This is a genomic window from Sutcliffiella halmapala (assembly GCF_050107295.1).
Taxonomy (GTDB): domain Bacteria; phylum Bacillota; class Bacilli; order Bacillales; family Bacillaceae_I; genus Sutcliffiella_A; species Sutcliffiella_A halmapala_A.
This window is the reverse complement of the sequence record NZ_JBNIKR010000006.1, coordinates 1-57,087: the sequence shown is the minus strand read 5'-3', so window position 1 is coordinate 57,087 and position 57,087 is coordinate 1. Positions and strand designations below refer to the sequence as shown.

Genomic DNA, 57,087 nt, shown 5'->3' with positions numbered 1-57,087 from the left:
TGGCGATCATGCAGTCTCATGAGTTCCGGTCCATAAGAATACCATCGGCCGGATTCCTGCCACAGTTCTGCCGCTTGCATCGCCGGCATCAGAAGCTCAACCGCCCCTGCATTATCCATTTCTTCGCGGACAATATCCTCCACTTTTTTCAACACTCTTTTTCCTAAAGGCAGAAAACTGTAGATTCCGCTTGCGTTTTGTCGTATAAATCCTGCTCGAAGCAGTAATTGATGGCTCTTCACTTCTGCATCAGAAGGGACTTCTCTCAGAGTAGGAATGAGCGTCATGCTTTGTTTCATAAAAGGGCACCCCATTACTTATGTATTTTACTATAAAAGCAAAGAGAACTTGCATCTTTCTCAAGGATGCAAGTCAATCTCCTTTAAACTATCATTTTTATTACAAATGCTAGATGAAAATAAGTGTGTGTTCTGTTTAACTCCCTGCTGATTTCCGTTCCAGGTGGCAGCGATCGCGGGGCGGTGCTTGAGCCTCCTCGGCTATGCCTGCGGGGTCTCAAGTCTACCGCTATCTCCCGCAGGAGTCTCACACCCTGCACTCCAATCAACAGGGGAGGCAGGTGACGCATAACGTCCTCACTATATTTTCATTTTCTCATAGTGTAAATCTTTTACATTAGGATCTCTGTTAAAGACTTGCGTTGATTTTTAAGAATCTAGCTGTTGATTGTAGCAATAGGCGAAGACTCCTGCGGGAAGTAGCGTTTAGGGGAGACCCCACAGGCGTAAGCCGAGGAGGCTCTCGCAAGCCCCGCGGAAAGCGCAGCCTATTGCGAAAATCAACAGCGGTGTTTAAAGCACTATTACAAAAAGAACTTCTGGATATCATTCCAGGTTACGACGAGCATCAATAGCATCAGTAGTGCAAAGCCGATGAAGTGGACGAGTCCTTCTTTATGTCGGTCAATCGGTTTTCCTCTTACCGCTTCGGCAGCAAAGAACATCAGTCTTCCACCATCCAATGCCGGGATAGGCAGGAGGTTGATGATACCGAGATTGATACTGAGGACTGCAGTCCAGCGCATGAGAAGGAAGATCCCTGATTCCGCTACAACTTCGGTTGATTTATAAATGCCTACAGGACCTGATAGCATATCGATTGAGAATTGACCTGTAATAAGCTTCCCAAGGCCAGTGATGATCTCCTTCGTCCATGTATAGGTTTCTGTGGCAGCATTTGGAATCGCTCCTAGAAACGACTTCTCAGTAGGCATAAATACGCCGATGACCCCCCTTGTATCTCCATTTTCAGCCTTTTCGGACTTTGGGGTGACAGGTATATTCATCGACTGCCCATCTCGTTCAACCAAGAATAATAATTCCTCATTTGCGTTCACCTGGATGATTTTCACGACTTCTTCCCAAGTAGATACGCTTTCGTCATTGATTGCCAATACTTTATCGCCTTGTTGCAACCCTGAGGCCTGTGCAGCGCCATCAGGAGCCAATTCTCCAATAACAGCTTCATTGATGTAATAACCTTGTACCATTCCCAGAAATGCGAATATGAAGAAGGCTAGGATGAAGTTCATCATCGGACCAGCAAAGATGGCCATTGTGCGTTGCATTAATGTTTTGGAACCGAATTGCCTATCGTACGGTGCATTTTGGATCTCCTGCCCGTCCATGACAAAGTAAGATTCCTTGCTCACCTTATATTCCTTCAAAGTTTCCTCTTCATTTAGCTCGTACCCTCTGATGATGAGTTCACGTTCTAGATCCGCATTTTCAACCTCGATGATCTTGGCATCCGGATACTTATCCTTATTATTGATGACTACCTTATTGACTTCCCCTTTGCCATCGAACAAAAGGCCGACATGGTACCCCGGTTTCACCTCGATTACTTCCGGGTCTTCCCCAGCCATCCGGACAAATCCACCGATTGGCAGAAGTCTGATTGTATAAACGGTTTCCTGTTTTTTAAATGAGAATACCTTGGGGCCAAAGCCAATGGCAAATTCGCGGCAAAGAATACCTGCGCGTTTGGCAAAAACCAGATGTCCAAGTTCATGAACAAATACAAGAACTCCAAAGATGATAATAAATGCGATTACTGTATTCACTAGATCTCCACCTCTAATCTGTTAGTGAACGAACAAATTCTCTCGTTTCAAGGTCAACCTCTTTAATGGTCTGCAAATCAGGATCCAACTGGACTGTATGTCGCTGCATGGCCTTATCGATGAGGTCTTCAATGGCTAAAAACTCTATTTTGCCATTGAGGAATGCATCCACAGCCATTTCATTCGCTGCATTTAGAACAGTGGGCATCGTGCCTCCCGTATTCCCTGCTTCAAAAGCAAAATGCAGGCATCTGAATCTTTCAAAATCCATCTTTTCAAAATGGAGCTTTCCAAAATCCGTGAGACTCAGTCTTTTTCCTGATCTGTGTTCAAAACGATCCGGATAGCTTAGTGCATATTGGATGGGGACCTTCATGTCTGGCGTGCCAAGCTGGGCCATCACACTTGTATCATGGAATTCAACCATAGAGTGAATGACACTTTCTCTATGTAATACTACTTGAATATCTTCATATGGGACATCGAACAGCCAATGTGCCTCGATCACTTCCAACCCTTTATTCATCATGGTCGCAGAATCTATGGTGATCTTTGCGCCCATGGACCAGTTGGGATGATTCAGGGCATCGGCAACTGTTACCCCTTCCAATTCTTTTCTGGATCTATCCCTGAAGCTTCCGCCGGATGCAGTCAAGATAAGAGATTGGATGTTTTTTTCATTTTCTCCCTGAAGACATTGATAGATTGCGGAATGCTCGCTGTCAACCGGAAGAATCGATACGCCATGCCTCTTGGCTGCAGCCATGACGATGTGACCTGCTGTAACAAGCGTTTCCTTATTTGCAAGTGCAATTGTTTTTTTGCACTCAATGGCATGCAGCGTCGGCACTAATCCAACACTTCCCATCACCGCATTCACGACAATCTCCGCCTCTTCATGGGTGGCTATATCCACTAGCCCTTCTTCCCCGTAGGAAAAGCGGATTTCACTTGCCGGAAACTGCCTTTTTAATGTATCACAGTCCTCTTTCGATTTCACTGAAACAGCTTTAGGGGAGAAATCCTTGATTATCTCGGCCGCTGCAGTAACATTGCTTCCGACACTAAAGGCAACTAGTTGGAATAGATCCGGATGCTGCTTTATCACATCTAAAGTTTGAACACCGATCGAACCAGAAGCACCTAATAAACTTATCTGCTTCACAAGCTTTCACTCCTTCATCCACCACTATACGAGCGCTTAGGATATAAATTTATGTATAAAATGTAATAGTGGCAAAACAAACAGCAGGCTATCAAAACGATCTAAAATCCCGCCATGTCCAGGGAGTAGATTACCTGAATCCTTAATCGCATAATGTCTTTTTAAAGCGGACTCGACCAGGTCGCCCATTTGTCCCACTACAGAAACAATACTTGCTATTATAATGGTAATGATGAGCCCATGTTCAAACCCTACTGTAAACTGAAAAATGATGGCAACTAAAATTGCACAAACAACTCCGCCCATTGATCCTTCGACTGTTTTATTCGGACTGATTTCCGGCCACAATTTTGTTTTCCCCATCGCCTTGCCGATAAAATAGGCTCCTGAGTCGGTTGACCAAATTACAACCAAAGCAAAAAACACATAGGCTAAGGAAATGTCGCGAATTTCGATAAAATAGAAGAATCCCATACCTACATAGATGGTAGAGACCAAAGCAAACCCTACTTCATCAAAATTGAATCTATTTTTACTGATGACCGTATAGGTCAATAGCATTAATACACCTATTAAAAAGAATTCCATTTTTGTAAACAAAGGTTCAGTGGGCATCCATTCTCCTGGTATAAGAAGCACCCACATCAATAGCATGGTTAACACGCCTGGAACACTCGTAATAGTGATATTCTTCATTTTAAGTGCTTCGTATAATCCTATGGTAGCTAATAAATAAATAAAGAGAACAAATGGTAGATTCCCATAAATCACGATTGGCAAGAACACCGCGGCAGCGATGACAGCTGTAATAATCCGTTGTTTCATTGTATGTCCAACACCTTTTTATATACCACCAAATCTTCTGCCGCGTTGTTGATAGCTGCTTATCGCCTCAAAGAGGTGATTTTCATCAAAATCGGGCCATAGTACATCGGTAAAATAGAATTCGGCATAGGCTAACTGCCATAGCATGAAGTTACTTAATCTAATCTCACCACTAGTACGAATAAGAAGATCTGGATCTGGTAGTTGATTGCTGAAAAGGTAAGTAGAAAATACCTCTTCTGATAAGTGTTCCATTGTTAATTTGTTGTCTTGAATATCTGTTGCTGCATTTTTTACCGCACGTAAAATTTCATCTCTGCCTCCGTAATTCAAAGCGAAATTTAAAATCAGACCGGTATTATCTTTTGTTTTTTCCATTGCATTTTCAACAGCCCTAAGCGTGTGTGCAGGCAGATCTGATTTGTTCCCCATCAGTCGGACTTGTACATTTTCTTCCATCAGTTCAGGAAGAAATGTGCCAAGGAACTCTTCAGGGAGTTTCATCAAAAAATCCACTTCCAATTTGGGGCGTTTCCAATTTTCTGTCGAAAAAGCATACATCGTCAGCACCTTGACACCAAGGCTATTAGCGGACTTCGTAATCTTTCTTACCGTTTTCATTCCTTCATGATGCCCTGCCACTCGAGGTAGGGCGCGTTTTTTCGCCCATCTCCCGTTCCCATCCATAATGACAGCGATGTGCTCCGGGATTTGGTGCTGCATGATTTCCTCTTTGGAAAAAGAGGATTTAGAGGTTTCTTTGCCTCTCCACTCTTGTATTTTCTTCAGCATAAAAATCCTCCATTAAAAATAAACAGACTCGCCAATAAAGGGTCTCCATTTATAGTAACAGTATTAACAAAAAAACCCCCTGTAAACATTAGAGGGTCTTTCCATCTTTCTATTTTACATGTAAATCGCTTAGACTTCCATGATTTCTTTTTCTTTTTCTTTTGTAACAGAATCCACCTTCACAATATAGCTGTCTGTTTGCTTTTGGATGTCATCTGTATAACCACGCAATTCATCTTCTGTGATCTCGCCGTTCTTTTCAAGCTTTTTCAGATCATCATTGCCGTCGCGACGAATGTTACGGATCGCAACTTTTGCTTCCTCAGAAGATTTCTTCACAGATTTAACAAGCTCTTTACGTCTTTCTTCCGTTAATGCCGGAATGGAAATACGGATAACGGTACCGTCATTGGAAGGATTCAATCCTAGATCCGCCTTGATGATCGCTTTTTCAATATCCCCTAAAGAAGATTTGTCGTAAGGCTGTACAACTAATAGTCTTGCTTCCGGTACGTTAATGGATGCAAGCTGATTTACAGGAGTCGGAGCGCCATAATAATCGACAGTCACTTTATCAAGAATTGCTGCAGACGCTCGTCCTGCACGGATGGATGCCAATTCTCTAGAATAAGACTGAATCGCTTTTTCCATTCTTTCTTTGGTTTGAGTAATGACCTGTTTCGCCATGATTATTTCCCCCTTACAATTGTTCCGATATTTTCACCTAAAACTACACGTTTAATGTTTCCTTCTTCCATGACAGAAAAAACAATGATTGGGATATCATTATCCATGCATAATGAAGAAGCCGTGGAATCCATTACAGCAAGTCCTTCGCGTAATACATCAAGATAGGAAAGTGTTTCATATTTTGTTGCAGTACTATCGATGGTTGGATCTGCACTATATACGCCATCCACATTGTTTTTTGCCATCAGGATTACTTCCGCCTCAATTTCAGCAGCACGCAATGCAGCTGTTGTATCTGTGGAGAAATAAGGGTTCCCCGTACCTGCAGCGAAAATGACAACACGTTTCTTTTCAAGGTGACGTATTGCTTTCCTTCTTATGTACGGTTCTGCAACTTGTCTCATTTCAATCGAAGTTTGAACACGCGTTTCCACCCCGGCGTTTTCCAGGCTGTCTTGTAGCGCTAATGAGTTCATGACAGTAGCTAACATCCCCATATAATCAGCGGAAGCACGATCCATTCCCATTTCACTGCCTACCTTGCCTCTCCAGATGTTTCCGCCGCCAACTACGACAGCCACTTCCACACCCAAATCAGCCAGTTCCTTCACTTGAAGGGATACAGATTTTATAACGGATGGATTGATACCAAAGCCCTGGTCGCCCGCTAAAGCTTCCCCACTTAATTTTAATACGACACGACGATATTTTGCTTGAGCCATAATAACCTCCAGGAATACATGTATTTCTATTCTACCAATATAAATGTTTTTAAAAAAGGGAACACAAAGTGTGCTCCCCTAATATACAGAGTTAAACTCTTATTTTTTAACTTGGCTCATTACTTCTTCAGCGAAGTTATCTTGACGTTTTTCAATACCTTCTCCAACTTCGTAACGGATGAATGATTTTACAGTTCCGCCTTTGCTTTCAACGAATTGGCGAACTTTCATGTCAGGGTTCTTAACGAAAGACTGGTCTAAAAGGCAGATGTCCTCGAAGTATTTACCAAGGCGACCTTCTACCATTTTAGCTACAATGTTCTCAGGCTTGCCTTCGTTTAATGCTTGCTCAGTAAGAACTTTACGCTCACGATCAGCTTCTTCAGCAGAAACTTCGTCACGGGAAACGTATTTAGGGTTGATTGCAGCGATGTGCATAGCTACGTCTTTTGCAGCAGCTTCATCAGTAGTACCTTCAAGAAGAGTTAATACTCCGATGCGTCCGCCCATGTGAAGGTATGCACCAAACGCGTCAGCGTCAGTTTTAGTAACGATTGTGTAGCGGCGAAGAGTCAACTTCTCACCAATTTTAGCGATGGCAGTATTGATGTGTTCAGAAACTGCAACACCATTGTCCATTTTAGCTTCAAGTGCAGCTTCTACAGATTCAGGTTTGTTTGTGATCAGGAATTCACCCAATTCGTTAACAAGTGTCTTGAATCCTTCGTTTTTCGCTACGAAATCCGTTTCAGAGTTAACTTCAAGGATTACCGCTTCGTTTCCTTTAGTTACGATAGCAGTCAAACCTTCAGCAGCGATACGGTCAGTCTTTTTAGCAGCTTTCGCAATACCTTTTTCACGTAGGAAATCGATTGCTTGCTCCATGTCACCGTTTGTTTCAGTTAACGCTTTTTTGCAGTCCATCATGCCTGCGCCAGTTTTTTCACGTAATTCTTTTACCATTTGAGCAGTTACAGCCATAGTAATAATCCTCCTTAGTGTATGTAAATCTGATGGAGCGGGGAAAAGTTGGTCCACGCTGCCATCTGGATATTTTCCAAAAAAAAGTGATAAAAGGCTTTCCCCTCTTATCACCTTTTTCTTAAATCAAATTATGCAGTAGTTGTAGCAGTCTCTTCGCCTTGTTTCGCTTCAAGGATAGCGTCTGCCATTTTACCAGTTAAAAGTTTTACAGCGCGGATTGCATCGTCGTTTGCAGGGATTACAACATCGATTTCGTCCGGATCACAGTTAGTGTCTACGATACCAACGATAGGGATGTTCAATTTTCTTGCTTCTGCAACAGCGATACGCTCTTTGCGTGGGTCAATGATGAATAATGCATCAGGAAGGCCCTTCATGTCTTTAATTCCGCCTAAGAATTTTTCAAGACGCTCTAGCTCTTTCTTTAACATTACAACTTCTTTCTTTGGAAGAACTTCGAAAGTTCCATCTTCTTGCATTTTTTCAATCGCTTTTAGACGAGAAATACGCTTTTGGATTGTTTCAAAGTTAGTTAAAGTTCCACCTAACCAACGTTGGTTAACGTAGTACATTCCGGAACGTTCTGCTTCTTCTTTCACAGAATCTTGAGCTTGCTTTTTAGTACCAACGAATAATACTGTTCCGCCGTTACCAGCAAGTTCCTTCACGAAGTTGTATGCTTCTTCAACCTTTTTAACAGTCTTTTGAAGGTCGATGATGTAGATGCCGTTACGCTCAGTGAAGATGAATTTCTTCATTTTTGGGTTCCAACGGCGAGTTTGGTGTCCGAAGTGTACACCAGCTTCTAGTAATTGTTTCATAGAGATTACTGACATGTTATATTCCTCCTAATGGTTTTTTTTCCTCCGTTCACTTCATTTCCAAGCAAAACTGAACAGGTCAGCACCAATGCTCGAATCAGTTAACGTGTGAATTTATAACACCGAAAATAAATATATCACAATCACATTTTACAATCAAGTCGTAATTGCTTATCACTGTCGAATTTTCCACAAAAGTTCTATTTCCGTCTTTCCTTTATCCAATTTCTTTGCAATTTCCTCCATGGAATCACCTTCTTCGAGGAGAATCGCCACTTGTTCGTAGGTACTTAGCTCTTCAAAGGCTATTGGCTTTTCGTTATTGTCAATCGAGTCTGATTGTGCACTCCCCCCAAGCAAGGCATTGATATCATCCTGGGTGATTTCAGGCTCCTTTTCGTCGATTGAGTGTTCTGTCATGTTCCCTTGCTGCTCTTTCACCATTTTATTACGTTCAGGAAGCTTTGCTAGAAAAGCTTCGTTCTCTTCCTTCAGTTCATAAACATAGGAACCTATCGTTTCTTCCGCCTCTTTCAGCAGCTTATGATAATCCTGTTCCAGCTGTTGAATATTAGAAAATTTAATATATAGGATGATAACAAGAAAAATAGCCAGCAAGCTTATGGCTAAGTTAATCACCAAGAATAGGGTTGTCAAAAGCCACACGCTCCTTACACTTCATATCATGGATGGAGCCGATTGCATTATAAAATAAACACAACCGGCTTTGGGATTTTGCACTTTTTATTTTATATTAGGCTGTTTTCGCATTCATTGCTACTAGTTTGATAAAATGGCCCCTTCAAATGTAGCCGTTGATTTCCGCTGCGGACACTTGCTTTCCGCGGGGACGGATGGGAGCCTCCTCGGCTTCGCCTGTGGGGTCTCCCATACCCTCTACTCTCCCGCAGGAGTCAAGTGTCCTCCGCTACAATCAACTCAGTTTTTTAACATTATTTGCTCTACTGAAATTAAAAAATAAGACAAAGTCCAATTTTCCCAAACTTTAGAAAGGTAAATCTTATACTTTTGAGTCACCCCTGTTGGTTGGAGTGCAAGGCGTGAGACTCCTGCGGGAGCAGCGTGTCAAGGGAGACCCCACAGGCGCAAAGCGCCGAGGAGGCTCCCGAGGCCGCCCGCGGAAAGCGAACGCCTGGAACGGAGACCAACAGGGTGTTTATTGTTCACATTTTATCTTTAGTCCAGCTCTCTATACTTAAAACAACAATCTTTACGAAAAAAACCTTAGATTTTTAACGAATTGATGTTGCCCCCCTGCTGCGGAAAACAGCAGGGGAGTTCCGAAGTGCCATTACATCAAATCATGGCAGACAATTCTTTGCGCAATTTAAAGATTGCTTTGGAATGTATCTGCGAAATCCGGGAGGTTGTAAGGCCGAGTACCTGTCCAATCTCCGTCAATGTCAATTCCTCTTTATAGAATAGGCTAATGACCAGCTTTTCATTGTCATTCAGTTTTTCAATCTGGTCAATCAGCTGCTGGATCGCTTCGGATTTCAACAATTCCTGTTCAGGGGAAATGCTTGATTCATCTTTCAAAGCAAAGGTTTGATGGGTGGAATCATCCTGTTCCTTCGGCATTTCATCAATGGATAGAACGTTGGAAAAGAACACCTCATGGGTAATAGCGGCTACTTCCTCCTCAGGCATGCAAAGTTCCTCCGCCAGTTCCTGCAGGGTGGCATTCCGCATAAGAGACTGCTCCAACCTTTCGATTGCCGCTTCAATCCTTTTAGACTTTTCGCGCAGACTTCTTGGAAGCCAATCTTCTTTTCTTAATCCGTCAATGATGGAGCCGCGAATCCGGAAAGAGGCATAAGTGTCAAACTTCAAGTCCCTGGTGGGGTCGAATTTTTCTATAGCATCAAATAACCCGACCAATGCCAAGCTTTTTAATTCTTCTCTTTTAACATTTTTGGGTAGGCCTGTTGCGATTCGCTGAACATGATAGTGGACAAGTGGCATATATTTCTTCACTAGATAATCGCCTGCATCTTGATCCTTTTTCGTTTTCCAAAGATCCCAGAAGCTTGATTCCTTGCTGGATGTTATTGTACTCATGGCTTTCCCCCCTTTATTGCCGTTAAGACCTATTACATTAAATATAAGTGATTCCTTTATTGACTGTCTTGATCATCAGTTTTCCTGATTCCGGATTGAATTCAATAGTTCTGCCGCTGCTCCCTCCGCAATCCTCGCCTACTACCTGTATTTGATGTGATTCAAGTCTTTCCCTGACAGCCTCAACATTTCTGGGGCCGATTCTCATCATTTCACTGCTAGAACTGGAAAATTGGAACATCTGGGCTCCCCCAGCCATTTTGGCTTTCAATTTCGGGAGGCTGGCGCCACTTCTGATTACCATCTGAAGTAGATGATCCACTCCTGTATCGGCATATTTGCAAGGGTTAAAATCTGATGTCCTCGCAAGGCTGGAATTTGGAAGCATCACATGTACCATCCCAGCAATCTTTGATGTCGCATCGTAAAGAACAACCCCGACACATGATCCAAGTCCGGATGTGCGTATGAACTTTGGAACTTGAACTATATTCATTTCTGCAATACCCACTTTGACGACATTTTGTAAGCCCAGCATTTACTTCGCTCCCAATTCCATCAGAATTTTTTCGAAAGAATCTGGAAAAGGAATAAGGAAGAAATGACCTTTCACTTTTTCAGCCGTCTCATCGGAGGTTTGCGATAGTTCCGTATCAATGAATATCGCATGGTCACTCACATGTGAGATTTCCAGCAGTCCTGCCATTACAATAGCTCCTACCATATCCACTGAAACCTGTGGTACAGAAGGTGTCACAACTAGTCCGATTGCTTCCGATAATGCCGTCAAATAATGAGCGGAGACAATGTTGCCTAATTCCTGCAATGCTGATAAGGCCATCTCATGTTGCTGCAAGCTTTCTTTGTTCAGGCTTTCGTCCTCTAATAGCTGTTGTATCAGCTTTGTAGCATCTTCAAGGGAAAGCACGAAGAACAAGCTGCCGGAAAGCTCCCCTTCCATTGTCAAAAAAACGGCGGCAACAGGTCTTTCAGGACCCCCTGCAAGTTCCATCATTTCATTGAAGCTGACAACCTTCGCCCTTGGAACGTTCATATATATATCTTTATTCAAAAGTTGCGACAAAGCGGTGGCAGCATTGCCAGCCCCTATATTGCCAAGCTCCTTCAATAAGTCCAATTCTATTTGTTTATCCTGATTGTTCATACTATCAACCTTCAATCATGTAGTGTTTCCAATTGCAGGACTTCATGAAGATCCAAGCAAACGAACAGCCGTTTATCAATCTTCACGACACCCTGGACATACTTAGTTTCAACGCTTCCCACTACTTCCGGCGCCGGTTCGATTGATTCCTCTGAGATATCCAGGACATCATTTGCAGCATCCACAATAAATCCTACTTCAAGCTCACCGACAACAGTAATGATGATTCTTGTTCTTTCATCATATTGCTTTTCAGGTAAATCAAATCTTGTGCGCAGATCGACAATTGGTGTGATGACACCCCTAAGATTAATGACGCCCTTTATATGTGCAGGCACATTGGGAACTCGTGTAATTGGCAATAATTTTTCGATTGAACGGACCTGCTGAACCTGTATGGAATATTCCTCCGTATTCAGTTCAAAAATAATGAGCTTTAATTTTTGAGCAGTTGTCTGCATTCCTTTTCCTCCAGTCATTCCTGAAATCAGGGGCTACGAATAGCGAAGTAACTATTTTATAAGAGCGTTGCAGTCCACTATCAATGCAACCTGCCCATCTCCAAGTATTGTTGCACCACTTATGGCGTAAGTTGAACTTAGATATTGACCTAATGCTTTCAATACAACCTCCTGCTGTCCAATGAAGGAGTCCACGACAAGCGCTGCCATTTTATCACCTTTTTTCACTAGTACAATGGAGTAAAGATCTGCTTTGTCATCCTGGGTTTTCTTGACATGAAATACCCTTTCAAGATGTACTACCGGTACAATTTTCCCCCGGAAGTCAATTACTTCCTGTCCATGTGCAGTCAGGATTTCCTCTTTCTTGATAATAGCCGTCTCTATGATGGAAGATAATGGAATAGCGTATTTCTCTTTTTCTATTTCTGTCAAAAGTACAGATATGATAGACAAGGTCAATGGCAGTTGGATGGAGAAGGTCGTCCCTTTTCCTTCCACGGAATCTATCGTGATATTTCCTCCAAGGGATTCGATTGTATTTTTTACTACATCCAATCCAACACCACGGCCTGAGATATCCGAGATCACTTCAGCAGTCGAGAATCCAGAGGATAAAATAAGCTGGAACACTTCTTGATCTGTTAGACTATCGGCAAGCTGCGAGGATACGATACCTCGGCTAATCGCTTTCTTAAGGACCTTCTCCCTCGAAATTCCACCGCCATTATCGACGATTTCAATGAAAACATGGTTCCCGCTATGAAAAGCCTTTAATGTGATTTTACCTTCTTCATCCTTCCCGGCCGCCCTTCTTTGATCAGGCATCTCAATGCCATGGTCGACTGCGTTGCGCAGAAGATGAACAAGCGGATCGCCGATCTCATCCATAACGGTACGATCCAATTCCGTTTCAGCACCAATAATCTCTATTTCCACCTTTTTCCCAAGATCTCTTGCAAGCTGTCTGACCATACGAGGAAAACGGTTAAAGACTGTTTCAATAGGGACCATGCGCATATTCAAGATGATATTCTGAAGATCATTCGATATTCTGGACATTCTTTCTACCGTTTCAATCAATTCAGTCTCATTCAATTCCTTTGAAATCTGCTCCAGCCTGCCTCTATCGATCACAAGCTCCTCAAACAGATTCATCAGCCCATCCAGCCTATCGATGCTTACGCGGATCGTTTTGTTTGTTTGTCCTGCCTTTATAGCAGTTGCCGGTTCAGCAGCCTTCATTGCAGGCTCCACCGTTGCTGCAGCCTCTTCTACAGGTAGCTCAAGCCCCTCGTTTTCAGATTCTACTTGTACGTCGTTTGTTTCTTGCGCGGAAAGATTTTTTGTATGTATGACAGTAGTTTCAACCTTTTCTACTTCCGAAACTTTCATGATTCTTTCCTTGACATCCTGTGGGTCCTCTTTTGTTACCATCGTAATAACAAAGGAATCATTGAAGTTCTCTTCTTCAAGCTGGTCAACAGGAGGGTTTGATTTTATCACTTCCCCTATCTGCTCCACCACTTCAAACACCATAAATACTCTTGCTGCTTTTAAAAGACAGTCTTTGCGTAGAGTAACCTTAACTTCCAAAGGCAAAAAACCTTGTTCTTCGGATTGTTGGAGAATCGTCAGTTCATAGGAGTCATAGGAATGCTCCTCCCCATGCCCGCTTGCCTTTATAGACTCGTCTTCGAACGTCTCGCCTTTTTCAATTTTCACCAGCATTGCAACTACATCGGAAACATCTTTTTTCCCATCTCCACCATCTGCAATGGAAAATACCATTGCCTCTAGATACTCTACCGAGCGGAAAATGACATCCAACAGATTGGAGGAAACAGATAATTTTTGATTTCGAATCATATCCAGTACATTTTCCATTTGATGAGTCAGACTCGCAAGGTCTTCATAACCCATCGTGGCAGACATTCCTTTAAGTGTATGTGCGGATCGAAAGATTTCATTGACAATTTCTATATTCTGAGGATTTCGTTCCAATTCTACAAGCTGGTTATTGATCGTTTCTAAATGTTCCTTGCTTTCTTCAAGGAAAATATCTAAATATTGGCTTAATTCCATGTTGAAACACCCCTAACACAATGTATATTGCTGTATAACGTCAGCAATATCTTCAAGATTTTCGATGCGATCTACAAGGCCAGTCTGAACGGCTGCATTCGGCATGCCATACACAATGGAAGTCTGTTCTGACTCGGCAATTGCAACTGTATGTCCACTTTCTTTTAGCTTCCTTATCCCGGCAGCCCCATCCGCACCCATTCCTGTAAGGACGACGGCAATTTTCCTTGTATTCTTTAATTTACTTAAGGATGCAAAGAGATGATCAACGGCTGGACGATGACCTTTTAATGGAGAATCTTCATTCAAGGAGATGAATAGCTCTCCCCCTACCTCCTCCACTTCCATATGAAACCCGCCAGGCGCAATATAAACGGTACCGTTTTTCACTATTTCTCTATGTTCCGCTTCTGTAACAGGAAAGCTACAAAGGGAATTGAGCCGCTCTGCCAATGATTTTGTAAATTGCTTTGGCATATGCTGAACGATAAATATAGGTGTGTTCATGGTGTTCGGCAGCGATGTCAGTAATGTTTGAAGCGCTCGTGGTCCTCCGGTCGATGTCCCTATACAGATAACTGATCTGTTGCATTTTCTTTTTTTCGACTTTAGGTCTATTGTACTATACGGAACTTTAGTTGGCTGAGCTTTTTTTCTTTCTCTTGTTCTTCCTTGTAAAGAAAGGATATTGGAAGATGCTGCAAGTAGAATTTTCTCAATCAATTCTTCTTTCACCTTATATATATCCAAGGATATTGCTCCGGATGGTTTTGCAACAAAGTCTAGGGCTCCGCTTTCAATCGCCAGAATGGTATTCAAGGAACCAGACGAGGTTGTACTGGAAAGCATGATAACAGGTAAAGGTGATTGGGCCATTATTTGCTTCAATGCTTCTAAGCCGTCCATAACAGGCATTTCTACATCTAATGTGACTACATCCGGTGACAGTTGCTTCACCTTTTCGATTGCCTCGACCCCATTACGGGCAGTCGCAATCACTTCAATATCGGGGTGATCTTGAAGAAGATCTGAAATCAGCTTCCGCATAAATATTGAATCGTCTGTCACCAATACTTTTATTTTTTTCATGTTTGTATGACTGCCCCTCTTTCGAAAGCTATTACCGCAACCATTCATCTATTAAGAAAAAAGACGAAGTAGCTTTGCGACAAAGGATGGTTTTTGATCGGTTGATGTAGAGGACTTTTTCTTATCCTCCAAGTAAAAGGAAGCAATGTTGGCTATTGCCCTGGATGCCTGGCATTTAGGATATTTCAGTACAAATGGGGTCTGTTCCATGACAGCATGCAATACATATCTATCATCCGGGATGGATCCAAGATATGGAAGGTCTTTCTTCAGAAATTGCTTGGCCACTGCCTGAAGGCGTTCAGCTGTCTTGGTTGCGACATGGAAATCCGGTACTTTATTCAATAACAATTTAAATGGAATGGAGTCCTCATGGATATTGATATATTTTAAAGCGGAATAGGCATCTGTCAAAGAAGTAGGTTCACACGTCGTCAGTAGGAAGATTTCCTCGACCGATAATAGGAGTTGCAGAGTTTCATCCGTGATTCCAGCTCCCATATCAAAGATAATGTAGTCGTATTGAGACGAAGCTTCTTCCAACTGGCTTAAAAAATATCTCCTTTTCTGTTCATCCATTTTGAATATTTCTGTTAATCCCGATCCTCCAGCTATATAGGAGAGATTTCCCGGTCCGCGTTGGATAATCTGATCAAGTGTGCGTCCTTCTTCAAAAAGATGAACGATGCTGTAACCTTGTGTTGTGCCCATTAGGATATCTATATTTGCCATCCCGATATCCAAATCGAACAAAAGCACTTTATTTCCTTTTTGCTGCAGGGCTATCGAAAAGTTCAACGAAAAATTGGATTTTCCGACTCCTCCTTTTCCGCTTATGATGGCAAGGCTTTTTGCTTCCTTGTGAGGCCGGCCTTCTTGTCCTGATGATCCACGATGTCTTTCAATCTGTTCTCTTAGTAGTCTGGCCTGATCATTCATTGCTTCAATTCCTCAAGCAATTCCGTAACGACCAGATCCTTATTTGCCACCTGCAGGTCTTCCGGCACACTTTGTCCATTTGTGATAAAAGCTGCACCAATGTTGTATTGTTGTATCATGGCATACATAGAGCTTGAGGAAGCCGTTTCATCTTTTTTCGTGAATATAAATTGTTGAATACCGACTTTCCAAAATTGATCCGTTATCTTTTTCATATCATTTATTTTCGAAGTGAGGGATAAAACCAAAAACGTATCCATTTCCGATTTGAAATCAATGACCGCTTGCAGATCCCTGACAAACTCTTCATTCAGAAAGTTTCTTCCTGCGGTATCGATAAATACAACATCCAGATGAGAGAGCTTGCCTTTTGCCTCCTGAAAATCTTCGGAATTATAACAAACCTCAATAGGCGCTTCCAAAATGCTTGCATAAGTTTTCAATTGTTCAATCGCAGCAATCCTGTAGGTGTCAGTCGTAATAAAACCAACGCTCTTGCCATGCTTCAGTACTGCATTGGCTGCCATTTTCGCCAATGTCGTGGTTTTACCGACGCCTGTCGGGCCTACTAGGCTTATATACTTCTTCTTGTAGATATTCCGCTCGAAATCAACCTGTTCTATTAATTGAAGAAAATAACCGTTTAGTGTCTCTGTCATCTGCCTTTTGGACAGATTTTTACTTTTCTGCCACTCTTGATAAAGATGCTCTGAAGCTGCTTGTACGAGTTCGGTGGAAAGCTCCGTTTTCTGCAAGGAATCTTCGATGTCGAAAAAATAGTATGGTAACTCTGAATCACGGCTATTTGAACTTTTTAACCCTTTCATCATCCGCTTCATCTCTTGAATATTATCAAGAAGCTCTTTCTGACTCGATAAATCGAATGTGGATTGCTCATTTTGGCCAATGGCAGGTATCTTGATTGTTTCTATTTCAGGGAGAGGATAGTTTTTGCTTTTCTGTTTGATTGGTTCCTCATCCATCGCAGCTATGACTTCCACACCTTTTTTTGTAACTAGTCCAAAAAACTTGGATGTTTTTACCGCTTTTGAATTTAAAATGACCGCCTCATCCCCAAGCTCAGCCCGAACTTGATTCATGGCTTCCTGCATAGAGGAGGCTTTGTATTTTTTCACTTTCATCCTTCCACATTCACCACCCCTATGCTTTGTACTTCTACACTGGCTTCCAGTTCGTTATAGGACAGAACTGGAATTTGTGGAAGATACCGCTCCAATAATTGTTTCACGTACATCCTTACAGCCGGAGAACAAAGGAGGATCGGAGTTTGTTCGTAGACTGAGAATTGCTCCATCTGCTCTCCGACTCTCTGGACTATTTCCACCGATATATTCGGATCCAGGCTAAGGAAATTACCATGATCGGTTTGCTGAATATGGTCAGCTATCAGCTTCTCCACCCGACCTGCCAAGGTTACAACCTTGAAAGATTCGTTTCCGACAGAATATTGGTTGGTGATCTGCTTGCTTAGAGCCTGTCTTACATATTCAGTAAGTAGCTCTGTATCTGCAGACATTTTCCCATAGTCTGCAAGCGTTTCGAAAATGACCGGAAGATTTCTGATCGATACATTTTCCTTCAACAGCTTGGCAAGAACTTTTTGAACATCCCCTATGGTTAATGGAGAAGGTGTAACTTCTTCTATTAGAATAGGTGACGTTTCTCTTAAATGGTCGACAAGCTGCTTCGTTTCCTGACGGCCCAATAATTCATGTGCATGCTGTTTTATCTTCTCTGTAATATGAGTGGAAACGACTGATGGGGGATCGACCACTGTATAGCCGTACATTTCCGCCTCATCTTTCTTTTCCTCACTGATCCATTTAGCAGCAAGACCAAAGGATGGCTCGATCGTATCAATTCCTTCAATACTATCATCCTCCATTCCAGGACTCATTGCCAAATAGTGATCGAGGAGCAGTTCGCCTCTTGCCACTTCATTGCCTTTGATTTTCAGACGATATTCATTTGGCTGCAGTTGAATATTATCACGTATCCTGACAACCGGAATGACGATCCCAAGCTCCAACGCCAACTGTCTCCGAATCATGACAATGCGGTCCAATAGGTCTCCACCCTGCTTCGAATCTGCCAGCGGAATCAATCCATAACCAAATTCAAATTCTATCGGGTCAACGGAAAGCAGGTTAACCACACTTTCCGGGCTTCGCAATTCGTCTGTAACGACTTCTTCCTCCGTTTCCTCGACCACCATTTCCTCTTTTTTCTGGGTTTGGTGGATGAAATACCCTCCAACTATCAGCAAAAGAGCGATAGGTGCCGTCAATAACGGTCCTATTGGCGTAAAGATTCCAAGAAGCAGAATCGTTCCTCCTGCAACATAGAGCATCTGCGGATAGGCGAATAGCTGGGCCGTAATATCTGCACCAAGGTTACCTTCCGAGGCAGCTCTTGTCACAACGATACCAGTCGCTGTTGCAATTAAAAGTGCAGGTATCTGGGAAACAATCCCGTCACCTACTGTAAGTAGCGTAAACTTCTGGGCAGATTCTCCGAAAGATAGGCCAAGCTGTGTCATCCCAATCACAATGCCGAAAAGCATATTAATGAATACTATGATGATACCCGCAATGGCATCCCCTTTTACGAATTTACTCGCACCATCCATCGCACCATAGAAGTCCGCTTCCTTTGCGATCTTTTCACGGCGCGCTTTAGCCGTATGCTCGGAAATAAGTCCGGCATTAAGGTCCGCATCGATACTCATCTGTTTACCTGGCATCGCATCCAAGGTGAATCGTGCCGCAACTTCCGATACGCGTTCTGAACCTTTTGTAATAACAACAAACTGGATAACTACTAAAATCAGAAACACTACAAGTCCTACAACAACATTGCCACCGACTACAAATGTCCCAAACGTATCTACTACAGTACCCGCATCTCCTTCACTGAGAATGGACCTTGTAGTAGAAACATTTAGCGCCAATCGATACAGCGTCAATAATAAGAGTAACGATGGAAAGATGGAAAATTGCAATGGTTCCTGAATATTCATGGTAGTCAATAATACGATCAAGGCAAGGGAGATATTGATAATGATTAGAATACTTAGCATCCAGGAAGGAAATGGAATAATTAACATGGCAATAATCAGGATAACGCTAAGTAATACGCTTAGATCTCTAGCTGACATAATAATCTCTCCTTTAGGTCAAACCATCATTTCACAAGGTTCTTTAATCGGTATACATAAGCCAATATTTCCGCAACCGCCTGGAAATACTCTTCGGGAATAGCATCGCCGATTTCGGACTGACTGTAAATGGCTCTTGCAAGTGGTTTATTTTCCACTGTGGTAATGTTATGCTCTTTGGCTACTTCCCTTATCTTTAATGCAACAAAGTCAACACCCTTGGCCAATACATAAGGAGCATCCCTTTTATTCTCATCATATTTGAGGGCGATTGCATAATGGGTCGGATTGGTGATGATGACATCCGCCTGGGGAATATCCTGCATCATACGCTGCATGGCCATTTCCCTTTGCTTTTGCTTGATTTTTGATTTGATCAGGGGGTCACCCTCAGACTTTTTGTATTCATCCTTAATATCATTCTTTGACATTCTGATATTCTTTTCATAGTCATATTTTTGATAAAGATAATCAAAGACTGATAGAAATAAGAGCCCTGCACCGGCAATAAGCCCCATTCGAACGGTTAAGCTGCCGATAAATCCCAACGCTTCATGAATATTCATCTGGGATAGCATCAATATTTCCTCAAGAGAGAACCAGAGCAGTGAAAAAGTGATAAGCCCCACAAAAAGAATCTTCAACAATGATTTCACCAGTTCAACGATAGCCCTTACGGAGTAGATGCGCTTAAAACCCTGAATGGGATCCAGCTTGTTCAGTTTCATATGGATCGCTTCAGTGGAAAACAATGCGCCAACCTGCAGGAAATTTGCAATGACCGCTCCAACCATGGCAGCAAGCATGATAGGTCCTACAATCATGATGAGCTGCATCAGTATATCCATGAATATCAGATGAACCTGATCCACTGTGACCTCTTCAAGCATATACACCTGAAATGCTTGAACAAACAGTGTGAGAATTTCCGATTTAAGCCAAGGTCCTATAAACGAAAGACAAAGAAACACAGCTATCAGGACAAACGCCGTATTGACGTCGGCACTTTTCGCAACCTGCCCCTTCTTTCTCGTATCCTGACGTTTTTTAGGTGTCGCCTTTTCCGTTTTCTCACCTGAAAAAAACTGCAGGTCCAGTCTCAACAATGATGCCATTTATAAACCTCCAAGCAATTCCATTAACCCTCTCATGGTATGAAGCATTAATTCGAACAATTGATAAAACAATGTAAACAGGATAGTAAGCGAAAAGATAATGGCAATAAAGCTTACACCAATCTTCAAAGGCAGACCCACAACAAATATATTAAGCTGTGGAACTGTACGTGCAACTATTCCCAGCGCAACATCCACCATAAAAAGGATTGCGACAATGGGGAATGCCAATTGCAGTGCAATGACAAACATCATGTTGACCGCTTTCAATACGTATTCCAGTACAAGATCATCACCAAGTGGCAGCCAAGCCTGAGTGATGGAAATTAGTTCGTAACTATAAAAAATGCCATCAAGCATCAAATGATGACCATTCAAAGACAGAAGCAGCAACATTGCAAACATATAGAAAAACTGTCCGATGATCGGACTCTGCACTCCGGTCTGGGGATCGATGACATTCGCAATTGCAAAGCCCATCTGAAAATCTATAAATCCCCCAGCAATCTGTATGGCGGTCAAGATCATATAGGCAACCAGTCCGATTAATAGACCCACCATCATTTCTTTTACTACCAGCATGATAAACATGCCGTCAATTTCAAGGACAGGAAGTTCAAGACTGAATGACATCACCAGTGCGAAAAAAAATCCGAGACCCACTTTAAATGTTGCAGGAACACTCCGATAAGAAAAGAGAGGAAGTGTGACAAAAAAAGCTGTTACCCTGGTCAGAACCAGCAGGAATGCCGGAAAATAATTCAATGATTCAAGCATCTTCCTAACTCACATACCGGTGCATGTTATTGAAAATTTCCAATGCATAGGAAAGCATATTGGATAACATCCAAGGGCCGAATACGATAAGCCCTACGAGGACAGCAACAATTTTCGGAATAAAAGCAAGGGTCTGTTCCTGAATTTGGGTGGTAGCCTGAAAGATACTTACAACTAAGCCCACTACTAATGCGAGTATTAAGAGAGGAGCGGAAATTAGTAAAATAGTAAAAACTCCTCGTTCTGCCATGGATATTACGAATTCTGGGCTCATTTATTTGACACCTCTTTTAAAATGTTTGCAGCAGTGATTTCACGACTATATACCAGCCATCAACAAGGACAAATAATAATATTTTAAATGGCAAGGAGATCATTACAGGAGGAAGCATCATCATCCCCATCGACATCAGAACACTCGCCACTACCATATCAATCACAAGAAATGGAATGAATATCATAAATCCAATTTGAAAAGCGGTCTTCAATTCACTGATTGCAAAAGCCGGGACCAAAACGGTCAGCGGTATATCTTCTATGGATTCAGGTCTTTCCATTCCTGAATAATCCATAAATAGTGCAAGATCTTTCTGTCTTGTATGTTTACTCATAAATTCCTTCATTGGCAGTGCTGCCAATTCATATGCCTCATCAAGCGTAATTTCCTCATTAAATAGCGGCTGCAGGGCCTGTTCATTCACTTGTGAAAAGGTCGGAGCCATGATGAAAAATGTTAAAAACAAAGATAGTCCAATCAACACCTGGTTTGGCGGCATCTGTTGCGTTGCCAAGGATGTCCTGACAAATGATAGGACAATGATGATTCTTGTAAAGCTTGTCATCAGAATCAGGATTGCTGGTGCCAGTGAGAAAACGGTCAATAATAACAAAAGCTGAACAGAAGTGGATACGGTTGAGGCATCATTGCCACTGAAGACTTCCATTAAATCTGTCATCGTCCCCGACCTTCCTTTTCATCCAACTCACTGATCTTCTTTTTTCTTTCCTGAGTTAGTTGTCCAATCTGTTCTTTTAATAAACTGGAAAACTGGTTTGTTTTGACCGTGTTTTTACTTGTTGGAAGTTTCTTTATCAAATCTTTGAATGCGTCCGTATTTAGAGGTGCTGTTTCTGATTTATTCTTGTATGCTTCAAGAAGTTGATCTGCCTCTTTTTCGTCCGTTATTTCTTTTAATAGATTAATGGAATCCCCGACTCCGACTACTAATATGCTATTTCCCACTTTAACGAGCTGCAGTGATTTATTGTTACCGAGGTTGGTTCCCCCGATATTTTCGACTGACCGGCCGTTATCGAACCATTTATTGCGCTTGTTGATAAAGCGCAGTGCACCGTATATCAATAAAAGCACAAAAACAAGCGCAAAAATCATTTTAACAAAATCCCATATGGTAACTGTGGGCACGCTCTGCCCTTTGACCATTTCCGTATCGCTCAATGAGTCAGGCTGGTCCTGTTCGGTTGTTTCGGATTTTTCTTTTTCACTTTTTTGATTGAACATTTCGTCCACCATCTTGCTTCCTCCCTCTCCCTGCTGAGAAGCAGTAAATGGAGATGGAAGAAGCAAGAATAGTAGAATAAACGCTATACTGATTTTTTTCATGTTTACAAGCAAAGTTGACACTCCTAGGATAGAGTTTTGTGGATAGCTTCAATCACTCGATCCGCTTGGAATGGTTTGACGATAAAGTCTTTCGCGCCAGCTTGGATTGCATCGATAACCATTGCTTGCTGCCCCATCGCAGAACACATGATTACCTTGGCATTTGGATTGATTGCTTTAATTTCTTTCAAGGCAGTAATTCCATCCATTTCAGGCATGGTAATATCCATGGTAACCAGATCAGGATGATGCTCCTTGTATTTCTCGACTGCCTGTACCCCATCGGCTGCTTCCGCTACCACTTCATATCCGTTTTTTGATAATATATCCTTGATCATCATTCTCATAAATGCTGCATCATCAACAATTAAAATACGTTTGCTCATCTTGTTTTCCTCCCAGTAATCAACGAAGCTTTTTGATTCTATCCGTTTGACTTACAATATCTGTCACTCTCACACCGAAGCTTTCATCTATTACAACTACTTCACCTTGTGCGATAAGCTTATTGTTTACTAATATATCAACAGGTTCTCCTGCCAGCTTATCCAGTTCTATGACGGAACCGGAAGACAGCTCCAGGATATCCTTGACCGAGCGCCTCGTTCTTCCAAGCTCTACTGTTACCTGCAATGGAATATCCATTAACATATTTAAGTTATTTGGTTCAGCCTCTGCAACTGTTGTAGTTTCAAAGCTTGAGAAAACTGCTGGCTGGACATTGACGGTATGTGCTGGCTTTGATGCAGCAGGTTGTGCTTTTCTTTCTTGCTGCTGCTGATAAGTGATGTCATCCGGTGCATGCTGTGTATAGGCGTAAGAAGTTTCCTCTGTTCTATGCTCCATCGATGCCACATGCTCTTGTTTTGGAACAGGTGATGGTGGCACATTAGACTGAGATACAACCGGTTCTTCCATTTTTTTGTCTTTGTCCAATAATTCTTTCACAAGTTCTTTAGCAAATGGAAAAGGAAGTATTTGCATAATGGAAGAATCAATCAACTTACCTATTCTTATAGAAAATGCAACCTTTACCAATAGGTTATCTTCCGGCATTTGTTCTTTCCCTTCGCCTTCTTTGAAGTCGATCAACAGTACTGCCGGCGGCGAGATATCTATTTTTTTGGAGAACACGGTCGACATCGATGTTGCTGCAGACCCCATCATCTGGTTCATCGCTTCCTGAACAGCACTCAAATGAATCTCATCAAATTCCCGGGATGGATTTTCACCGCTGCCACCAAGCATCAAATCAGCGATTATAGCCGCATCCCGCTGTTCCACCACCAAAATATTGGAGCCTGTAAAGCCTTCTGTATAATTCACTCTGATAGCAACATAAGGATCTGGAAACTCTGCTTCCAATTGTTGTTTTTCGAGCAGACTTACCTTTGGTGTCGTAATTTCCACCTTCTGATTCAAGAGGGTGGATAGGGCTGTTGCAGAACTGCCAAAGGAAATATTTCCGATTTCCCCCAGAGCGTCCTGCTCTAATGTCGAGAAGTGATCTTCTACATTTGGTGCAACAAAGAGGGGTTCTTCGTTGTCGTTATCTGAACCTCGAAGCAAGGCATCAATTTCGTCCTGTGATAACATTCCATCACTCATCATCTTCGTATCCCTCCTTGATTTCCTTCATAATTTGTATGGCCATATTCTTTTTCACTTGACCCACCTGGGCCAGAAAACTTGGTTTATTATCGACATTAACGAAAATGGGCTGTTCTATCTTCTGATCTAACGGCAACACGTCACCAATACTTAAATCAAGAAGATCAGAAAAAGTTATTTCAGACCTGCCCAGTTCGGCTGTAATCGTCAAGGTGGTCGCTTTAATCGCTTTTTGTAAAGATTCGACTTCATGGTCCTGCCTAACTTTACGCTTATCCTCCATCCAATAATGTGCAGATAATTTCGGGATGACCGGTTCCAACACTACAAATGGTATGCACACATTAATCATACCTGTTATCTCTCCGATCGTTATATTCATCGATATAACGATAACTGTTTCATTCGGGGAAACCATCTGCAGGAATTGTGGGTTCACTTCCAGGTCTGCCAGGAAGGGTTGGATATCAGCTATCGACTCCCATGCTTCACCGAAATTTTCAATCGCTCCTTCAAAAAGGGAAGTCATGAGCTTTGTTTCAATTTCAGTCAAGCTGTCCACTTTATTAAAACTGGTTCCTTTTCCACCCAGCTGACGGTCAAGCATCGCATAAGCAATATTGGGATTTACCTCCAGCACCAGTCTACCTTCCAATGGGGAAGCTTCAAAGACATTCAATATTGTCATTTTAGGAATGGATCGAATAAATTCTTCGTATGGCAACTGATCTACGGATGCCACACTGATTTGTATGTAGGTTCTTAATTGTGCAGAAAAATAAGTCGTCAGTAATCTTGCAAAGTTCTCATGGATCCTTGTCAGATTTCTGATTTGATCTTTTGAAAATCTTAAGGCACGTTTGAAATCATACACTTTGACTCTTTTTACTTCGTTATCTTTTTTCAATTGATCCGCATTCATTTCACCCGTTGAAAGAGCGGATAAAAGGGCATCTATTTCACTTTGCGACATCACTTCTGTAGACATGCCCACCACCTCCTATCTTCCTGTGGATCTCTTGATGTTAGTCTTGAAGCAGAAAGGACGTTGTGTAGACCTGAACCACTGATCCTTCCTTCATCACTTCATTCAGCTTGGATTGTATATCGCTTTCAAGCTTTTTCAAACCTTCATTGCCTGCAAAATCGGAAGACTTTTTATTCGAAATTTCATAGATGATGATATTTCGAACCTGGAAATCTCTTTTTTCCAACTCTTCCCGAGCTTTTTTGCTATCTGTCTGGACCTTGAACTGCACGCGGAGATATCCTCCGCTTTGCAGATTTGTTGTTATTTCCTCAATATCCAAAGAATGCTTCAGAATGTCATCGATCGATTCCTCGTCCTTTGAACCGTCTGCGTAGTATACATTCACCGTAACCAATGCAGCCACACCCACAAGGGAAATAATCAATAAAATGATAATCATGGCATTCACTAATTTGTTGCGGAACATTATCCATTCCCCCTATCGTTTCTCTTGATGAATGCTGGTATAAAATTCTTTACAAAGAAGAATTACCTGCTCCATCGTTTCTGTTACGATCAATTTCTTGCCATTATTAAGCGTAACCATCGTATCTGGGGTTTCCTCTACCTGCTCGATAAGCCAGGCATTTAAAGCAAAGGATTTACCATTGAGTTTCGTCAGTTTAATCATAATAGAGGGGCCAGTTCAGCATACCCCGGCCCAATCCTCCTTTAGCGCTTTAGATTGACAAGCTCTTGCAGAATCTCATCAGACGTTGTGATGATTCTAGTATTAGCCTGGAATCCTCTTTGCGCAGTAATCATCTCCGTAAATTCTTCCGAAAGGTCCACATTCGACATCTCCAATGTTCCGGAAATGATTGCAGCCGCTCCATCCTCTCCAGGGCGGAACATTTCAGCCAATTGTATTCCATCTCCGTTTTTATCCATCGTTCCGGAGTTATTGGACTGTTGGAAAAGGTTTTCGCCGATTCTCTCCAAACCGGAAGCATTAGGGAACTTGGCAAGCATCACCTGCCCTGCAACTTTCAGCTGACCGAACTGATCGATGAAGCTTACTTTTCCATCACCTGAGATACTGAAGCTTCTGGCATTCGGTGGAATCTGGATCAGACCAGGACCTCCACTTAATGAGTCGCTCCAAGATGGCAACTGAACCATTTCCGCTTTTGCTACGAAGTTTTCAAAGCTTTTAAATTCCGAATCCAAGCCTTCCTTGATCGATTGCGCGTAAAATACAAGGTCTGAAAGCTCATTCTGGCTGGCACCTGCAGCAACCGGTAATGTTCCGCTGTATGGTTGGACAATCGGATCCAGCAATTGATAAACAACTTCACCAGTTTGATTGATAAATGTTTCAATATCCGTATTAAGCACTTGACCAGAAGCATTAAAGTCAGTAATTTGGCCAGAATAGACATTCGAATAGAAATTATTGAATTCATTTGCAGCATTATCACGTGCTGTTTCTGCAGCCTCTGCAGCAGCCACCAACTGGGAATCTGTGCCTCCAGCCTCTGTACTTGCCTTTAATGCATCATCATACGTTCTCTGTGCCTCCAGGAAGGAACTAGCCAGCTTAAGGAACTTTGTTGTATCTGTTCTGAAATCCTGATATTCACCAAAAAAGTTCTCTGCGCTGTTCAAGGCGGCATTGGAGGCATTCATAATTGCATCGGTTGGAATAGTCTTTTCCCCTGTTTCCCCAATCAAGTACATCCCATTGGAATTTACGATATACCCATTATCGTCCATATAGAAATTGCCTGCTCTTGTATAATTCATTGAAACAGCATTATCAATCCCGCCTCCAAGGATCCTGTTGTCTCCATATTCAGTATTGGAGTCCACATTCACCCTTGTTACATCTGCGATTGATGCCACTGCAAAATATCCATCTCCTGAGAGAGCCAGATCAAGTGGTCTCGCAGTAGTCTGCAAGGATCCCTGTGTTTGAATGGAATCTATGGAACTGATCATCGAACCTAACCCGATCTGCTTCGCATTAACCCCGCCTTTTCCTGCTGCAGGACCGCTCGCACCTGAAAGCTGTTGTACCATCATTTCTTGAAAAGTTGCTCTTCCTTTTTTGAATCCGTACGTATTGACATTTGCGATATTATTACCTATTACATCTAGTTTTGTTTGAAAGTTTCTTAATGCTCCAATACTGGAATACATGGAACGTAACATGGTAAATCCCCCTCTATCTTATCTAAAGTTATTGAGATATTTTCGTTATTGCGTCAAGCGGTATCTTTACATCCTCAAGATTTGGGTCAGAAACGGTCAAATAAGTCTTTCCATCCTTTGATACGACAGAGTTTACAGTAAGATTTTCATAGGTTTTTCCATTGTAAAGAAGTGAAACTTTCTTCTCGATCAAATGGCTGGCTTGTAAAAGGGTCGAACTGTTCTGAATGGAATCATCAGGCTGAGTGACCTTAATCAGCTGCTCCAGGGAGACTTCACTGCCATCACTCGTAATCAGCTTACCGTTCCCTTCATTCATGGATATACTTGTGACATTTCCTGTTTTTGTTTCCACAAATGGCTCTTCATCTACATAGTAGACTTCTTGCCACGTCACTTCCGAACCTAAATACTGCTGCATCGCTAATGCTTGCTGTTTGTTTTGCGATTTGATGAATCCTTCCATGCTTGTGTTGAGATTGGTCATCTGCTCTAAGGATGAGAAGGTGGCCATCTGGGCGATGAACTCCCTATCTTCCATCGGATTCATAGGGTCCTGGTTTTGAAGCTGAGCCATCAGCAACCTCAGGAAGTCGTCTTTCCCCAAAACGTTGTTTTGCTTTTTGCTCTCCACTTGGCGATTTTGAATATATAAATCGGAAGATATACTTGTCATATTCCTTCACTCTCCCGTCCATTTATATCGATTTCCTCTGAAAGAATTTCATCAAAAGATTTTTCGGCAACTTCTTTATCTTTTCTCCCATTTGTAGAAGAATCTTTAAAGGCTTGCTGCTCCTCCTGGTTTTTTCCATGATGGAAAAAGCGCTGTTCCTGCTCCTGGTAGACGACCTCTATCTTATCAACAAGGATATTGGCATTAACTAAGTTCTGTTTAAGCGCGGCTACTCCACTTTCAAGCAGAGACGCGCTTGATTTGGAATGTGCAACCAATTTTGCGACCAACCCATGTTGTGTTTCCTGTAATTTTATATGTAATGTGCCTAGATGTTCAGGGTTCAATCGGATAGTAATCTGTTGATTTCCATTTACAAAGCTCGATTGGCTCTTGGAAAGTATGCCTTCCAATTTCTGAATAAGCTGTTCTCGTGCAACCTGGTTTGATGAAGTATCGACCACCCACTGAATGGTTGCTTGTCTCGGTTGCTGCAGCTGATTGATCGAAAATGGACCGGCTGATACATTCTCTGCTATAAAATGATGGAATGGGAAGCTTTTTACATTGGCAGTGTCTGCTCTTCCTGTATGTTTCTCTGTGACCTGAAATATTTTTGCGAATTTCTTTTCAATCTGAACCATCAGCTCTTTCAAGTCTGCTTGTTGTTTGACATTTTGTGGCTGCGTATTTTCTGATTTCCCTTTCTTCCATTCTTTAATAAAGAGAAGAAGTTTGTTGGTTAGAATCGCCATTTTCTCAAAGGCGTTTTCACCCATGTCTGCTGGAACTGACTGTTGCTGCTGAAGTTTTGTCAATGTCGAAGATAACTCCAAGAATTGATGAATAAGCCCGAAATATTCCTCAGATGAAAGTTCCTCTTCTAAACTATTAAGAAGTGAGAGTTCCAAATGTAAGAGTTCCTCCAAGTCTTCTATGTTTGTAGGAGGATTACTTATTTCTGAATGTAAAGCCAGCTCTTTACCTAAATCGTTAGGTGAAGCAGTAAGCTCTTCCAATAGTGTTGAAATATTTTCCGATAACAGACGATGAAACTCTCCCGATTTGGAAGCTTCTGCCTCCGTTCTTGCAGTGCCCTTCACTTTTAGCGGTTTTGCATGGAGCATTTCCCCCAATTGGCTAGTGCCTAAAAACATCAACTTTCCTCATTCCTTTCACATCGAGCTATTCGTCCTCTGCAAGAAGCTTCGTGAATCTGGCAGCCTGGTCAGGTTCAAGCTGGCCAAGAATACCTGATTTCTTAGATACGCTCAAGTCATTAAGAATGAGCAGCGCCATCTCTTCCTCTAATTCCATGATGATCCCTGCTGCTTTTTTAGTCGACATTCTTTCATAAAGGGCAGCAAGCTCTTTAGTTGAAGATTTCATTTCCTGCTCCTGCGCTTCCAAATCCCTGATTCGATTGTTTGCCTGCTCAAGTTCAGCAACCAGCTTCGTTACCTCACGTTCCTTTTCATTTATCTCTCTTTCAAGCATGATCACTTCTTGATTGGTTTCCGGCTTACTTTCATCCTCTTTAGTTGGAAGAGCTTCCTTCCCATTATCTACAGGCTCTTCATTCTTAGCTGTCTCGTTTGGAATGAATGTTTGGGCAAGATCAAAGACATTGGTACCTTGAAACGTTAAAATGGCCAGCACCACGGTAATCAAAAACAATACAGGGAAAATAAATAAGTATAGGACTTTCTGCAAAAAAGTATAGTTCTTTTGTTCTTCCTCTTGAATCATTTGTTGTTTTTCTTTTTTCATCGCTACTTCACCTATTCGTGTGATGCGTATAGTGAAGGATCGACATCTCATCTATGAACGAGGTCTCAATCCTGTTTTCGTTTTGTTTAATGAAAAGCTTCTGCTTGTCATCAAGCACTTCATATTTTCTGCACTCAATCGATTGTTCCTTTAATTTTTCTTCTTTTAGGTTCATAAAAGCACGGGCATGACTTACTTTCCGTTGCTGATTCAGTACATTCTTTTCCAGATTCCCGATAAAAAACTGCTGCTGCTTCAAATTTTCAATCGGGATGCCATGCTGCAGTCTATCCTGAAGACTACCTTCAAGCTGCTCTTTCCGCTTCAAAAGATCATAAAGCTGTTGCCCCTCGTTTTCAAATTGCGAGATGGCATCCTGGTATTCTGTACTGGCCAGTTCTTTCTCCGCCTTTTTCACAAACAATATCTTTTCCAAGCGTCCTTTTCTAACTTCCATCTGATCCCCCTACTTTACTTCATTAGATCCAAAAGCGCTGTCTTTGTTTGCATAAAGCTCCATTTAGATTCAACATCTTGTTTTAGAAATTGAATAATTGTTGGATATGCTTGAATGGCATCATCAATTTCTCGGGATGTACCACGCTTGTAGGCTCCTATGTTAATCAAGTCTTCCGCTTGATAGTACTTGGAGAGTTTCTCACGCATGTACTCAGCTGCCTGCTTATGCTCCTTGCTCACAATGTTGTTCATCACACGGCTGACACTTTTCAGCACATTGATTGCAGGATATTGCCCTTTATTTGCAAGCTCTCTATCTAAAACAAAATGTCCATCCAAAATACCTCTGACAGTATCTGCAATAGGTTCGTTCATGTCATCCCCATCCACAAGCACCGTGTAAAAGGCGGTAATGGATCCATGTTGATTGGTGCCTGTCCGCTCAAGCAGTTTTGGCAGCATCGAAAAAACGGAAGGGGTATAGCCTTTTGTGGTAGGAGGCTCGCCGATGGCAAGTCCCACTTCCCGCTGAGCCATCGCAAAGCGAGTGACAGAATCCATCATCAGCATCACATTATATCCCGCATCCCTGAAGAACTCTGCAATGGCAGTGGCGGTGTAAGCTCCTTTTATCCTCATTAAAGCGGGCTGATCAGAGGTTGCCACAACGATGATGGAACGCTTTAGACCTTCTGGGCCAAGATCGCGCTCAAGGAAGTCTCTAACTTCCCTGCCGCGCTCCCCGATCAAAGCAATGACATTAATATCGGCAAAAGTGTTTCGGGCTATCATTCCAAGCAAGGTGCTCTTTCCGACTCCGCTCCCGGCGAAAATGCCAATTCTCTGCCCTTTTCCCACTGTCAGAAGACCATCTATAATCTTCACTCCCACTTCCAGTTCTTCCTTGATGGAAGGTCTGGTCATAGGGTTAGGAGGAGCCTGGTCAGTTGGATACGTTCCAAGCCCGATCGGCATTTCAACCGTGGGATCCAGGGGTTTACCCATTGCATCCAATACCATTCCCCGAAGACCCTCTCCAATTTTTATCTCCAAAGGATGATTGGTAGCCTCCACCATACATCCTGGTCCAATATCCTGAATGTCAGTAAAGGGCATCAGAATGACATGCTCATCCCTGAAACCGACAACCTCCGCCTGCACAATTCTTCGCTTCTTACGGTCAATAATGATATTACAAACGTCTCCTATCGAGCTTTCAGGACCTTTGGATTCTATCATCAATCCAATCACTCTTTTTACTTTTCCGTAGCGTTTGTAAGAGTTCATGCCATCAATTTCTTGCAGTAGCTCTTCTAGAATCATCATTATTTGCCTCCGGTTTGACTAATTGCAGCAATTTTTCCTTGATTTCCGTCAGCTGTGTTTGTACTGATACTTCCATCCTTCCAGCAGAAGAATCAATCCAGCATCCGTCTTCCTGTATGTCTGCTTCTGGATAGATTAATAGATCATATTGGCTGTTTAAAATATTTTGCAAATGTTGTTTATTAAGAATGAGATGAGGGTACTGTTTAGTACTTACATAGATTTTCACTTCTTCTTTTTCTTTTACTTCTTTAAGAGCAGTCTGCACCATTTTCATATACGCATCACTGTCTCTCTCAAATTCATGCCCCAGGATTTTTTCAGCTACTTTAATACTGATAGCCATGATGGTTTCGATGGAGCTGTCTACTTTTTTTTGATGTTCCAATTTGCTTAGTTCAACAGCTTGTTTTGCTTGCAGGCACAAGCCTTCATATTCCATTAGCGCCTCTGTTTTACCAGCTTGGAATCCTTGCTCATAGCCCTCTTTAGAAGCCTGATCCATCCACTGCTGCTTTTCTTGTTTCCATTTTTCTTTTTCATGTGCAATGACCTGGAGTGCCCTCTCTTTTTCAGCGGCAGAAGCCTCTATGATACTGGCAGCTTCATCCTTTGCTTCCTGGACCATCTTATTTATATGCTCGATAGAATGTCCAAGGACTGCTGATTGCTCCTCCTCATCCTGTGCAGTAAAAATAGGTGCAACTCTTATTGCTATTCTGTCTTTCTCTTCGATATTGAAAAGGGAGGATTTTATTAACCTAGACAATGATGTCATCTCCTCCGCCGCGAGCGATGACTATTTCCCCTGCTTCCTCGAGCTTTCGGATGATGCCAACAATTCTTGATTGCGCCTCTTCCACATCCTTCAAACGTACCGGCCCCATATATTCCATATCGTCTTTCATCGTTTCTACCATTCTCTTGGACATATTCTTGAAGACTATCTCTTTCACTTCCTCACTGGCTACCTTTAGTGCCAGCATCAGGTCTTCATTTTCCACATCCCGGATCACTCTCTGTATTGCCATGTTGTCCAACGTCACGATATCCTCGAAGACGAACATTCGTTTCTTGATTTCTTCGGCAAGTTCCGGATCCTGTATTTCAAGGGCATCGAGAATGGTTCTTTCCGTACTGCGGTCGACCTGGTTCAACACGTCCACCACCGAGTCAATTCCTCCGGTGTTTGTATAATCCCTTGTAACTGTAGTGGAGAGCTTGCGCTCAAGGATCTGCTCGACCTCGTTGATAATTTCAGGGGATGTACTGTCCATAACTGCAATCCTTTTGGCGATATCCGCTTGAAGCTCCTGCGGAAGTTCCGATAGAATCTGCCCGGATTTGGTAGGCTCCAAATAGGATAATACCAGTGCAATTGTTTGGGGATGCTCATTCTGGATAAAATTTAATATTTGGGATGCATCCGCTTTTCTTGCAAAATCGAACGGTTTCACCTGGAGGGAGGAAGTCAACCTGGTGATTATCGCATTTGCTTGTTCTTTCCCTAATGCTTTCTCAAGAACCGTTTTCGCATAATTTATTCCACCCTGTGAAATATAATCCTGTGCAAGGGCAATTTGGTGGAACTCCTCCAACACATCTTCTTTAATGTGCGAGTCCACTGTTCTTACCCCTGAAATCTCCAATGTAAGCTTTTCTATTTCATCCTCCGAAAGATGCTTATAAACGGAAGCGGATACGTCTGGCCCAAGAGAGATTAATAAAATGGCTGCCTTCTGTTTGTTGCTGAAAGATTTGCTTGTATTCGCTTTCGCCATTTATTGAACCTCCTTATCTTTATTCTGATAACCATGATCTTAATAGTTTTGCAAATTCATCAGGTTTTTCTTTCGCCATTTTTTCCAACTGCTTACGGCGGGCTGAGCCTTCCGATTCTTTTTCGTTATTATTAATATCTGGAATGTTTATCCGTGTGATTTCCTCTTCTATTATCAGTTCTTCCTCTTCTTCCACTTTCTTACGTCTCAATAACAGGAAAATCAAGAGAATGATGATTGCGATCAGCACCCCACCGACCACATACATCCAAATCTGGATGCTGGAACTGGAAGTTTCCTCGAATTGAGCTTTACCATTGAAGGTTTGAACGGATACCACCACTTTATCTTCAATGTCCGCATCCGGATTTTCTGCAAGTGCTTGCTTATCAATGGAAGTTCTAACGATAGTACCTAAAATCTGCCTGATTTCATCAACAGTACCATTTTGCATGGAAAGTGGATCATCAGCAACAGGCGGCTCCACCATTACCTGAATGCCCATATCCCGTATCTTATAAGGGCTTTCCACTATTTCTTTTCTTATCCTGTTTACATCATTATTGATTCTTTCTTCCATTTTTTCGTAATCGCCACTGCCATTCGCCCCACCGGCAATATAAGCAGGAACATCAGCCTCACCCGCACCTGTCACTCCACCAGCTTCCCCTTCAGAACCTGTGTATGTCTCCGTTATTCTTTCGACACTGACAGCAATCCCTTCCATATTGTCAGGATCGACAGGTGTAACAAGGTTTTCTTCCCTGTTTTCTTGTGTATAATCGATATCAGTCGTGACAGACACCACGACCTTGTTTTGTCCCATCATCATGCCCAGCATCTGTTGAACCTGTCGTTGAATATCTCTTTCAATCTCTTTTTTCAATTCCAATTGGCTCGTTACATTCAGAGCACTTCCTGAATTTTGATTATTTGCAAGGTCAAAATACTCAAAATTCTGATTCATGATGACGATATTATCAGTAGAAAGGTTAGCGATACTTTTAGACACCAAATGGTACAAGGCATTTATTTGCGCCTGGTCGAACTGATAGCCAGGTTCTGTATCCAATACGATGGATGCGGAAGCTTCCTGCACCGCGTCACGAACGAACACACCCTCTTGGGGCATAGTGATCATCACTTGTGCATCTTTGACTCCTTCGATGCTTTTGACCAGGTTTGCCAGCTCCGTTTGCATCGCATCGAGCTTCATTATCTGGAATTCATTGTCGGTCATACCAAAACCGGATCTTTCTCCAAAGAAACCATAGTCAATACTGCCGCTTTTAGGGACACCCTCGGCAGCAAGATCCACTTTCAAACCGTCCACTGTTTCCTGTGGCACGAGGATCGCTGTACCGTTTTCTGTTATTTGCGAAGGAATTCCTCTTGTATCAAGCACCTCTTTGATTTGTCCAGTTTCCTGGGGAGTCAAGTCTTTATATAAGGGTGCCATATCGGTTCTTGTCAAAAAGTAAGTGATGGCAGTCAATGCAAGAATTGCAACGACTGCACTCGTAATGATAGCCGTTTTCTGTGTTTTCCCCTTGTTTTTCCAAAAGGTGACTGTTCTATTTTTCATATCAAGTAATTTTTCTTTCATTCTGTCAATTCCCCCGGTTATTATCTTGCAGCAATTTATGCAGTAAATAACCGCATTTATTTGTCTAGTATCTAATCGTTAAATGTTAGAAGGTGTTACTGGCAGATATGGAAATGAATCTATTATACTTGCATTCTCATTATTTCCTGATAAGCTTCAATACCTTTATTTCTTACTTCCATTGTCAATTGAAGGGAGACGCTCGCTTTTTGCTGCGCAATCAGAACATCATGCATCTCCACTCCCTCGTTATTGACAAGCTTTCTTGTCATTTCGTTGGATGCTATTTGAGAATTATTGACTTCGTTTAATGCATCCTTTAAATACCCGGAAAACTGCTGATGCACGTCTCCACTAGTTTTTTTAGTAAAATCGGTAGTTTGCATCATTGGAGCCTGGGTTGAAATTTTTGATATCATTCGTTTTCAGTCCTTCCTATTTCCCAAGTTCAAGTGTTTTCATCATAATGCCCTTTGATGCGTTAAACACTGTAACATTTGCTTCATATGACCTGGAGGCACTCATTAGATCCACCATTTCCTTTAATGGGTCTACATTCGGGAGTTCTACATAACCATCCTCGTTGGCATCTGGGTGCTCGGGATCAAACACGACTCTAAATGGCGCATCATCCTCTTTAATTCTCGTTACCTTCACACCATTGCCAATATTGCTTGAAGAGCCTGAAGCTTTTTGTAGAAAAGATTGAAAGCTACCCTCTTTGGGAGCCGTTTCTACAACCTTCCTTTTATATGGCACCCATTCACCATCTACAAATTTACCCCTCGTAGAATCAACATTTGCCATATTGGAAGAAATGACATCCATCCGCAATCGTTGAGCAGTTAAGGCAGAAGCGGAAATATTCATACTTTTAAACATGGACATTACCCTTTACCTCCTTTTATTACATTCTGCAGCGATTGGAATTTGCCACTAAGTTGATCAATCATGGTATAGTAATAGATTTGATTTTCTGCCAAGTCTGACATTTCCTTATCGATGTCCACATTGTTTCCATTATGCGAGTACGAATGGGATGTATTATTTATGGTAAAAACTTGTTTCGAGGTTCCTGTGAAATCATGATGTCTGCTGTCAGTTTTTTTGGCATTCAACGCATCCTGATATAATTGCCCGAAATTCGGACTTACTTCTTTCCTTTTGTAATTCGGTGTATCCACATTGGCAATATTTTGAGAAATCGCCTTATGTTTCATTCCCGAATATTGGATACCTTTTTCTAGTGCACTAATTGATGTCGAAAAAATTCTCATTATGACCCCCAAAAAAATTATAAAAATGACGAATTATATAAATTTGTCGAAAATTGTATGTATAAATTCATTGTAAATTATGGAACCCCATATGTCTATGTGTCAAATGTTAAAAAAAATCGTCAATTTGACTCATTTTTTGTCGTAGGACTAAAGTCACGACAAAAAACGACAATTATGAAATTTAAGAATAAATGAAAAAAACCACCATTTATTTGGTAGTTTTTTCAGACTGTTGACAAATTTGAAGGAATACGAGGTTGTCTATAGTTTTGGTGCATCAGTATAATTATGCCCGTTGATTTCCGTTCCAGGCACTACGCTTATCCTTTGGCGGTCCGGGAGCCTCCTCGACGCTGCGCTCTGTGGGGTCTTCCTTGTCCCTTCCTCCCGCAGGACAAGAAAGGCTTCGGCAGCGATACATCGCACGAAGAAAATGCGTTAGCATTTTCGAGGAGTCTCCGTGCCCTCCACTCCAATCAACTGAGTTTTCTAAACTCGGGCATTCCAAACGCGTTTTATCACAAAACAAAAAACCTACCATTTTTAGGTAGGTTTTTTTCTATTAGTGAGACTTTAATTTAGATAATTCCATAAGGAACTTATCATTTAATACTTTGATGTACGTTCCTTTCATTCCTAAAGAACGAGATTCGATTACTCCGGCACTTTCAAGCTTACGTAGTGCATTTACAATTACAGATCTTGTAATACCGACACGGTCAGCGATTTTACTTGCTACAAGTAAACCTTCTTTACCATCCAGTTCTTCAAAAATGTGTTCGATTGCTTCAAGCTCACTGTATGAAAGGGAACTGATGGCCATCTGTACCACAGCTTTACTTCTTGCTTCCTCTTCAATCTCTTCTGATTTCTCACGAAGAATTTCCATACCTACCACTGTTGCACCGTACTCAGCCATGATGAGGTCGTCATCAGAGAAAGGCTCCTGCAGGCGGGCAAGGATAAGCGTTCCTAAACGCTCACCACCACCGATAATTGGCACAATCGTAGTTAAACCTGATTGAAATAGATCCTTGTTTTCAACAGGGAATGCTGTATATTCGCTCTCAACATCCAGGTTGGATGAAGTTTCCGAGATGTTGAATAGGTTCTTTGTATATTCTTCAGGGAATTGACGATCTTCCAACATTTTGATCATTCTCTCGTTTTCAATCTGCTGGTTAATGGAATAACCAAGCAGCTTTCCTCGACGGCTAAGGACGAACACATTTGCTTCAATCACATTGCAAAGTGTTTCGGACATTTCCTTGAAATTTACTGGTTTACCTGCCGCTTTTTGCAGCATTGCATTGATTGTTCTTGTTTTTTGTAATAATGCCATAACTATTTCCTCCTAAAATCTACTTCTATAATATAAATTGGCTTAAATCTTTATTTTTTACGATGGTTCCTAATTTTTCATCCACATACTGTGGGGTGATCACTATTTTCTCCAGATTTATATCCGGTGCTTCAAAAGATAAATCCTCCAACAGCTTTTCTAGAATGGTATGCAAACGGCGCGCCCCAATGTTATCAGTATCCTGATTCACTTGGAATGCAACTTCAGCTATCTTACGAATAGCATCGTCAGAAAATTCAACTTGTATACCTTCTGTTTCCAATAATGCTATGTACTGCTTTATTAAAGCATTATCCGGCTCGATCAGAATCCTTACAAAATCTTCAACAGAAAGCTTGGTAAGCTCCACGCGGATCGGAAAACGTCCCTGCAGTTCAGGTATTAGATCTGACGGCTTCGCCATATGGAACGCTCCTGCCGAAATGAAGAGTACATGATCTGTTTTCACTTGGCCGTATTTGGTAACAACCGTTGAGCCTTCTACGATCGGAAGGATATCACGTTGCACCCCTTCACGTGAAACATCTGCAGATGAACCAGTGTTCTTTTTGGCAATTTTATCGATCTCATCGATGAAAATGATGCCGCTTTGCTCCGCACGTGTTACTGCATCCTGCGTAACCTCATCCATATCAATAAGCTTGTGCGCTTCTTCATTTGTCAGAACCGGTCTTGCTTCCGCAACTGTCAGCTTCCGTTTCTTCTTTTTCTTCGGCATCAGGTTGCTTAATGCATCCTGCATGTTCATGCCCATTTGTTCCATACCCGAACCCTGAAGCATATCAAACATCGAGCCTTGCTGTTCTTCGACTTCGATCGTGATATACCTGTCTTCCAGTTCACCCAAAGCAAGCTTATGTGCCATTCTTTTTCTCTGTTCCTGAATGGACACTTCCTCTTGTTTGGATTGTTCTTCCGGATCGGGGTTCTGGGCATTTCCGCCAAAAATCATTTCAAAAGGATTTTTATAGGAAGAATTCTTCTGTTTTCCCGGTACGAGAAGTTCTACAATGCGTTTATTTGCATTTTCGAGTGCTTTCTCTTTCACCTTGATCATTTTCTCTTCTTTAACTAGCCGCACAGACGTCTCAACAAGGTCCCGAACCATTGATTCCACATCTCTGCCCACATATCCGACCTCTGTGAATTTTGTCGCTTCCACCTTGATGAATGGAGCACCAACAAGCTTCGCTATTCTTCTTGCTATCTCTGTTTTACCTACACCTGTAGGACCAATCATCAGGATGTTCTTTGGTACAACTTCATCCCGCAATGATCCTTTAAGCAAATTACGTCGGTACCGGTTTCTTAGCGCCACAGCTACGGCTTTTTTTGCATTTGTCTGCCCTACAATATATTGATCCAGCATTTCCACTATTTGCCGAGGGGTCAATTTTGTACTCATCTCTACAACCGCCTTTTCTATAGTTCTTCTACAATGATATTGTCATTCGTATAAACACAAATTTCGCCAGCCATATCCAAAGCCGCCTTCGCAATTTCCCTGGCAGTCATATGCTCGCCTGCATAACGTTTTAACGCACGGCCTGCAGCAAGGGCATAATTTCCGCCGGAACCGATAGCCAGAATACCATCATCCGGTTCGATTACTTCACCAGTACCAGCTATAAGAAGAAGACTTGTTTCATCCATGACGATCAACATTGCTTCGAGTCTTCTGAGGACTTTATCGCTTCGCCAATCCTTTGCAAGTTCGACTGCCGCCCTCTGCAAATTCCCATTATATTCTTCCAGTTTCCCTTCAAAAAGTTCATATAAAGTAAACGCATCCGCTACAGAACCGGCAAAACCCGCAAGAATCTTTCCGTTGAAAAGTCTTCGGACCTTCCTTGCAGAGTGTTTCATCACAACAGCATTTCCAAATGTAACTTGGCCGTCACCTGACATTGCCGATTGGCCATTATGCTTGACGGCAAATATCGTGGTGGCATGAAAAGAAGACATGGGGATTCCTCCTATTTGATCCTCAGGCTCGAGGATGAAATTGATTGTATGTTTGTTGAAGACGATCTTTCGTCACATGCGTATAGAGCTGAGTGGATGAAAGGCTGGAATGACCAAGGAGCTCTTGAACCACTCTCAGATCTGCCCCTTCATTTAACATATGAGTTGCAAATGTATGACGCAAAACATGGGGGCTAATATGTAGGGTCGTGCTGGTTTTTTTCACCATCTCATTCAATACAACCCTTACACCACGAGGGGTGAGCGGGCCTCCGCGGAAATTCAGGAATAGTGTCTTTGAATGAGGCTGTTTTCCCTTGGAGAGCAATTCCTTTCGCCCATTTTCCATATAATGCTCCAGGGCCTCTTGTGCATAGCTTCCAAAAGGAACATACCTTTGCTTATTCCCTTTTCCGGTTACAAGAATGGTCCCGAGGCTGAAATCAATATCCTGCAGCTGCAGCTGGCAGCACTCGCTGATACGAATGCCTGTCGCATAAAGCAACTCCAAAAGAAGTTGATTTCTTTGACCAAGGGCCGTATCAAGATCAGATACCGCAAACAATTTTTCTAATTCTTCATTATACAGAAATTGCGGCAGGCGTTTTTCCTGCTTGGGCAGGGAAACGATCGTGAACGGATTAACGCTTAATTGTTCTTCCCGGATCAAATATTTAAAGAAGCTTCGCAGGCTTGAAGTTTTTCTCGCAACCGATCTTCTGGCATATTTTTTCTTATGCAGCTTGGTCAGATACAATCGTGCTTCAATATGGGTGATATCACTTATGCTAGTCAGCGCTTCTTCTTTCATAAATTCAAAAAAATCTTCAATATCCTTTTGATAATACACAATAGTATATTTTGAATAGTTTTTCTCAATCTGTAAATATTCTAAAAAAGAAATTAACGGAATCTTAACATTTTGCATATTATTTATCACCTCACAAGGGCTACTAAATATTATCACAATTTAGTAGCCCTTGCAATTAATTTGATTAACTTTTTACAAAATTCTGAATTGTTTCCAACGCTCTCCTAGCATGTGCTTCATTGCGTTCTTGTTTATTCTTTATTTTAGTCGGCAAATCAGGGAACAAACCGAAATTGGCATTCATAGGCTGGAAGTTCTTAGCATTTGTTGATGTAATATAATGTGCCATACTTCCAATAGCAGATTCTTTAGGAAACTCCACTGGCTCTTCACCTGTTACCATCCTCGCTGCATTGTAGCCAGCTACAAGACCTGAAGCGGCTGATTCGACATACCCTTCAACCCCGGTCATCTGTCCTGCAAAGAAAAGATTATCCCTTGCTTTAAACTGGTACGTTGCTTTAAGCAAGTTAGGGGAATTGATGAACGTATTTCGATGCATGACGCCATAACGGACAATTTCTGCATTCTCCAGACCAGGTATTAATCTTATCACATCTTTTTGAGGACCCCATTTTAAATGTGTCTGAAAACCGACAATATTATACAAAGTTCCAGCAGCATCATCCTGGCGAAGCTGTACTACCGCATATGGACGTTTATCGGTTTTTGGATCTTCGAGTCCGACTGGTTTGAGAGGACCAAAGAGCATCGTCTTTTTCCCGCGGTTTGCCATGACTTCAATCGGCATACACCCTTCAAAGAAGATTTCCTTTTCGAATTCCTTCAAAGGGACCGTTTCCGCTTCGATCAGGGCCTCGTAGAATGTATTGAACTGCTCCTCTGTCATCGGGCAATTCAAGTATGCTGCTTCTCCCTTATCGTATCTGGACTTCAAGTACACTATATCCATATTGATGCTGTCTTTTTCAATAATCGGTGCTGCAGCATCATAGAAGTAAAGATACTCTTCCCCAGTCAGGGATCGAAGTTGGTCTGAAAGTGCTTTTGACGTTAAAGGCCCTGTTGCGATGATGGTGGGACCTTCAGGAATTGCTTCCACTTCCTCGTTAAATACCGTTACATTCGGATGGTTTTTCACCATTTCGGTAACCTTTGCAGCAAACTCATGACGGTCAACTGCTAAAGCCCCACCAGCTGGAACGGCACATTCATCCGCTGATTTTATGATAACGGAGTCCAGTATCCGCATTTCTTCCTTTAGTACTCCAACAGCATTTGTCAGTGTGTTCGCTCTTAAAGAGTTGGAACATACCAATTCTGCAAATTTATCTGTATGGTGTGCTGGTGTTTGCACAACCGGCCTCATCTCGTATAAATGAACTTGAATCCCTCTATTTGCAAGCTGCCAAGCCGCTTCACTACCTGCTAAACCAGCTCCAATAACAGTTACTACTTGTTTTGTCATAATATTTCTTTCCTCCAAATCTGCAAACTTACTGACCCAATATCAACAAGCCGCCTAAAAACTACTTTACCAAATGAAAAGGGGCTGACGCAAAGTGTTGAGGTGTCAGTCCCTTTTTGTCATGCTTGCTGCTCTTCTTTGTAATCACACTCAACGCATTGTACTTGAACGCCCTTTTTCAGCTTCTTCTCTACAAGCAGAGATTCACATTTTGGACATTTACGGGCAATCGGTTTATCCCATGATAGGAATTCACACGTTGGATACTGGTCACATCCATAGAAAATTCGTTTCTTTTTACTCTTTCTTTCCACGATATTCCCTTTTTCACATTTAGGACAAGGTACGCCAATATCCTTAACGATCGGCTTGGTATTTCGGCAATCCGGGAAATTGGAACATGCCATGAACTTGCCATAGCGTCCCATTTTGAAAACCATTTCGTGTCCGCAAAGTTCGCAGTCCTCACCAGCAGGTTCATCTTTGATTTCGATTTCCTGCATTTCCTGTTCTGCTCTTTCCAGACGTTTGGCGAATTCATGGTAAAACCCATCAATGATATGGACCCAGTTCACCTTGCCATCTTCCACATTATCCAGATTCGTTTCAAGATTTGCGGTAAACTCCACATTAATGATTTCAGGGAAAAATTCCAATATTAATTGAATGACGATGTTTCCAAGTTCAGTTGGAACAAATCGTTTATTATCCAGTGCCACATAGCCACGCTTCTGGATGGTGTCAAGAGTCGGTGCATACGTCGAAGGTCTACCTATTCCCAGCTCTTCCAAGGTCCTTACCAGTCTGGCCTCTGTATACCTTGGTGGAGGCTGTGTGAAATGCTGCTTCGGATCTACATCCTTTGAGAAGACATTATCGCCTTTCTCAAGTGCTGGAAGCAGGTTTTCCTTTTCTTCCTGCTGGTCATCACTACCTTCAACATATACCTTCATGAAGCCGGGAAATTTAACTGTAGAGCCTGTTGCACGGAACATCACATCATTTTGTGCAAGATCGATGGAAACTGTATCTAATATTGCAGGTGCCATTTGACTTGCAACAAAACGTTCCCAGATTAGCTTATACAATCTGAATTGATCACGGGACAAGTATTCCTTTACGGACTGTGGGTCTTTCATGGTAGAAGTCGGACGGATTGCTTCATGTGCGTCCTGGGCATTGGCCTTTTTCGTTTCTTTTCGTTGTTCAGTCGAAAGAAATTTCTGACCAAATGTCTTTTCTATGTACTCTACCGCTTCTTTTTTAGCCGTCTCGGATATCCTGGTGGAGTCTGTTCGCATATAGGTGATCAATCCTACGGTTCCTTCTTTCCCCAGTTCAATTCCTTCATACAGCTGCTGTGCAAGCATCATCGTTTTCTTGGCACGATAGTTAAGCTTTCGGGCCGCTTCCTGCTGTAGCGAAGAAGTGATAAACGGCAATGCCGGATTACGTTTGCGTTCCTTTTTTGTGACACTCTGGATTTCAAAGGAGTTGCCTTCCAATTTCCCAAGAACGGTTTTAACATCCTCTTCAGACTTCAATTCGGTCTTCTTCCCATCCAATCCATAGAAGTTGCCCTCAAATTCCTTTGAATCATTGGTGATGAATGAACCCTTGATGGTCCAATATTCCTCAGGTGTGAAGGCATTGATTTCATTTTCTCGATCGATGATCAGTCGGACGGCTACTGATTGAACACGCCCTGCACTTAATCCTTTTTTAACCTTCTTCCAGAGAAGCGGACTGATATTATAGCCTACAAGGCGATCCAGAATTCTTCTTGCCTGCTGGGCATCCACTACATCGAGGTTGATAGGCCTTGGATGCTTAAAGGATTCCTTGATGGCATCTTTCGTAATCTCATTGAAAACAACCCTGCAGTCCGAATGCAGATCAATATCAAGGCTATGTGCCAAATGCCAAGCAATTGCTTCCCCTTCGCGATCCGGGTCAGCTGCAAGATAAATTTTCTTGGCTTTTTTGGCTGCTGTCTTCAGTTCCTTAAGTACAGGTCCCTTTCCTCGGATGGTAATGTACTTTGGCTCAAATTCGTGTTCCACGTCCACACCCATTTGGCTTTTAGGCAGATCCCTGACATGTCCCATCGATGCTTTTACTTTATATTTTTTTCCCAAATATCGTTCAATTGTTTTTGCTTTAGCTGGTGATTCCACTATCACTAAGTATTCTGACATTCAATAATCCTCCTCAAGAGGGTAAATTCTTAGAAAAAATTGGCCTCATGCCATTTGTTTTCTCAAAGTTTTTAACAACCACTTTTACATTCAATTTTTATCAATAGGTAAATTTTTTGTTTTTATAGTTTTAGTTCAGTTAAAAGCCGCTGTTGATTTCCGCACTAGGCGCAGCGACCCAAGGGGCGTTTGTTGAGCTTCCTCCCGCAGGAGTCTTCGCCTATTGCTCCAATCAACAGCTAGTCAAGCTTAAATAACAATACTAAGTTTTAACATTGCATTATTTTTTTATATATCATTCTTTAAATCTTCACCATTATTAAATATTCGAGATGGGTTTGTCAAACAACTTCCCATTCCTTCTATTTACTATGTAGTCAGATATCGCGCTTTTCATACTTGCTTGCATGAAAAAAAGTACAACTAATGAATATCGTTGTACCCTATAATAATATAGACATATAATCATTTGTAAAGTAAAAAAAGAAAATTTTTATAAAAAATTGAAATTTATTTGTCATTTTATATGGAAATTTTAGAAAATTCCACTATTTGAGTTCATTTAGGATATCATGGTGACTCATTACCAATTTGGCACCTTGTTGTATCAAGCTGTTTGTTCCTGCTGCGGTCGGTTCCACAATCGATCCCGGAACAGCAAAGACCTCCCTGCCTTGTTCTAGAGCCTGATCTGCGGTAATCAAGCTTCCGCTTTTTTCTTTTGCTTCTATTATAATAACCCCTTCGCTCAGTCCGCTGATAATTCGGTTCCTTTTTGGAAAATGCCATTTTTGTGGAGATGTGAATGGGGGATATTCGGAAATCAGTAGATGTTCTAACGCAATGTAGTCTGCTAGTTTCTGATTTTCTTTGGGGTATATTTTCATTAAACCACTACCGAGTACGGCAATGGTAGAACCTTTATGTTCCAAAGTAAGTCTATGAGCAAGCGTATCCACCCCCTTCGCCAACCCGCTTACGATGACTAATCCTTCTTTTACTAATGGCGGTATCATTTTCTGAAGGGATAACCGACCATTTTCCGTCATATTTCTTGTCCCGACCACCCCCAGAATCCTTGCTTTCAACAAATGTGGGTTACCTTTTGTATATAAGACCAACGGTGGATCGTATATCTCCTTCAGTAGAGGAGGATATTCTTCATCAAATATTGTGATAATACGTATCTTTTCCTTTTCATAGACGTCAAGTAGGTGGTCAAATTGGAGGTTTTTCATGTAATCAAAGATGGTAAGAGATTTTTGAGGAGAAAGAGAAGTGAGCTGGGAGATTTCAGAAGGAGAAAGTTGGTGAAAGTTTGCAAGGGTAGGGTCCATTTTAATCAGGTTAATAATGACAGAATCGTTCAGAAAAGGGCAATGATGAAGGGCAATAAATCTTTTTTTCCATCGTTCCATACGGTCGCAGCACCTCATTAAATTTTTTTTGAATATGATAAATAGGAATAGCCGTCTCCGACTATTCCTATTCAATCAATTATTAATGTGTTTTACATTTATCGTAAATGCCTTGTTCTTTGATCACTTTGATAAGTGTTTCTCCCATTACAGATGGAGTATCTGCAACTTCGATACCACACTCATTCATTACACGGATCTTCTCGTCAGCTGTACCTTTACCACCGGAAATGATTGCGCCAGCATGGCCCATACGTTTTCCTGGAGGTGCAGTACGTCCACCGATGAATCCAACTACAGGTTTTGTCATATTTTCTTTCACCCATAGAGCCGCTTCTTCTTCGGCAGTTCCACCGATTTCACCAATCATGATAACTGCATACGTATCTTCGTCTTCGTTGAATGCTTTTAGCACATCAATGAAGTCTGTTCCGTTGACCGGGTCTCCACCGATACCTACTGCTGTAGATTGGCCGATACCTTCTTGGGATAATTGGTGTACCGCTTCATATGTCAATGTACCAGAACGGGATACTACCCCTACATGGCCTTTCGTATGGATGTAGCCAGGCATGATTCCGATCTTGCACTCATCAGGAGTGATGACACCTGGGCAGTTAGGACCCACTAAGCGAGTCTTTTTCCCGTCCATATAGCGTTTCACTTTTACCATATCAAGAACCGGGATGTGCTCAGTAATACAAATAGCCAAGTCCAAATCAGCGTCAACCGCTTCCATGATTGCATCTGCTGCAAACGGAGCTGGAACATAGATTACAGATGCATTGGCACCAGTAGCCTTTACCGCTTCTTCAACTGTGTTAAATACAGGTACACCTTCCACTTCAGTGCCGCCCTTACCAGGTGTTACACCACCAACGATCTGCGTACCATACTCCAGCATCTGTTTTGTGTGGAACAAAGCTGTAGATCCAGTAATACCTTGTACGATTACTTTTGTATCTTTATTAATAAATACACTCATGTATGCTCCCTGCCTTTCTTATCCTACTTGCGCTACGATTTTTTGTGCTCCATCAGCCATGGATTCAGCTGCAACGATATTCAGACCAGATTCACGTAAAATCTGTTTTCCTAAGTCAACGTTCGTACCTTCCAAACGTACAACCAGAGGAACTTCAAGTCCTACTTGCTTCGCAGCTTCCACTACTCCAGTAGCAATGATGTCACACTTCATGATACCACCGAAAATGTTAACAAAAATACCTTTTACATTATCATCAGAAAGGATAATCTTGAAAGCTTCTGTTACTTTCTCAGCAGTAGCACCGCCCCCAACGTCCAGGAAGTTAGCAGGGTCTCCACCGTAATGCTTGATGATATCCATTGTTGCCATCGCAAGACCGGCACCATTAACCATACAACCGATGTTTCCATCCAGGGAGATATAGCTTAGGTCATACTTGGAAGCTTCGATTTCTTTTGCATCTTCTTCTTCAAGATCACGATATTCAACAATGTCTTTATGACGGTAAAGAGCATTTGCATCAAAGTTCAACTTTGCATCAAGTGCCATTACCTTTGCATCACCAGTTACAACTAGTGGATTGATTTCAGCAATCGAACAATCTTTTTCTACAAAAGCTGTGTATAAACTCATCATGAATTTAACAGCTTGTCCCACTAATTCTTTCGGGATGTTGATGTTGAATGCGATTCGACGAGCTTGGAATCCTGTTAATCCAACAACAGGGTCAATTACTTCTTTGAAGATTTTCTCAGGCGTATGCTCAGCCACTTCTTCAATCTCCGTTCCACCTTCTTCAGATGCCATTAACACAACACGAGAAGTTGCACGGTCCAATACTAACCCGATATAATATTCTTTCTTAATATCGCAGCCCTCTTCAATAAGTAAACGTTTTACTTCTTTTCCTTCCGGGCCTGTTTGATGAGTAATCAATGTTTTGCCTAAAATCTCGTTTGCATATTCGCGGACTTCATCCAAATTCTTCGCAACTTTAACGCCGCCGGCTTTACCGCGGCCACCTGCGTGGATTTGCGCTTTTACAACACAAACTTCTGTTCCTAATTCTTTCGCAGCTTCTACTGCTTCTTCTACAGTAAATGCAACGCGGCCATTCGGAACAGCTACCCCGTATTTTCTGAGGATCTCTTTTCCTTGATATTCATGGATATTCATTTCCCATCCTCCAATCTTATGTATCGCAAAAATAATAGTTAAAGGGTCTTTTCGCATACATTGTTGTTTTGACGTAACCAATGTAAACACGTAATATTACTTACTTTCGTGCTCTTTTCCCGTGTAATAGATTTATTTTCTATTTGAATTAACGGGGATAAATGCAGTAAAAAATCCAAAATCCGATTTTTTACGGACAAAAGCAACAAACTTTACGAAAAGAGCCTAGTTAAAAAATAGACTGCGCTTTCATTTTATTAAAAGGTTTGTCAAATGTCTACCTTTCTGCAAAAATATTATACTATTTTCAAAAAATTATCGTTTGACACCTAGATTTTGTATTAAATGAGGTTCAAAAATGCCGAAAATTGAATTTTTGACAGATTATTCAATTATTTTGTTATTTTAATAAACCTTCTATCTCCATAATTCCGGGGAATCACCTTTCTCCTTCTGATGCAATTGATACACAAAGGACAGGACCTCCGCTATCACCTCATACAGCTCCTCCGGGATGCTTTCATTCAATTCGATCTCGAGAAGCATCTCTATCAGAGCTGAATCCTCCTGAAGCGGGATATTGTGCTTCACTGCTTCCTGGATGATGTTTTCCGCTACAATGCCCCTTCCCTTTGCACTGACAACTGGCGCGGAATGCTTTGCTTTATCATACTTCAAAGCAACTGCTTTCTTTCTTTCCATAGACGCTTCACCTTGGCTATTGCTCATATTCGAAAGTCCACTCCTTCCTCGGAAGTGCTGAATATTTGTTTGACAAAATCCAAAGGCAACTCCTCAAGCTTATCTTCTTGCTTTTGAACTGTTTTTACCGATGAGAGAATATAACCCTTCTGGGAGAGATTTTCTTTAAGCTGAGGTAGCCCCTTCTCCACCAAATCACCTAATGGAGGGTAGGAGTGGTGGATGGAAAAGGTAATCACTCTTTGTTGGACGAACAAGTCGACCAAAGTGGTGGAAAAGAGCGGCAAATCGAGATAAAGGACAATACGGCAATAATCAGGATCAATTCCCTCGCCCTTTTTCTTTTTGGAACTCAGATGAACATACCACTCCCTGGATTCTTTCTCGACCACTACCGGGATAGGAAGGAATAGGTGTTGAAAAGAACCCTCTTCCCTGTTAAGGAGTTGAAAACCTGTTAATTTATTTACAAGCTTTGCGACATAGCCGCTATCCTCCTTATTCATCATGCCTTTCGCATATTCGAGCAGTAAGGGCTTGAGTTGCTCTAACGGATGGGTTGATAAAGACTGTTGTGAGTGGAGCCTTTGAAACAGGGTATTTTCATAATCCAACCCTGTATTGGAAAATAGCTGTTTCAAAAACAGCACCATTTCCTTTTGAGACTGGAGAGGGGCTGGAATTGTAATCTTTTCAAGCTGCGCTTGCAGTTTCAATGTTTCGGGGCTTGCATCCCGTGACACATTGATTAGTTGTTTCACCTTTTCCAGAGTACTTCCCAAAGATTCATCATCGAGCAAGGCTGCAGTCAGTAATGGCAGGTTTTTATATACAGCTTCAGGTGTGGCAGCATTTCGAACGATCAAGAATTTTGTCAACTCCATCACAATCTCCTTTTGAGCACCTTGAAATCCATCAATAACTTTTGCCAGCTGTTGAAGGTCAGCGGGAGCGAGCTTCACCGCTGCTTCTCTTGTGTGCTGCTCCAGCCTTTGTATAGAAGACTGTGGTTGAAGATGTTGCAACCCTTTTGATGGCGTTCTGTTCCCGGGCAAGGGATTTGCAGCATTCTCAATGGCCTGTATTGTGCGGTCCACTTTGAGAACTATCCCCTCTTCTTCACTCATACTATGAAACACATATTCTTTTCCCACTTCAACAGCCCCTGAGATCTTGGCTGAAAAAGAGACTCCCCCTTTTTGAATGGTAAAAAGAGCACCATTCAGCTGCTCTGTCACCTTTGCCTGAAATATGCCCGGCAGCTTATGTTTGCCCTTTTCCAGTTTATTTAATAGACTGTCCGGAATTCTATGCTGTATAAGCTGCCAAATATTCATCGCCCTATTCCCCTTTTTCTCAACTCACTACCAATTCTTTTACAGGGGAAAAGGAGTGTCGATGCTCCTCCATGATCCCCACTTCTTTTATAGCCTCCAGATGTTCACTTGTTCCATATCCCATGTTCTTTTCGAAACCATATTCAGGGTATTGTGCCGCAAGTTCTTTCATATACGTATCACGTGCCTCTTTTGCAAGCACAGAACTCGCTGCAATGGAAATACTCTTAGCGTCCCCCTTGATGATGGCAGTCTGAGGAATATCAAGGTCGAGCTTCATGGCATCGATCAGGAGATGATCCGCTTTAATTGATAATTGTTCAATCGCCAATCGCATCGCAAGCTTCGTAGCTTCATAGATATTGATCCGGTCGATTGTCTTGGAGTCCACAACCCCGATACCGAAGCTTACGGCATGCTCTCTTATATACTCATTGAAAAAAGCGCGCTTGGAAGCTGATAACTTCTTGGAGTCTGTCAGACCAAGAAGTTGAAAGTTTTTCGGCAGGATGACCGCTGCCGCAATCACAGGTCCTGCCAGAGGTCCCCTACCAACTTCATCTACCCCTGCAATATGGTGATACCCCTGTTGATAAAGGGAATTTTCATATTGGCTCATTTCTTCAAACTGAGTATGTAATTGGATGTCCTGCTCGATTCTTTTTTCCCATCGCTTCACTAAAACCTTTACGCCCTTCCGTTCGTCGTCTTTCAGGGAGTCCAGAAAGGGATCATCGGCGCTTTTCAACTCTCTCAGCTTTGCTTCTATCTCTTTTATCGGAGTGTTCTTCATTGTGTTTACCTCTCATTTTTCATTATCTGGCATAAATAAAAAAAGGCAGCAAAAAATTGCTGGCCTCCTATAACTGTACAGGTGCTTCAAAGCTAAGTTTTCCGAGCTTCTCTTGCCTAATTTCCCTGATGACCAGCTCAGCGGTCTTATCGTAGTCCACATGGCCACCACTCATCATACAGCCGCGTTTGGAGCCGATTGCATCGAAGAGATCCACTATATCTTCAGGGATTTCCTCCAGTGCATAGCGTTCACGCAGTCTATCCGGGTAGTGCTCGGTCAGGAAACGCAATGCAAAAACTGCAATATCCTGAAGATTGATGATGGTATCTTTGATGGCTCCTGTAGTCGCAAGACGATATCCGACCATCTGATCTTCAAACTTCGGCCAAAGGATACCAGGGGTGTCCAATAGCTCGAGCTCTTTTCCAACCTTCACCCATTGCTGGGCTTTGGTCACTCCGGGACGGTCACCGGTTTGTGCGATATTCTTTTTTGCCAGCCTGTTGATCAGGGTGGATTTCCCTACGTTCGGAATACCCACTATCAAAGCCCTGATCGCTCGGGGACGTATCCCGCGGGACTGCATTTTATCGAATTTTTCCTTCAACAGCTCTTTTGAAAGGGAGGATATCTGCTGAAGGCCCTTCCCTGTCTGGGAGTCGATGGCTATCGCCTTTGTTGTCTCCCCTTTAAGGTTGAAATAGTCCAACCACTGCTTGGTGATTCTTGCATCAGCCATATCCGCTTTATTCAACAGGATGATGCGAGGCTTGTTTGCTACAATCTCATCGATCATCGGGTTGCGCGAAGATACTGGAATACGAGCATCCACCAGTTCGTAAACGATATCTATTAATTTTAGTTTCTCTGTTACCTGTCTCCGGGCTTTTGCCATATGCCCCGGGAACCATTGAATTGTCATTGCCTGATGCCTCCTGAAGTCCTTACCGTTATCTTGCCTTAATCCACCATTCTCAGATCAGCCAATGGCCAGTATACGATATTCGTCTTGCCTAGCACTTCCTCTTGACTGATAGTGCCGATATGACGGCCATCCCTGCTGTAACGGCGGTTATCCCCCATTACAAAGATGTGCCCTTTCGGAACAACCTTTGAACCTGTACGCTCTTCCAAAGTGAAATCCTCGGTTAGCGGACCGTCCCCTTGTAGCTGTTCCTTGTATTTGTCCAAATATGGCTCTTCGTACGGTTCACCATTGATGTACAATACATCATCCCGGTATTCTATTTCATCTCCCGGCAATCCAATTACACGTTTGATATAATCCTTGTCTTGAGTTGCATGGAAGACGACAATATCAAATCGTTCCGGATTTCCAATCTTATATCCGATTTTATTGACAATCATTCTGTCTTTATCATGAAGAGTCGGCATCATGGATTCTCCGTCTACCACTATTGGTGCGAAAAAGAAATAACGAATGCCTGCTGCCAGTAAAACAGCGATTGCCAAAGCTTTTACCCATTCCCAAAGCTCATTTTTAGAACGTGCCATATCAGTTCCTCCGCTACTCTCAATTAGTGTGTAACAACATGGATGAAAATATATGCCAGACCGGCCAAGCATTAACGATCGGTCTGAAACTCCCCGAATATAACCTTGTCTACCAATTGCCCATATGTATTCTCTTCCTATTATATACCTTCTATTAGGTTTGGGAAAACTCCAAGCGACATAGATTTCTGATTAACAAAAAAAGAGCTTGTCACCAAGCTCTCCCTTTTATTATCGAATTTCTTTGATACGCGCTTTTTTACCACGTAATGCACGAAGATAGTAAAGTTTCGCACGACGTACTTTACCACGACGAACTACATCGATTCCTTCAATCTTTGGAGAATGAACAGGGAATGCACGCTCTACACCTACACCATAAGAGATCTTACGAACAGTAAATGTTTCGCTGATGCCGCCGCCACGACGCTTGATTACTACTCCTTCATACACCTGAATACGCTCACGTGTACCCTCGACAACTTTAACGTGTACACGTACAGTGTCTCCGGAACGGAAAGCTGGAAGATCAGTTTTCAATTGACCTTGCGTAATTTCTTGAATTAATTTTTGCATAGTTTTCTACTCCTTTTCCACAGATGTTCATTCCATACTTCTGATGCAGCGGAACATCGTTTTAAGACATAGCTAGGCTAAGTCACAAAGAGTATAATAGCATATTGAATAAAAAAAATCAATATCTCTTATCCTCTTTTTTAATCTCCTCCAACCATACTTCCTGTTCTTTCGTCAACGTGTATGCATTAAAAAGATCTGGTCTTCTCTCCCATGTTCTCTTTAGCATTTCCTTGGAACGCCATTTTTCGATATGTGCATGATTGCCTGACAATAATACATCAGGCACCTTCATCCCCCTGAAGTCAGCCGGCCTTGTGTAATGGGGATGCTCTAAAAGACCCGTGCTGAAGGAATCCTGTTCATGAGATTCCACTTTTCCAAGCACATCAGGCAAAAGCCTTACCACACTGTCCACGATGACCATGGAAGCCAGTTCCCCGCCAGTCAGGACAAAATCCCCGATAGACAGCTCATCTGTTACGATGTGTTCTCTGATCCGCTCATCATAGCCTTCATAATGGCCGCAGATGAAGATAAGATGCTCTTCCTTGGAGAGCTCCTCCGCTTTCTTCTGGGTGTAGCGCTCGCCTTGAGGACACATAAGGATGACACGGGGCCTTTTAGCAGCGGTGGATGACCTCAGGCTTTCCACCGCATCAAAGATGGGCTGAGCCTTCAGTACCATCCCTGCACCACCCCCAAATGGGTAATCATCTACTTTTTTATGTTTATCCGACGCGTATTCACGAAAATCCGTCACCCGATACTCCACAGCCCCCTTGTCGGCCGCCTTTTTCAGAATGGAGGATTGCAGAACACCTGGAAACATTTCAGGGAAGATAGACAGAATATCAATCTTCATTATTAGAACAGCCCCTCTAATGGCTCGATAATTATGGTCTTTTCTTTTACATCCACCTTTTTGACAACCGATTCGATGTAAGGGATCAGGATGTCTTTCCCTTTTTGAGGCTTCACTACCCATACATCATTCGCCCCGGGTGTCAGCACTTCGGTAACTGTGCCGATCTCCTCCATGTTTTCCTGTAGCAACACCTTGCAGCCGACGATTTCGTGGAAATAGTATTCCCCTTCTTCCAAGTCCCCTAACTGGTCCTCAGGAACCTTGACGATGGCTCCTTTTAATCCTTCCACTTGATTGACGTTATGATATCCTTCAAACGTCAACAGATCAAAAGACTTGTGAACTCTTCTCGACTCCACCACTACCTCAAGCGGTTCCTTCTGATCGGGCAGGAATAGATAAAGGCGATTTCCTTTTTTATAGCGCTCTTCCGGGAAGTCGGTTCTTGATACAATCCGGACTTCTCCCTTGATTCCGTGCGTATTCACCAATTTCCCTACATTAAACCATTTTGACACGCATAGCACCTCCATATACTTTTTCTTCCGACATTTATGTAGCATTATTTTACCCTTAATCAATCAAATATCCTATAAAAATACGTGTTAAAAAAGTAGGATAAATTTCTAAGCTAGTTTTACCGGTCTTTTTGAACATCCTCTAAAACAGGAAAAAGGGAAGCTATAAAGCCTCCCCTACTCCAGTATTTCTAATTGTACTCGTTTATTTTCATGAGAGGCAGCAGCGAATAATACAGTTCGAATCGCTTTTGCAATTCTTCCCTGCTTGCCAATCACTTTCCCTAAATCATCTTGATGTACTGCGAGTTGATACGTGAGGGCATTACCTGTTGCCTTTTCCGTAACAACCACCTGCTCTGGATGATCTACCAACGACGTCACAATTGTTTTAATCAGTTCTGTCATCTGATCTCTTATTTGCTTAATTTAGCATTGTGGAATTTTTCCATAATACCTTCGTTAGAGAAAAGGTTACGAACAGTGTCAGAAGGCTTCGCGCCATCTTGTAACCATTTTAAAGCTAGGTCTTCATTGATTTTAACTTCAGCTGGTTGTGTTACAGGATTGTAAGTTCCAACTGTTTCAATGAAACGTCCATCACGAGGAGAACGAGAATCTGCTACTACGATACGATAGAATGGGGATTTTTTAGAACCCATACGTTTTAAACGAATTTTAACTGCCATTTTGTAAAGCACCTCCGAAAATATTTCACACAAGATAGTATGATAACAAGTAGTTACTTGTTTGTAAAGTGTTTTTTCTTGTCACTTGATTTATTAAGAGAAAAAATGGTGAGAATGACTTACATGAAAGGAAACTTGAATCCGCCTTTTTTCCCTTTTCCTTTTTGCATGTTCGTCATTTGTTTCATCATTTTTTTCATCTCTTCGAATTGTTTGAGTAGACGGTTCACTTCCTGGACAGGACGTCCGCTACCTTTTGCTATCCGTTTTTTGCGGCTAGCATTGATCAGATCTGGATTTTCTTTTTCTGCTTTTGTCATGCTTTGGATAATCGCTTCCACATGACCAATCTGCTTTTCATCTACCTGGACGTTTTTCAGGCCTTTCATTTTGTTCGCACCAGGTATCATCCCCAAGATTTCATCGAGAGGCCCCATGCTTCTTACTTGACCTAATTGCTCCAGGAAATCATCAAACGTAAAGCTCATCGTACGCAGCTTCTGTTCAAGCTCTTTCGCTTTCTCTTCGTCTACATTCGATTGTGCCTTTTCAATAAGTGTCAGCACATCCCCCATACCTAAAATACGGGAGGCCATACGCTCAGGATGGAAAGCTTCAAGGGCATCCAACTTTTCTCCCATACCAATAAACTTGATCGGAGTATTCGTTACCGCCTTAACAGAAAGCGCCGCACCACCACGAGTGTCTCCATCCAGCTTAGTTAATACAACTCCCGTCAAGCCCAGCTGTTCGTTGAAGCTTTCCGCTACATTGACAGCATCCTGACCAGTCATCGCATCCACCACCAGGAAGATTTCGTCCGGTTTGGAAATTTCTTTCACCTGTTTTAACTCGTCCATCAATGCTTCATCAACATGCAGACGTCCGGCAGTATCGATCAACACATAATCATGGTGCTCATCTTTAGCCTGTTGGATGGCCTGCTTCGCGATTTCCACTGGACTAACCTTGTCTCCAAGGGAGAAAACCGGCATGCTTAATTGTTTTCCTAAGGTTTCAAGCTGTTTGATTGCTGCAGGACGGTAAATATCGGCAGCTACTAGTAGTGGCTTTCTATTGTGTTTTTTACGCAATAGGTTTGCCAGCTTTCCGGTAGTGGTCGTTTTACCAGCACCCTGTAGACCCACCATCATAATGACGGTCGGCGGACGGTTGCTTACAGCAATTTTACTTTGTTCCCCACCCATCAGTTCAGTCAGTTCTTCTTTAACTACCTTGATGACCTGCTGACCGGGTGTAAGACTTTTCATGACTTCTTGTCCAACTGCACGTTCATTAACACGTTTGACAAAGTCTTTCACTACTTTGAAGTTTACGTCCGCTTCTAGTAGAGCCAGTCGAACCTCACGCATCATCTCTTTGACGTCTTGTTCGCTAACTTTACCTTTTCCACGAATCTTCTGTATCGTATTTTGCAAACGGTCGGCTAAACCTTCAAATGCCATGTATGCCGCCCCCTAATCTAATTTCTCGAGCGATTCGATAAATGTTATAAGCTCTTCTTTTGACGGATTGGTCAAAAGTGTACCCTTCAACTGGTTTATCAGCTCTTGCCGCTCTTGAAACTTTTGAAATAACAAAAGTTTTTCTTCATATTGTTCAAGCATCTGTTCCGTACGTTTGATGTTGTCGTACACCGCTTGACGACTTATGTTATATTCCTCTGCTATCTCACCAAGGGAGTTATCTTCTAGGTAATACAAAGCCATATAACTTCTTTGCTTTGGCGTCAACAACGATTGATAGAAATCATAGAGATAGTTCATTCTCGTTGTTTTTTCTAGCATCCTACTCACTCTCCCTTGTTAAGTGAAATGCCTTTACAATAAGATAGTTTACATTTTGTTTGGGGGGATGTCAAGTTTTTTCCTTGTCATGTGGTCTAGGGGGTGTATGGTTGGTGGAATTAGTTATAGTCAGCTGTTTTAATACTCGTCGATTTTAGCTGAAATCGAGCTTCACTGAGTTTTTGTTGTTTAAAAGAATGGATACGTAGAGGATGTCCTGCAAGTTGGTTTCCGTAGTAAGTGTTGTGGTTTCATTTATTCGAAGCTTTTGAGACCACCATTCCCACCTTTCCTCCGGTTTCGCGGTCTCAACCAGCCCTTTTGAGACCACCATTTCCCTCTTTCTCCGGTTTCGCGGTCTCAACCAGCCCTTTTGAGACCACCATTTCCCTTTTTCCCCGGTTTTGCGGTCTCAACCAGTCCTTTTGAGACCACCATTTCCCTCTTTCTAGTCAAGTCCTGGTTATTGTGTAAAATTGTAGGCAATGGTTTCAACCCTACTATTATTATTTTTTTGCGAAACTTCCATGGACTTTTTTCTTCATATCTGGGAAGGGATGTCAAAGGCTTTTCACTT

Annotated in this window: 64 protein-coding genes (1 of these 64 only partly in view); all 64 read right to left on the bottom strand. The window is 42.1% G+C overall.

Annotated elements, in window-relative coordinates:
- Positions 1 to 299, bottom strand: the 5' end (the start) of a protein-coding gene (locus ACQCT5_RS11375) for a proline--tRNA ligase (protein ID WP_499641935.1). Its footprint begins 1,405 nt before the window's first position; the window shows 299 of its 1,704 coding nt (coding positions 1-299); the start codon lies at positions 297 to 299; its stop codon lies beyond the left edge, outside the window.
- 524 nt (positions 300 to 823) lie between these two features.
- Positions 824 to 2,086 (bottom strand): RIP metalloprotease RseP, encoded by a 1,263-nt coding sequence (gene rseP / locus ACQCT5_RS11370; RefSeq protein ID WP_499641933.1) that lies wholly within the window; start codon positions 2,084 to 2,086, stop codon positions 824 to 826.
- 13 nt (positions 2,087 to 2,099) lie between these two features.
- The gene (gene dxr / locus ACQCT5_RS11365) at positions 2,100 to 3,251 is read right to left on the bottom strand and encodes a 1-deoxy-D-xylulose-5-phosphate reductoisomerase (protein WP_499641931.1); all 1,152 of its coding nucleotides are present in this window, start codon (positions 3,249 to 3,251) and stop codon (positions 2,100 to 2,102) included.
- A gap of 36 nt (positions 3,252 to 3,287) precedes the next feature.
- The gene (locus ACQCT5_RS11360; RefSeq protein WP_499641929.1) at positions 3,288 to 4,076 is read right to left on the bottom strand and encodes a phosphatidate cytidylyltransferase; all 789 of its coding nucleotides are present in this window, start codon (positions 4,074 to 4,076) and stop codon (positions 3,288 to 3,290) included.
- An 18-nt stretch (positions 4,077 to 4,094) separates the two neighbouring features.
- A complete protein-coding gene (gene uppS / locus ACQCT5_RS11355) occupies positions 4,095 to 4,868 on the bottom strand; it encodes an undecaprenyl pyrophosphate synthase (RefSeq protein WP_499641927.1) in 774 nt (257 codons plus the stop codon).
- 129 nt (positions 4,869 to 4,997) lie between these two features.
- Positions 4,998 to 5,555, bottom strand: coding sequence for a ribosome recycling factor (gene frr / locus ACQCT5_RS11350; protein WP_417900534.1), 558 nt, complete (start codon positions 5,553 to 5,555; stop codon positions 4,998 to 5,000).
- A gap of 2 nt (positions 5,556 to 5,557) precedes the next feature.
- A complete protein-coding gene (gene pyrH / locus ACQCT5_RS11345) occupies positions 5,558 to 6,280 on the bottom strand; it encodes a UMP kinase (RefSeq protein WP_417900535.1) in 723 nt (240 codons plus the stop codon).
- 99 nt (positions 6,281 to 6,379) lie between these two features.
- Complete coding sequence (gene tsf / locus ACQCT5_RS11340) at positions 6,380 to 7,261, bottom strand: translation elongation factor Ts (protein ID WP_499641924.1); 882 nt, start codon at positions 7,259 to 7,261, stop codon at positions 6,380 to 6,382.
- Between the two features lie 131 nt (positions 7,262 to 7,392).
- Entirely contained in the window at positions 7,393 to 8,100 is a 708-nt protein-coding gene (rpsB, locus tag ACQCT5_RS11335) for a 30S ribosomal protein S2 (protein WP_204413719.1), read from the bottom strand.
- A gap of 159 nt (positions 8,101 to 8,259) precedes the next feature.
- A complete protein-coding gene (locus ACQCT5_RS11330) occupies positions 8,260 to 8,742 on the bottom strand; it encodes a hypothetical protein (protein ID WP_499641922.1) in 483 nt (160 codons plus the stop codon).
- Positions 8,743 to 9,402: 660 nt separating this feature from the next.
- Entirely contained in the window at positions 9,403 to 10,167 is a 765-nt protein-coding gene (locus ACQCT5_RS11325; protein ID WP_499641920.1) for a FliA/WhiG family RNA polymerase sigma factor, read from the bottom strand.
- A 37-nt stretch (positions 10,168 to 10,204) separates the two neighbouring features.
- The gene (locus tag ACQCT5_RS11320; protein WP_499641917.1) at positions 10,205 to 10,705 is read right to left on the bottom strand and encodes a chemotaxis protein CheD; all 501 of its coding nucleotides are present in this window, start codon (positions 10,703 to 10,705) and stop codon (positions 10,205 to 10,207) included.
- Positions 10,706 to 11,332 carry a chemotaxis protein CheC gene (locus ACQCT5_RS11315; RefSeq protein WP_499641915.1) on the bottom strand — a complete coding sequence of 209 codons (627 nt, stop codon included), beginning with the start codon at positions 11,330 to 11,332 and terminating at the stop codon, positions 10,706 to 10,708. It lies immediately after the preceding gene.
- Between the two features lie 11 nt (positions 11,333 to 11,343).
- A complete protein-coding gene (locus tag ACQCT5_RS11310) occupies positions 11,344 to 11,793 on the bottom strand; it encodes a chemotaxis protein CheW (protein WP_499641913.1) in 450 nt (149 codons plus the stop codon).
- Between the two features lie 51 nt (positions 11,794 to 11,844).
- A complete protein-coding gene (locus ACQCT5_RS11305; protein WP_499641912.1) occupies positions 11,845 to 13,878 on the bottom strand; it encodes a chemotaxis protein CheW in 2,034 nt (677 codons plus the stop codon).
- Between the two features lie 12 nt (positions 13,879 to 13,890).
- Entirely contained in the window at positions 13,891 to 14,967 is a 1,077-nt protein-coding gene (locus ACQCT5_RS11300) for a protein-glutamate methylesterase/protein-glutamine glutaminase (RefSeq protein WP_499641910.1), read from the bottom strand.
- Between the two features lie 51 nt (positions 14,968 to 15,018).
- The gene (locus ACQCT5_RS11295) at positions 15,019 to 15,906 is read right to left on the bottom strand and encodes a MinD/ParA family protein (RefSeq protein WP_499641908.1); all 888 of its coding nucleotides are present in this window, start codon (positions 15,904 to 15,906) and stop codon (positions 15,019 to 15,021) included.
- Positions 15,903 to 17,048, bottom strand: a complete 1,146-nt coding sequence (gene flhF, locus ACQCT5_RS11290; protein WP_499641905.1) for a flagellar biosynthesis GTPase FlhF — start codon at positions 17,046 to 17,048, stop codon at positions 15,903 to 15,905. The genes ACQCT5_RS11295 and flhF overlap by 4 nt, the downstream gene beginning before the upstream one ends.
- Positions 17,045 to 19,084, bottom strand: coding sequence for a flagellar biosynthesis protein FlhA (gene flhA / locus ACQCT5_RS11285; RefSeq protein ID WP_499641903.1), 2,040 nt, complete (start codon positions 19,082 to 19,084; stop codon positions 17,045 to 17,047). The genes flhF and flhA overlap by 4 nt, the downstream gene beginning before the upstream one ends.
- 26 nt (positions 19,085 to 19,110) lie before the next feature.
- Positions 19,111 to 20,199, bottom strand: a complete 1,089-nt coding sequence (gene flhB, locus ACQCT5_RS11280) for a flagellar biosynthesis protein FlhB (RefSeq protein WP_499641901.1) — start codon at positions 20,197 to 20,199, stop codon at positions 19,111 to 19,113.
- Positions 20,200 to 20,976 (bottom strand): flagellar biosynthetic protein FliR, encoded by a 777-nt coding sequence (fliR, locus tag ACQCT5_RS11275; RefSeq protein WP_499641899.1) that lies wholly within the window; start codon positions 20,974 to 20,976, stop codon positions 20,200 to 20,202.
- A 4-nt stretch (positions 20,977 to 20,980) separates the two neighbouring features.
- Positions 20,981 to 21,250: a flagellar biosynthesis protein FliQ gene (fliQ, locus tag ACQCT5_RS11270; protein ID WP_499641897.1), complete on the bottom strand. Its 270-nt coding sequence runs from the start codon at positions 21,248 to 21,250 to the stop codon at positions 20,981 to 20,983.
- A gap of 16 nt (positions 21,251 to 21,266) precedes the next feature.
- On the bottom strand, positions 21,267 to 21,932 hold the full coding sequence (fliP, locus tag ACQCT5_RS11265) for a flagellar type III secretion system pore protein FliP (RefSeq protein ID WP_417900549.1): 666 nt from the start codon (positions 21,930 to 21,932) through the stop codon (positions 21,267 to 21,269).
- Positions 21,929 to 22,612 carry a flagellar biosynthetic protein FliO gene (locus ACQCT5_RS11260; protein WP_499641895.1) on the bottom strand — a complete coding sequence of 228 codons (684 nt, stop codon included), beginning with the start codon at positions 22,610 to 22,612 and terminating at the stop codon, positions 21,929 to 21,931. The genes fliP and ACQCT5_RS11260 overlap by 4 nt, the downstream gene beginning before the upstream one ends.
- Before the next feature lie 11 nt (positions 22,613 to 22,623).
- Positions 22,624 to 22,986, bottom strand: coding sequence for a chemotaxis protein CheY (gene cheY / locus ACQCT5_RS11255; protein WP_204413695.1), 363 nt, complete (start codon positions 22,984 to 22,986; stop codon positions 22,624 to 22,626).
- A 19-nt stretch (positions 22,987 to 23,005) separates the two neighbouring features.
- On the bottom strand, positions 23,006 to 24,211 hold the full coding sequence (gene fliY, locus ACQCT5_RS11250; RefSeq protein WP_499641892.1) for a flagellar motor switch phosphatase FliY: 1,206 nt from the start codon (positions 24,209 to 24,211) through the stop codon (positions 23,006 to 23,008).
- The gene (fliM, locus tag ACQCT5_RS11245) at positions 24,201 to 25,199 is read right to left on the bottom strand and encodes a flagellar motor switch protein FliM (RefSeq protein ID WP_499641890.1); all 999 of its coding nucleotides are present in this window, start codon (positions 25,197 to 25,199) and stop codon (positions 24,201 to 24,203) included. Before fliM ends, fliY begins: the two co-directional genes overlap by 11 nt.
- A 37-nt stretch (positions 25,200 to 25,236) precedes the next feature.
- The gene (gene fliL / locus ACQCT5_RS11240; RefSeq protein WP_417900553.1) at positions 25,237 to 25,668 is read right to left on the bottom strand and encodes a flagellar basal body-associated protein FliL; all 432 of its coding nucleotides are present in this window, start codon (positions 25,666 to 25,668) and stop codon (positions 25,237 to 25,239) included.
- Between the two features lie 12 nt (positions 25,669 to 25,680).
- Positions 25,681 to 25,872, bottom strand: a complete 192-nt coding sequence (locus ACQCT5_RS11235) for a flagellar FlbD family protein (protein WP_417900554.1) — start codon at positions 25,870 to 25,872, stop codon at positions 25,681 to 25,683.
- Positions 25,873 to 25,913: 41 nt separating this feature from the next.
- On the bottom strand, positions 25,914 to 27,395 hold the full coding sequence (locus ACQCT5_RS11230; RefSeq protein ID WP_499641889.1) for a flagellar hook-basal body complex protein: 1,482 nt from the start codon (positions 27,393 to 27,395) through the stop codon (positions 25,914 to 25,916).
- Positions 27,396 to 27,423: 28 nt separating this feature from the next.
- Positions 27,424 to 28,071 (bottom strand): flagellar hook assembly protein FlgD, encoded by a 648-nt coding sequence (flgD, locus tag ACQCT5_RS11225; protein WP_499641887.1) that lies wholly within the window; start codon positions 28,069 to 28,071, stop codon positions 27,424 to 27,426.
- Entirely contained in the window at positions 28,068 to 29,228 is a 1,161-nt protein-coding gene (locus tag ACQCT5_RS11220) for a flagellar hook-length control protein FliK (RefSeq protein WP_499641885.1), read from the bottom strand. The genes flgD and ACQCT5_RS11220 overlap by 4 nt, the downstream gene beginning before the upstream one ends.
- A gap of 28 nt (positions 29,229 to 29,256) precedes the next feature.
- Positions 29,257 to 29,841, bottom strand: coding sequence for a MotE family protein (locus ACQCT5_RS11215; RefSeq protein WP_499641883.1), 585 nt, complete (start codon positions 29,839 to 29,841; stop codon positions 29,257 to 29,259).
- A 7-nt stretch (positions 29,842 to 29,848) separates the two neighbouring features.
- On the bottom strand, positions 29,849 to 30,298 hold the full coding sequence (gene fliJ / locus ACQCT5_RS11210; RefSeq protein WP_499641881.1) for a flagellar export protein FliJ: 450 nt from the start codon (positions 30,296 to 30,298) through the stop codon (positions 29,849 to 29,851).
- Positions 30,299 to 30,312: 14 nt separating this feature from the next.
- Positions 30,313 to 31,623 (bottom strand): flagellar protein export ATPase FliI, encoded by a 1,311-nt coding sequence (fliI, locus tag ACQCT5_RS11205; protein ID WP_499642362.1) that lies wholly within the window; start codon positions 31,621 to 31,623, stop codon positions 30,313 to 30,315.
- The gene (fliH, locus tag ACQCT5_RS11200; protein ID WP_499641880.1) at positions 31,592 to 32,395 is read right to left on the bottom strand and encodes a flagellar assembly protein FliH; all 804 of its coding nucleotides are present in this window, start codon (positions 32,393 to 32,395) and stop codon (positions 31,592 to 31,594) included. Before fliH ends, fliI begins: the two co-directional genes overlap by 32 nt.
- Positions 32,388 to 33,407, bottom strand: a complete 1,020-nt coding sequence (gene fliG, locus ACQCT5_RS11195) for a flagellar motor switch protein FliG (protein WP_499641878.1) — start codon at positions 33,405 to 33,407, stop codon at positions 32,388 to 32,390. The genes fliH and fliG overlap by 8 nt, the downstream gene beginning before the upstream one ends.
- A gap of 19 nt (positions 33,408 to 33,426) precedes the next feature.
- Positions 33,427 to 35,013 (bottom strand): flagellar basal-body MS-ring/collar protein FliF, encoded by a 1,587-nt coding sequence (gene fliF / locus ACQCT5_RS11190; RefSeq protein ID WP_499641876.1) that lies wholly within the window; start codon positions 35,011 to 35,013, stop codon positions 33,427 to 33,429.
- A 122-nt stretch (positions 35,014 to 35,135) separates the two neighbouring features.
- Positions 35,136 to 35,402, bottom strand: a complete 267-nt coding sequence (gene fliE, locus ACQCT5_RS11185) for a flagellar hook-basal body complex protein FliE (protein WP_499642361.1) — start codon at positions 35,400 to 35,402, stop codon at positions 35,136 to 35,138.
- 46 nt (positions 35,403 to 35,448) lie between these two features.
- Positions 35,449 to 35,901: a flagellar basal body rod protein FlgC gene (flgC, locus tag ACQCT5_RS11180; protein WP_417900562.1), complete on the bottom strand. Its 453-nt coding sequence runs from the start codon at positions 35,899 to 35,901 to the stop codon at positions 35,449 to 35,451.
- Positions 35,901 to 36,290, bottom strand: a complete 390-nt coding sequence (flgB, locus tag ACQCT5_RS11175) for a flagellar basal body rod protein FlgB (protein ID WP_499641873.1) — start codon at positions 36,288 to 36,290, stop codon at positions 35,901 to 35,903. The genes flgC and flgB overlap by 1 nt, the downstream gene beginning before the upstream one ends.
- 565 nt (positions 36,291 to 36,855) lie before the next feature.
- Positions 36,856 to 37,635: a GTP-sensing pleiotropic transcriptional regulator CodY gene (gene codY / locus ACQCT5_RS11170; RefSeq protein WP_417900563.1), complete on the bottom strand. Its 780-nt coding sequence runs from the start codon at positions 37,633 to 37,635 to the stop codon at positions 36,856 to 36,858.
- Between the two features lie 25 nt (positions 37,636 to 37,660).
- Positions 37,661 to 39,061 (bottom strand): ATP-dependent protease ATPase subunit HslU, encoded by a 1,401-nt coding sequence (hslU, locus tag ACQCT5_RS11165; RefSeq protein WP_499641871.1) that lies wholly within the window; start codon positions 39,059 to 39,061, stop codon positions 37,661 to 37,663.
- A gap of 17 nt (positions 39,062 to 39,078) precedes the next feature.
- Positions 39,079 to 39,621: an ATP-dependent protease subunit HslV gene (gene hslV / locus ACQCT5_RS11160; protein ID WP_386637536.1), complete on the bottom strand. Its 543-nt coding sequence runs from the start codon at positions 39,619 to 39,621 to the stop codon at positions 39,079 to 39,081.
- Between the two features lie 22 nt (positions 39,622 to 39,643).
- Positions 39,644 to 40,549, bottom strand: a complete 906-nt coding sequence (xerC, locus tag ACQCT5_RS11155) for a tyrosine recombinase XerC (RefSeq protein WP_499641868.1) — start codon at positions 40,547 to 40,549, stop codon at positions 39,644 to 39,646.
- 67 nt (positions 40,550 to 40,616) lie between these two features.
- The gene (trmFO, locus tag ACQCT5_RS11150; RefSeq protein WP_499641866.1) at positions 40,617 to 41,921 is read right to left on the bottom strand and encodes an FADH(2)-oxidizing methylenetetrahydrofolate--tRNA-(uracil(54)-C(5))-methyltransferase TrmFO; all 1,305 of its coding nucleotides are present in this window, start codon (positions 41,919 to 41,921) and stop codon (positions 40,617 to 40,619) included.
- Positions 41,922 to 42,040: 119 nt separating this feature from the next.
- Positions 42,041 to 44,119, bottom strand: coding sequence for a type I DNA topoisomerase (topA, locus tag ACQCT5_RS11145; protein WP_499641864.1), 2,079 nt, complete (start codon positions 44,117 to 44,119; stop codon positions 42,041 to 42,043).
- Between the two features lie 548 nt (positions 44,120 to 44,667).
- A complete protein-coding gene (gene dprA / locus ACQCT5_RS11140) occupies positions 44,668 to 45,537 on the bottom strand; it encodes a DNA-processing protein DprA (protein ID WP_499641862.1) in 870 nt (289 codons plus the stop codon).
- Between the two features lie 82 nt (positions 45,538 to 45,619).
- Positions 45,620 to 46,522 (bottom strand): succinate--CoA ligase subunit alpha, encoded by a 903-nt coding sequence (sucD, locus tag ACQCT5_RS11135; RefSeq protein ID WP_499641860.1) that lies wholly within the window; start codon positions 46,520 to 46,522, stop codon positions 45,620 to 45,622.
- A gap of 18 nt (positions 46,523 to 46,540) precedes the next feature.
- Entirely contained in the window at positions 46,541 to 47,701 is a 1,161-nt protein-coding gene (gene sucC, locus ACQCT5_RS11130; RefSeq protein ID WP_204413655.1) for an ADP-forming succinate--CoA ligase subunit beta, read from the bottom strand.
- Positions 47,702 to 48,118: 417 nt separating this feature from the next.
- Entirely contained in the window at positions 48,119 to 48,403 is a 285-nt protein-coding gene (locus ACQCT5_RS11125; RefSeq protein WP_499641857.1) for an EscU/YscU/HrcU family type III secretion system export apparatus switch protein, read from the bottom strand.
- Between the two features lie 23 nt (positions 48,404 to 48,426).
- Positions 48,427 to 49,740, bottom strand: a complete 1,314-nt coding sequence (locus ACQCT5_RS11120) for a hypothetical protein (RefSeq protein ID WP_499641851.1) — start codon at positions 49,738 to 49,740, stop codon at positions 48,427 to 48,429.
- 19 nt (positions 49,741 to 49,759) lie between these two features.
- Complete coding sequence (gene rnhB, locus ACQCT5_RS11115) at positions 49,760 to 50,533, bottom strand: ribonuclease HII (protein ID WP_499641849.1); 774 nt, start codon at positions 50,531 to 50,533, stop codon at positions 49,760 to 49,762.
- Between the two features lie 67 nt (positions 50,534 to 50,600).
- Positions 50,601 to 51,458: a ribosome biogenesis GTPase YlqF gene (ylqF, locus tag ACQCT5_RS11110; RefSeq protein ID WP_499641847.1), complete on the bottom strand. Its 858-nt coding sequence runs from the start codon at positions 51,456 to 51,458 to the stop codon at positions 50,601 to 50,603.
- A gap of 38 nt (positions 51,459 to 51,496) precedes the next feature.
- Positions 51,497 to 52,051: a signal peptidase I gene (gene lepB, locus ACQCT5_RS11105; protein WP_499641845.1), complete on the bottom strand. Its 555-nt coding sequence runs from the start codon at positions 52,049 to 52,051 to the stop codon at positions 51,497 to 51,499.
- A gap of 231 nt (positions 52,052 to 52,282) precedes the next feature.
- Entirely contained in the window at positions 52,283 to 52,627 is a 345-nt protein-coding gene (gene rplS / locus ACQCT5_RS11100; protein WP_417900575.1) for a 50S ribosomal protein L19, read from the bottom strand.
- 118 nt (positions 52,628 to 52,745) lie between these two features.
- Positions 52,746 to 53,492 (bottom strand): tRNA (guanosine(37)-N1)-methyltransferase TrmD, encoded by a 747-nt coding sequence (trmD, locus tag ACQCT5_RS11095; protein ID WP_499641843.1) that lies wholly within the window; start codon positions 53,490 to 53,492, stop codon positions 52,746 to 52,748.
- Positions 53,493 to 53,494: 2 nt separating this feature from the next.
- A complete protein-coding gene (gene rimM / locus ACQCT5_RS11090) occupies positions 53,495 to 54,013 on the bottom strand; it encodes a ribosome maturation factor RimM (protein ID WP_499641842.1) in 519 nt (172 codons plus the stop codon).
- Positions 54,014 to 54,190: 177 nt separating this feature from the next.
- Positions 54,191 to 54,421 carry a KH domain-containing protein gene (locus ACQCT5_RS11085; RefSeq protein ID WP_417900578.1) on the bottom strand — a complete coding sequence of 77 codons (231 nt, stop codon included), beginning with the start codon at positions 54,419 to 54,421 and terminating at the stop codon, positions 54,191 to 54,193.
- An 8-nt stretch (positions 54,422 to 54,429) separates the two neighbouring features.
- Complete coding sequence (gene rpsP, locus ACQCT5_RS11080; RefSeq protein ID WP_417900579.1) at positions 54,430 to 54,702, bottom strand: 30S ribosomal protein S16; 273 nt, start codon at positions 54,700 to 54,702, stop codon at positions 54,430 to 54,432.
- 119 nt (positions 54,703 to 54,821) lie between these two features.
- Positions 54,822 to 56,168, bottom strand: coding sequence for a signal recognition particle protein (ffh, locus tag ACQCT5_RS11075; RefSeq protein WP_499641839.1), 1,347 nt, complete (start codon positions 56,166 to 56,168; stop codon positions 54,822 to 54,824).
- Positions 56,169 to 56,180: 12 nt separating this feature from the next.
- Positions 56,181 to 56,510, bottom strand: coding sequence for a putative DNA-binding protein (locus ACQCT5_RS11070; protein WP_499641837.1), 330 nt, complete (start codon positions 56,508 to 56,510; stop codon positions 56,181 to 56,183).
- A 154-nt stretch (positions 56,511 to 56,664) separates the two neighbouring features.
- Positions 56,665 to 56,844 (bottom strand): hypothetical protein, encoded by a 180-nt coding sequence (locus tag ACQCT5_RS11065; RefSeq protein WP_499641835.1) that lies wholly within the window; start codon positions 56,842 to 56,844, stop codon positions 56,665 to 56,667.
- A gap of 26 nt (positions 56,845 to 56,870) precedes the next feature.
- On the bottom strand, positions 56,871 to 57,087 hold a 217-nt coding region (locus ACQCT5_RS11060; RefSeq protein ID WP_499641833.1), incomplete at its 5' end, for a hypothetical protein.

What these genes read in the sequence shown, in the direction of transcription:
- ACQCT5_RS11360 (WP_499641929.1), bottom strand. Translation starts at nt 4,076, where the DNA reads ATGAAACAACGGATTATTACAGCTGTCATCGCTGCCGCGGTGTTCTTG.
- uppS (WP_499641927.1), bottom strand. Translation starts at nt 4,868, where the DNA reads ATGCTGAAGAAAATACAAGAGTGGAGAGGCAAAGAAACCTCTAAATCC.
- frr (WP_417900534.1), bottom strand. Translation starts at nt 5,555, where the DNA reads ATGGCGAAACAGGTCATTACTCAAACCAAAGAAAGAATGGAAAAAGCG.
- pyrH (WP_417900535.1), bottom strand. Translation starts at nt 6,280, where the DNA reads ATGGCTCAAGCAAAATATCGTCGTGTCGTATTAAAATTAAGTGGGGAA.
- tsf (WP_499641924.1), bottom strand. Translation starts at nt 7,261, where the DNA reads ATGGCTGTAACTGCTCAAATGGTAAAAGAATTACGTGAAAAAACTGGC.
- rpsB (WP_204413719.1), bottom strand. Translation starts at nt 8,100, where the DNA reads ATGTCAGTAATCTCTATGAAACAATTACTAGAAGCTGGTGTACACTTC.
- ACQCT5_RS11325 (WP_499641920.1), bottom strand. Translation starts at nt 10,167, where the DNA reads ATGAGTACAATAACATCCAGCAAGGAATCAAGCTTCTGGGATCTTTGG.
- ACQCT5_RS11320 (WP_499641917.1), bottom strand. Translation starts at nt 10,705, where the DNA reads ATGCTGGGCTTACAAAATGTCGTCAAAGTGGGTATTGCAGAAATGAAT.
- ACQCT5_RS11315 (WP_499641915.1), bottom strand. Translation starts at nt 11,332, where the DNA reads ATGAACAATCAGGATAAACAAATAGAATTGGACTTATTGAAGGAGCTT.
- ACQCT5_RS11310 (WP_499641913.1), bottom strand. Translation starts at nt 11,793, where the DNA reads ATGCAGACAACTGCTCAAAAATTAAAGCTCATTATTTTTGAACTGAAT.
- ACQCT5_RS11305 (WP_499641912.1), bottom strand. Translation starts at nt 13,878, where the DNA reads ATGGAATTAAGCCAATATTTAGATATTTTCCTTGAAGAAAGCAAGGAA.
- ACQCT5_RS11300 (WP_499641910.1), bottom strand. Translation starts at nt 14,967, where the DNA reads ATGAAAAAAATAAAAGTATTGGTGACAGACGATTCAATATTTATGCGG.
- ACQCT5_RS11295 (WP_499641908.1), bottom strand. Translation starts at nt 15,906, where the DNA reads ATGAATGATCAGGCCAGACTACTAAGAGAACAGATTGAAAGACATCGT.
- flhF (WP_499641905.1), bottom strand. Translation starts at nt 17,048, where the DNA reads ATGAAAGTGAAAAAATACAAAGCCTCCTCTATGCAGGAAGCCATGAAT.
- flhA (WP_499641903.1), bottom strand. Translation starts at nt 19,084, where the DNA reads ATGTCAGCTAGAGATCTAAGCGTATTACTTAGCGTTATCCTGATTATT.
- flhB (WP_499641901.1), bottom strand. Translation starts at nt 20,199, where the DNA reads ATGGCATCATTGTTGAGACTGGACCTGCAGTTTTTTTCAGGTGAGAAA.
- fliR (WP_499641899.1), bottom strand. Translation starts at nt 20,976, where the DNA reads ATGCTTGAATCATTGAATTATTTTCCGGCATTCCTGCTGGTTCTGACC.
- fliQ (WP_499641897.1), bottom strand. Translation starts at nt 21,250, where the DNA reads ATGAGCCCAGAATTCGTAATATCCATGGCAGAACGAGGAGTTTTTACT.
- fliP (WP_417900549.1), bottom strand. Translation starts at nt 21,932, where the DNA reads ATGACAGATTTAATGGAAGTCTTCAGTGGCAATGATGCCTCAACCGTA.
- cheY (WP_204413695.1), bottom strand. Translation starts at nt 22,986, where the DNA reads ATGAGCAAACGTATTTTAATTGTTGATGATGCAGCATTTATGAGAATG.
- fliY (WP_499641892.1), bottom strand. Translation starts at nt 24,211, where the DNA reads ATGATGAGTGATGGAATGTTATCACAGGACGAAATTGATGCCTTGCTT.
- fliM (WP_499641890.1), bottom strand. Translation starts at nt 25,199, where the DNA reads ATGTCTACAGAAGTGATGTCGCAAAGTGAAATAGATGCCCTTTTATCC.
- fliL (WP_417900553.1), bottom strand. Translation starts at nt 25,668, where the DNA reads ATGTTCCGCAACAAATTAGTGAATGCCATGATTATCATTTTATTGATT.
- ACQCT5_RS11235 (WP_417900554.1), bottom strand. Translation starts at nt 25,872, where the DNA reads ATGATTAAACTGACGAAACTCAATGGTAAATCCTTTGCTTTAAATGCC.
- ACQCT5_RS11230 (WP_499641889.1), bottom strand. Translation starts at nt 27,395, where the DNA reads ATGTTACGTTCCATGTATTCCAGTATTGGAGCATTAAGAAACTTTCAA.
- flgD (WP_499641887.1), bottom strand. Translation starts at nt 28,071, where the DNA reads ATGACAAGTATATCTTCCGATTTATATATTCAAAATCGCCAAGTGGAG.
- ACQCT5_RS11220 (WP_499641885.1), bottom strand. Translation starts at nt 29,228, where the DNA reads ATGTTTTTAGGCACTAGCCAATTGGGGGAAATGCTCCATGCAAAACCG.
- ACQCT5_RS11215 (WP_499641883.1), bottom strand. Translation starts at nt 29,841, where the DNA reads ATGAAAAAAGAAAAACAACAAATGATTCAAGAGGAAGAACAAAAGAAC.
- fliJ (WP_499641881.1), bottom strand. Translation starts at nt 30,298, where the DNA reads ATGGAAGTTAGAAAAGGACGCTTGGAAAAGATATTGTTTGTGAAAAAG.
- fliI (WP_499642362.1), bottom strand. Translation starts at nt 31,623, where the DNA reads ATGATTCTAGAAGAGCTACTGCAAGAAATTGATGGCATGAACTCTTAC.
- fliG (WP_499641878.1), bottom strand. Translation starts at nt 33,407, where the DNA reads ATGGCGAAAGCGAATACAAGCAAATCTTTCAGCAACAAACAGAAGGCA.
- fliF (WP_499641876.1), bottom strand. Translation starts at nt 35,013, where the DNA reads ATGAAAGAAAAATTACTTGATATGAAAAATAGAACAGTCACCTTTTGG.
- fliE (WP_499642361.1), bottom strand. Translation starts at nt 35,402, where the DNA reads ATGATGCAAACTACCGATTTTACTAAAAAAACTAGTGGAGACGTGCAT.
- flgC (WP_417900562.1), bottom strand. Translation starts at nt 35,901, where the DNA reads ATGTCCATGTTTAAAAGTATGAATATTTCCGCTTCTGCCTTAACTGCT.
- flgB (WP_499641873.1), bottom strand. Translation starts at nt 36,290, where the DNA reads ATGAGAATTTTTTCGACATCAATTAGTGCACTAGAAAAAGGTATCCAA.
- codY (WP_417900563.1), bottom strand. Translation starts at nt 37,635, where the DNA reads ATGGCATTATTACAAAAAACAAGAACAATCAATGCAATGCTGCAAAAA.
- hslU (WP_499641871.1), bottom strand. Translation starts at nt 39,061, where the DNA reads ATGAGTACAAAATTGACCCCTCGGCAAATAGTGGAAATGCTGGATCAA.
- hslV (WP_386637536.1), bottom strand. Translation starts at nt 39,621, where the DNA reads ATGTCTTCTTTTCATGCCACCACGATATTTGCCGTCAAGCATAATGGC.
- xerC (WP_499641868.1), bottom strand. Translation starts at nt 40,549, where the DNA reads ATGCAAAATGTTAAGATTCCGTTAATTTCTTTTTTAGAATATTTACAG.
- trmFO (WP_499641866.1), bottom strand. Translation starts at nt 41,921, where the DNA reads ATGACAAAACAAGTAGTAACTGTTATTGGAGCTGGTTTAGCAGGTAGT.
- topA (WP_499641864.1), bottom strand. Translation starts at nt 44,119, where the DNA reads ATGTCAGAATACTTAGTGATAGTGGAATCACCAGCTAAAGCAAAAACA.
- dprA (WP_499641862.1), bottom strand. Translation starts at nt 45,537, where the DNA reads ATGGAACGATGGAAAAAAAGATTTATTGCCCTTCATCATTGCCCTTTT.
- sucD (WP_499641860.1), bottom strand. Translation starts at nt 46,522, where the DNA reads ATGAGTGTATTTATTAATAAAGATACAAAAGTAATCGTACAAGGTATT.
- sucC (WP_204413655.1), bottom strand. Translation starts at nt 47,701, where the DNA reads ATGAATATCCATGAATATCAAGGAAAAGAGATCCTCAGAAAATACGGG.
- ACQCT5_RS11125 (WP_499641857.1), bottom strand. Translation starts at nt 48,403, where the DNA reads ATGGAAAGAAAGAAAGCAGTTGCTTTGAAGTATGATAAAGCAAAGCAT.
- ACQCT5_RS11120 (WP_499641851.1), bottom strand. Translation starts at nt 49,740, where the DNA reads ATGAATATTTGGCAGCTTATACAGCATAGAATTCCGGACAGTCTATTA.
- rnhB (WP_499641849.1), bottom strand. Translation starts at nt 50,533, where the DNA reads ATGAAGAACACTCCGATAAAAGAGATAGAAGCAAAGCTGAGAGAGTTG.
- ylqF (WP_499641847.1), bottom strand. Translation starts at nt 51,458, where the DNA reads ATGACAATTCAATGGTTCCCGGGGCATATGGCAAAAGCCCGGAGACAG.
- lepB (WP_499641845.1), bottom strand. Translation starts at nt 52,051, where the DNA reads ATGGCACGTTCTAAAAATGAGCTTTGGGAATGGGTAAAAGCTTTGGCA.
- rplS (WP_417900575.1), bottom strand. Translation starts at nt 52,627, where the DNA reads ATGCAAAAATTAATTCAAGAAATTACGCAAGGTCAATTGAAAACTGAT.
- trmD (WP_499641843.1), bottom strand. Translation starts at nt 53,492, where the DNA reads ATGAAGATTGATATTCTGTCTATCTTCCCTGAAATGTTTCCAGGTGTT.
- ACQCT5_RS11085 (WP_417900578.1), bottom strand. Translation starts at nt 54,421, where the DNA reads ATGACAGAACTGATTAAAACAATTGTGACGTCGTTGGTAGATCATCCA.
- rpsP (WP_417900579.1), bottom strand. Translation starts at nt 54,702, where the DNA reads ATGGCAGTTAAAATTCGTTTAAAACGTATGGGTTCTAAAAAATCCCCA.
- ffh (WP_499641839.1), bottom strand. Translation starts at nt 56,168, where the DNA reads ATGGCATTTGAAGGTTTAGCCGACCGTTTGCAAAATACGATACAGAAG.
- ACQCT5_RS11070 (WP_499641837.1), bottom strand. Translation starts at nt 56,510, where the DNA reads ATGCTAGAAAAAACAACGAGAATGAACTATCTCTATGATTTCTATCAA.
- ACQCT5_RS11065 (WP_499641835.1), bottom strand. Translation starts at nt 56,844, where the DNA reads ATGGTGGTCTCAAAAGGGCTGGTTGAGACCGCGAAACCGGAGGAAAGG.